55 protein-coding genes, 2 pseudogenes and 1 riboswitch (1 of these 58 only partly in view) are annotated in these 57,048 nt (G+C 67.4%); of the genes and pseudogenes, 31 read left to right on the forward strand and 26 right to left on the reverse strand.

What is annotated here, in order from left to right; translation table 11 throughout:
• Positions 1–107 precede the first annotated feature (107 nt).
• Positions 108–515: a DUF7144 family membrane protein gene (locus IEW22_RS13185; protein ID WP_188587079.1), complete on the reverse strand. Its 408-nt coding sequence runs from the start codon at positions 513–515 to the stop codon at positions 108–110.
• A gap of 201 nt (positions 516–716) precedes the next feature.
• Between IEW22_RS13185 and IEW22_RS13190 the strand changes: the two genes are divergently transcribed.
• Positions 717–1,481, forward strand: a complete 765-nt coding sequence (locus IEW22_RS13190; RefSeq protein ID WP_188587080.1) for an SDR family NAD(P)-dependent oxidoreductase — start codon at positions 717–719, stop codon at positions 1,479–1,481.
• Between the two features lie 21 nt (positions 1,482–1,502).
• Here the strand turns inward: IEW22_RS13190 and IEW22_RS13195 are convergent, their stop codons facing one another.
• Positions 1,503–2,690, reverse strand: coding sequence for a pyridoxal phosphate-dependent aminotransferase (locus tag IEW22_RS13195; protein WP_188587081.1), 1,188 nt, complete (start codon positions 2,688–2,690; stop codon positions 1,503–1,505).
• Positions 2,691–2,868: 178 nt separating this feature from the next.
• Between IEW22_RS13195 and IEW22_RS13200 the strand changes: the two genes are divergently transcribed.
• A complete protein-coding gene (locus tag IEW22_RS13200; RefSeq protein WP_188587082.1) occupies positions 2,869–3,504 on the forward strand; it encodes an LppU/SCO3897 family protein in 636 nt (211 codons plus the stop codon).
• An 87-nt stretch (positions 3,505–3,591) separates the two neighbouring features.
• Here the strand turns inward: IEW22_RS13200 and IEW22_RS13205 are convergent, their stop codons facing one another.
• Both IEW22_RS13205 and IEW22_RS13210 read right to left on the reverse strand, forming a co-directional pair.
• Positions 3,592–5,271 carry a DNA repair helicase XPB gene (locus IEW22_RS13205; protein WP_188587083.1) on the reverse strand — a complete coding sequence of 560 codons (1,680 nt, stop codon included), beginning with the start codon at positions 5,269–5,271 and terminating at the stop codon, positions 3,592–3,594.
• A 72-nt stretch (positions 5,272–5,343) separates the two neighbouring features.
• The gene (locus IEW22_RS13210; protein WP_188587084.1) at positions 5,344–7,746 is read right to left on the reverse strand and encodes a helicase-associated domain-containing protein; all 2,403 of its coding nucleotides are present in this window, start codon (positions 7,744–7,746) and stop codon (positions 5,344–5,346) included.
• Between the two features lie 134 nt (positions 7,747–7,880).
• Here IEW22_RS13210 and IEW22_RS13215 point away from each other — a divergent pair, with 134 nt between their 5' ends.
• From IEW22_RS13215 to IEW22_RS13230, 4 genes and pseudogenes are all read left to right on the forward strand, one after another.
• On the forward strand, positions 7,881–8,087 hold the full coding sequence (locus IEW22_RS13215; protein WP_188587085.1) for a hypothetical protein: 207 nt from the start codon (positions 7,881–7,883) through the stop codon (positions 8,085–8,087).
• 101 nt (positions 8,088–8,188) lie between these two features.
• Positions 8,189–8,653 (forward strand): annotated as a pseudogene (moaC, locus tag IEW22_RS13220) (cyclic pyranopterin monophosphate synthase MoaC); the annotation flags it as partial.
• 85 nt (positions 8,654–8,738) lie between these two features.
• Positions 8,739–9,254, forward strand: coding sequence for a MogA/MoaB family molybdenum cofactor biosynthesis protein (locus IEW22_RS13225; protein WP_188587086.1), 516 nt, complete (start codon positions 8,739–8,741; stop codon positions 9,252–9,254).
• Positions 9,251–9,700, forward strand: coding sequence for a molybdenum cofactor biosynthesis protein MoaE (locus IEW22_RS13230; protein ID WP_188587087.1), 450 nt, complete (start codon positions 9,251–9,253; stop codon positions 9,698–9,700). Before IEW22_RS13225 ends, IEW22_RS13230 begins: the two co-directional genes overlap by 4 nt.
• 141 nt (positions 9,701–9,841) lie before the next feature.
• Here IEW22_RS13230 and IEW22_RS13235 read toward each other — a convergent pair whose 3' ends face one another.
• The 5 genes from IEW22_RS13235 to IEW22_RS13255 form a co-directional block, all read right to left on the reverse strand.
• On the reverse strand, positions 9,842–10,492 hold the full coding sequence (locus IEW22_RS13235; protein ID WP_188587088.1) for a transglycosylase family protein: 651 nt from the start codon (positions 10,490–10,492) through the stop codon (positions 9,842–9,844).
• 7 nt (positions 10,493–10,499) lie between these two features.
• A riboswitch (cyclic di-AMP (ydaO/yuaA leader) is annotated at positions 10,500–10,687 on the reverse strand.
• Positions 10,688–10,943: 256 nt separating this feature from the next.
• On the reverse strand, positions 10,944–11,192 hold the full coding sequence (locus IEW22_RS13240) for a MoaD/ThiS family protein (RefSeq protein ID WP_188587089.1): 249 nt from the start codon (positions 11,190–11,192) through the stop codon (positions 10,944–10,946).
• Between the two features lie 2 nt (positions 11,193–11,194).
• Positions 11,195–12,298 carry a GTP 3',8-cyclase MoaA gene (gene moaA / locus IEW22_RS13245; protein ID WP_373284185.1) on the reverse strand — a complete coding sequence of 368 codons (1,104 nt, stop codon included), beginning with the start codon at positions 12,296–12,298 and terminating at the stop codon, positions 11,195–11,197.
• Positions 12,299–12,353: 55 nt separating this feature from the next.
• Entirely contained in the window at positions 12,354–12,875 is a 522-nt protein-coding gene (locus IEW22_RS13250; protein WP_188587090.1) for a flavin reductase family protein, read from the reverse strand.
• Positions 12,872–13,156 carry a hypothetical protein gene (locus IEW22_RS13255; RefSeq protein ID WP_308421396.1) on the reverse strand — a complete coding sequence of 95 codons (285 nt, stop codon included), beginning with the start codon at positions 13,154–13,156 and terminating at the stop codon, positions 12,872–12,874. Before IEW22_RS13255 ends, IEW22_RS13250 begins: the two co-directional genes overlap by 4 nt.
• A 246-nt stretch (positions 13,157–13,402) precedes the next feature.
• Here IEW22_RS13255 and IEW22_RS13260 point away from each other — a divergent pair, with 246 nt between their 5' ends.
• Complete coding sequence (locus IEW22_RS13260) at positions 13,403–13,822, forward strand: cold-shock protein (RefSeq protein WP_188587091.1); 420 nt, start codon at positions 13,403–13,405, stop codon at positions 13,820–13,822.
• A gap of 76 nt (positions 13,823–13,898) precedes the next feature.
• Here IEW22_RS13260 and IEW22_RS13265 read toward each other — a convergent pair whose 3' ends face one another.
• Together IEW22_RS13265 and IEW22_RS13270 are read right to left on the reverse strand one after the other, a co-directional pair.
• Entirely contained in the window at positions 13,899–14,435 is a 537-nt protein-coding gene (locus IEW22_RS13265) for a DUF2771 family protein (protein ID WP_188587092.1), read from the reverse strand.
• A gap of 3 nt (positions 14,436–14,438) precedes the next feature.
• Positions 14,439–16,451, reverse strand: a complete 2,013-nt coding sequence (locus tag IEW22_RS13270; protein ID WP_229742619.1) for an MFS transporter — start codon at positions 16,449–16,451, stop codon at positions 14,439–14,441.
• A 136-nt stretch (positions 16,452–16,587) separates the two neighbouring features.
• Here IEW22_RS13270 and IEW22_RS13275 point away from each other — a divergent pair, with 136 nt between their 5' ends.
• The gene (locus IEW22_RS13275; RefSeq protein ID WP_308421397.1) at positions 16,588–17,475 is read left to right on the forward strand and encodes a DUF3027 domain-containing protein; all 888 of its coding nucleotides are present in this window, start codon (positions 16,588–16,590) and stop codon (positions 17,473–17,475) included.
• A 62-nt stretch (positions 17,476–17,537) separates the two neighbouring features.
• On the forward strand, positions 17,538–20,411 hold the full coding sequence (locus tag IEW22_RS13280; RefSeq protein ID WP_229742621.1) for a sacsin N-terminal ATP-binding-like domain-containing protein: 2,874 nt from the start codon (positions 17,538–17,540) through the stop codon (positions 20,409–20,411).
• A 151-nt stretch (positions 20,412–20,562) separates the two neighbouring features.
• Here IEW22_RS13280 and IEW22_RS13285 read toward each other — a convergent pair whose 3' ends face one another.
• The gene (locus IEW22_RS13285) at positions 20,563–20,832 is read right to left on the reverse strand and encodes a DUF2530 domain-containing protein (protein WP_188587094.1); all 270 of its coding nucleotides are present in this window, start codon (positions 20,830–20,832) and stop codon (positions 20,563–20,565) included.
• A gap of 77 nt (positions 20,833–20,909) precedes the next feature.
• Here IEW22_RS13285 and IEW22_RS13290 point away from each other — a divergent pair, with 77 nt between their 5' ends.
• Both IEW22_RS13290 and IEW22_RS13295 read left to right on the forward strand, forming a co-directional pair.
• Positions 20,910–21,410, forward strand: coding sequence for a MarR family winged helix-turn-helix transcriptional regulator (locus tag IEW22_RS13290; RefSeq protein ID WP_188587095.1), 501 nt, complete (start codon positions 20,910–20,912; stop codon positions 21,408–21,410).
• A gap of 70 nt (positions 21,411–21,480) precedes the next feature.
• A pseudogene (locus IEW22_RS13295) lies at positions 21,481–22,668 on the forward strand (MFS transporter); the annotation flags it as partial.
• A gap of 176 nt (positions 22,669–22,844) precedes the next feature.
• Here IEW22_RS13295 and IEW22_RS20135 read toward each other — a convergent pair.
• Positions 22,845–24,068, reverse strand: a complete 1,224-nt coding sequence (locus IEW22_RS20135) for a GNAT family N-acetyltransferase (RefSeq protein WP_229742623.1) — start codon at positions 24,066–24,068, stop codon at positions 22,845–22,847.
• A 5-nt stretch (positions 24,069–24,073) separates the two neighbouring features.
• Positions 24,074–24,736: a TetR/AcrR family transcriptional regulator gene (locus IEW22_RS13300; RefSeq protein WP_188587096.1), complete on the reverse strand. Its 663-nt coding sequence runs from the start codon at positions 24,734–24,736 to the stop codon at positions 24,074–24,076.
• 83 nt (positions 24,737–24,819) lie between these two features.
• On the opposite strand from IEW22_RS13300, the gene IEW22_RS13305 reads away from it, so the two are divergent.
• From IEW22_RS13305 to IEW22_RS13315, 3 genes are all read left to right on the forward strand, one after another.
• On the forward strand, positions 24,820–26,097 hold the full coding sequence (locus tag IEW22_RS13305; RefSeq protein WP_188587097.1) for an MFS transporter: 1,278 nt from the start codon (positions 24,820–24,822) through the stop codon (positions 26,095–26,097).
• Positions 26,098–26,259: 162 nt separating this feature from the next.
• Entirely contained in the window at positions 26,260–27,102 is an 843-nt protein-coding gene (locus tag IEW22_RS13310) for a TrmH family RNA methyltransferase (RefSeq protein WP_229742624.1), read from the forward strand.
• Positions 27,099–27,377, forward strand: a complete 279-nt coding sequence (locus IEW22_RS13315; RefSeq protein ID WP_188587098.1) for a DUF2537 domain-containing protein — start codon at positions 27,099–27,101, stop codon at positions 27,375–27,377. Before IEW22_RS13310 ends, IEW22_RS13315 begins: the two co-directional genes overlap by 4 nt.
• A gap of 96 nt (positions 27,378–27,473) precedes the next feature.
• On the opposite strand, the gene IEW22_RS13320 is transcribed toward IEW22_RS13315, so the two are convergent.
• Together IEW22_RS13320 and sepH are read right to left on the reverse strand one after the other, a co-directional pair.
• Positions 27,474–28,694 (reverse strand): DUF6928 family protein, encoded by a 1,221-nt coding sequence (locus IEW22_RS13320; protein WP_188587099.1) that lies wholly within the window; start codon positions 28,692–28,694, stop codon positions 27,474–27,476.
• 51 nt (positions 28,695–28,745) lie between these two features.
• Complete coding sequence (gene sepH / locus IEW22_RS13325; protein WP_188587100.1) at positions 28,746–29,750, reverse strand: septation protein SepH; 1,005 nt, start codon at positions 29,748–29,750, stop codon at positions 28,746–28,748.
• Positions 29,751–30,042: 292 nt separating this feature from the next.
• On the opposite strand from sepH, the gene IEW22_RS13330 reads away from it, so the two are divergent.
• Entirely contained in the window at positions 30,043–31,428 is a 1,386-nt protein-coding gene (locus IEW22_RS13330; protein ID WP_229742636.1) for an NCS2 family permease, read from the forward strand.
• Positions 31,429–31,892: 464 nt separating this feature from the next.
• Here the strand turns inward: IEW22_RS13330 and serC are convergent, their stop codons facing one another.
• Together serC and IEW22_RS13340 are read right to left on the reverse strand one after the other, a co-directional pair.
• A complete protein-coding gene (gene serC / locus IEW22_RS13335; RefSeq protein ID WP_188587102.1) occupies positions 31,893–33,035 on the reverse strand; it encodes a phosphoserine transaminase in 1,143 nt (380 codons plus the stop codon).
• Positions 33,036–33,101: 66 nt separating this feature from the next.
• Positions 33,102–33,740 (reverse strand): TetR/AcrR family transcriptional regulator, encoded by a 639-nt coding sequence (locus IEW22_RS13340; RefSeq protein ID WP_188587103.1) that lies wholly within the window; start codon positions 33,738–33,740, stop codon positions 33,102–33,104.
• A gap of 64 nt (positions 33,741–33,804) precedes the next feature.
• Here IEW22_RS13340 and IEW22_RS13345 point away from each other — a divergent pair, with 64 nt between their 5' ends.
• A complete protein-coding gene (locus IEW22_RS13345; protein ID WP_188587104.1) occupies positions 33,805–34,335 on the forward strand; it encodes an ester cyclase in 531 nt (176 codons plus the stop codon).
• On the opposite strand, the gene IEW22_RS13350 is transcribed toward IEW22_RS13345, so the two are convergent.
• Positions 34,332–35,462 (reverse strand): citrate synthase 2, encoded by a 1,131-nt coding sequence (locus tag IEW22_RS13350; protein WP_188587105.1) that lies wholly within the window; start codon positions 35,460–35,462, stop codon positions 34,332–34,334. The two genes, IEW22_RS13345 and IEW22_RS13350, sit on opposite strands and share 4 nt — an antisense overlap.
• 199 nt (positions 35,463–35,661) lie before the next feature.
• Between IEW22_RS13350 and pdxH the strand changes: the two genes are divergently transcribed.
• A complete protein-coding gene (pdxH, locus tag IEW22_RS13355; RefSeq protein ID WP_188587140.1) occupies positions 35,662–36,333 on the forward strand; it encodes a pyridoxamine 5'-phosphate oxidase in 672 nt (223 codons plus the stop codon).
• A gap of 39 nt (positions 36,334–36,372) precedes the next feature.
• Here pdxH and IEW22_RS20140 read toward each other — a convergent pair whose 3' ends face one another.
• Together IEW22_RS20140 and IEW22_RS13365 are read right to left on the reverse strand one after the other, a co-directional pair.
• Positions 36,373–37,716 (reverse strand): nitroreductase family protein, encoded by a 1,344-nt coding sequence (locus IEW22_RS20140; RefSeq protein ID WP_229742626.1) that lies wholly within the window; start codon positions 37,714–37,716, stop codon positions 36,373–36,375.
• Positions 37,713–38,360, reverse strand: coding sequence for a TetR/AcrR family transcriptional regulator (locus IEW22_RS13365; protein WP_188587106.1), 648 nt, complete (start codon positions 38,358–38,360; stop codon positions 37,713–37,715). The genes IEW22_RS20140 and IEW22_RS13365 overlap by 4 nt, the downstream gene beginning before the upstream one ends.
• A 154-nt stretch (positions 38,361–38,514) precedes the next feature.
• On the opposite strand from IEW22_RS13365, the gene IEW22_RS13370 reads away from it, so the two are divergent.
• The 5 genes from IEW22_RS13370 to IEW22_RS13385 all read left to right on the forward strand — a co-directional run bounded on the left by IEW22_RS13370 (position 38,515) and on the right by IEW22_RS13385 (position 43,649).
• Positions 38,515–39,828, forward strand: coding sequence for an MFS transporter (locus IEW22_RS13370; RefSeq protein ID WP_188587107.1), 1,314 nt, complete (start codon positions 38,515–38,517; stop codon positions 39,826–39,828).
• Positions 39,829–39,879: 51 nt separating this feature from the next.
• Entirely contained in the window at positions 39,880–40,659 is a 780-nt protein-coding gene (locus tag IEW22_RS20145) for an alpha/beta hydrolase family protein (RefSeq protein WP_229742628.1), read from the forward strand.
• Positions 40,656–41,930: an SAM-dependent methyltransferase gene (locus IEW22_RS13375; protein ID WP_373284186.1), complete on the forward strand. Its 1,275-nt coding sequence runs from the start codon at positions 40,656–40,658 to the stop codon at positions 41,928–41,930. Before IEW22_RS20145 ends, IEW22_RS13375 begins: the two co-directional genes overlap by 4 nt.
• Positions 41,927–42,730: a DUF1295 domain-containing protein gene (locus tag IEW22_RS13380; RefSeq protein ID WP_188587109.1), complete on the forward strand. Its 804-nt coding sequence runs from the start codon at positions 41,927–41,929 to the stop codon at positions 42,728–42,730. Before IEW22_RS13375 ends, IEW22_RS13380 begins: the two co-directional genes overlap by 4 nt.
• An 88-nt stretch (positions 42,731–42,818) precedes the next feature.
• Positions 42,819–43,649, forward strand: a complete 831-nt coding sequence (locus IEW22_RS13385) for a phosphatase PAP2 family protein (RefSeq protein ID WP_188587110.1) — start codon at positions 42,819–42,821, stop codon at positions 43,647–43,649.
• Position 43,650: 1 nt separating this feature from the next.
• Here IEW22_RS13385 and IEW22_RS13390 read toward each other — a convergent pair whose 3' ends face one another.
• Both IEW22_RS13390 and IEW22_RS13395 read right to left on the reverse strand, forming a co-directional pair.
• The gene (locus IEW22_RS13390) at positions 43,651–44,544 is read right to left on the reverse strand and encodes a 5-oxoprolinase subunit C family protein (protein WP_229742632.1); all 894 of its coding nucleotides are present in this window, start codon (positions 44,542–44,544) and stop codon (positions 43,651–43,653) included.
• Between the two features lie 55 nt (positions 44,545–44,599).
• Positions 44,600–45,358, reverse strand: a complete 759-nt coding sequence (locus IEW22_RS13395) for a 5-oxoprolinase subunit B family protein (protein WP_188587112.1) — start codon at positions 45,356–45,358, stop codon at positions 44,600–44,602.
• A gap of 29 nt (positions 45,359–45,387) precedes the next feature.
• Here IEW22_RS13395 and IEW22_RS13400 point away from each other — a divergent pair, with 29 nt between their 5' ends.
• The 4 genes from IEW22_RS13400 (at position 45,388) to IEW22_RS13415 (ending at position 49,095) form a co-directional block, all read left to right on the forward strand.
• Entirely contained in the window at positions 45,388–46,323 is a 936-nt protein-coding gene (locus IEW22_RS13400; RefSeq protein WP_188587113.1) for an aldose 1-epimerase family protein, read from the forward strand.
• Positions 46,320–47,261, forward strand: a complete 942-nt coding sequence (locus IEW22_RS13405; protein ID WP_188587114.1) for a carbohydrate kinase family protein — start codon at positions 46,320–46,322, stop codon at positions 47,259–47,261. The genes IEW22_RS13400 and IEW22_RS13405 overlap by 4 nt, the downstream gene beginning before the upstream one ends.
• 109 nt (positions 47,262–47,370) lie before the next feature.
• Positions 47,371–48,693: a citrate synthase gene (locus IEW22_RS13410; RefSeq protein WP_188587115.1), complete on the forward strand. Its 1,323-nt coding sequence runs from the start codon at positions 47,371–47,373 to the stop codon at positions 48,691–48,693.
• A gap of 33 nt (positions 48,694–48,726) precedes the next feature.
• A complete protein-coding gene (locus IEW22_RS13415) occupies positions 48,727–49,095 on the forward strand; it encodes an FKBP-type peptidyl-prolyl cis-trans isomerase (RefSeq protein ID WP_188587116.1) in 369 nt (122 codons plus the stop codon).
• 77 nt (positions 49,096–49,172) lie between these two features.
• Here the strand turns inward: IEW22_RS13415 and IEW22_RS13420 are convergent, their stop codons facing one another.
• Positions 49,173–49,991: a pirin family protein gene (locus tag IEW22_RS13420; RefSeq protein ID WP_188587117.1), complete on the reverse strand. Its 819-nt coding sequence runs from the start codon at positions 49,989–49,991 to the stop codon at positions 49,173–49,175.
• 271 nt (positions 49,992–50,262) lie between these two features.
• On the opposite strand from IEW22_RS13420, the gene IEW22_RS13425 reads away from it, so the two are divergent.
• The 5 genes from IEW22_RS13425 to IEW22_RS13445 all read left to right on the forward strand — a co-directional run bounded on the left by IEW22_RS13425 (position 50,263) and on the right by IEW22_RS13445 (position 55,149).
• Positions 50,263–51,270: an amino acid ABC transporter permease gene (locus tag IEW22_RS13425; protein WP_188587118.1), complete on the forward strand. Its 1,008-nt coding sequence runs from the start codon at positions 50,263–50,265 to the stop codon at positions 51,268–51,270.
• The gene (locus IEW22_RS13430) at positions 51,270–52,073 is read left to right on the forward strand and encodes an amino acid ABC transporter ATP-binding protein (RefSeq protein WP_188587119.1); all 804 of its coding nucleotides are present in this window, start codon (positions 51,270–51,272) and stop codon (positions 52,071–52,073) included. The genes IEW22_RS13425 and IEW22_RS13430 overlap by 1 nt, the downstream gene beginning before the upstream one ends.
• A 166-nt stretch (positions 52,074–52,239) precedes the next feature.
• Positions 52,240–53,232, forward strand: coding sequence for a transporter substrate-binding domain-containing protein (locus tag IEW22_RS13435; protein ID WP_229742633.1), 993 nt, complete (start codon positions 52,240–52,242; stop codon positions 53,230–53,232).
• A gap of 58 nt (positions 53,233–53,290) precedes the next feature.
• The gene (locus IEW22_RS13440; protein WP_188587120.1) at positions 53,291–54,358 is read left to right on the forward strand and encodes an LLM class flavin-dependent oxidoreductase; all 1,068 of its coding nucleotides are present in this window, start codon (positions 53,291–53,293) and stop codon (positions 54,356–54,358) included.
• A 77-nt stretch (positions 54,359–54,435) separates the two neighbouring features.
• Positions 54,436–55,149 (forward strand): GNAT family N-acetyltransferase, encoded by a 714-nt coding sequence (locus IEW22_RS13445; RefSeq protein ID WP_188587121.1) that lies wholly within the window; start codon positions 54,436–54,438, stop codon positions 55,147–55,149.
• Here the strand turns inward: IEW22_RS13445 and IEW22_RS13450 are convergent.
• Together IEW22_RS13450 and IEW22_RS13455 are read right to left on the reverse strand one after the other, a co-directional pair.
• Positions 55,138–56,490, reverse strand: coding sequence for a sensor histidine kinase (locus IEW22_RS13450; RefSeq protein WP_188587122.1), 1,353 nt, complete (start codon positions 56,488–56,490; stop codon positions 55,138–55,140). The two genes, IEW22_RS13445 and IEW22_RS13450, sit on opposite strands and share 12 nt — an antisense overlap.
• On the reverse strand, positions 56,487–57,048 hold the 3' portion of the coding sequence (locus tag IEW22_RS13455; protein WP_188587123.1) for a response regulator transcription factor. It continues 236 nt past the right edge of the window; 562 of the gene's 798 nt are visible here — the last part of the coding sequence; the start codon falls outside the window, past its right edge; it ends in the stop codon at positions 56,487–56,489. Before IEW22_RS13455 ends, IEW22_RS13450 begins: the two co-directional genes overlap by 4 nt.

Below are 57,048 nucleotides of genomic sequence, written 5' to 3' on the forward strand. Positions count from 1 at the left end.
GCAAGTACGTGAAATGGCACGTCAAACGGGCTCACCACGCCGCCTGGCCGCAACCAACGAAACCAGCCGTCTACGCATCCAGACCCCTTAACTGAACGGTATTGGCGCTAGATCACGTCATCGTAGGGATCCCACGTCGACAGTGCCCAGATGGCGAACAGGTCGATCAGGATCAGCAGCAGTGCCCACCAGGTGTAGTAGGGCAGCCACAGGAAGTTCGCGATGATCGACAGGCACGCGAGGATGATGCCGCAGGTGCGGGCCCAGACGCGCCCGGCGAAAATGCCGAAGGAGATCGCGATGCCGATGATGCCCAGGATGATGTGGATCCAGCCCCACGACGTGGTGCTGAACTTGTAGACGTAGTCGTTGTCGACGATGATCAACTTGTCATTGGCAGCCGCGGAGATGCCCTCCAGCAGTGCGAGTATCGATGCGGTCAACAACAGGATTGCTGCAAGGAATACTGTCCCTCCCGCCAATCCTTGTTTGGCGGGATCGTGCCTCGAGGCCATTGGGATGCCTTTCGTTGTCACGGACGTGCGTAGTTCCTCAATAGTGGTACAGATGTGAAATCTGTTGGTGAAGATTGTCCTGTTCCAAGGAAATTCGTCTTCAGGATTGACTATTTGAGCGAGTTTTTCGATAAGTGTTTCTCGACAAACCGGAGAAATCTCCGCGCGAATGGCCGGAAAAATCGACAGGAAGGCATGCCGATGTGGACAGTGATAACCGGGGCGTCGTCGGGAATCGGCGAGGAACTCAGCAGACGGTTCGCCGCGCGTGGTGAGTCGCTGGTCCTGATCGCCCGGCGCGTCGAGCGACTCGATGCCCTTGCCGAGGAGCTTCGCGGACAACACGGTGTCGACGTTCTCGTCGTACCTGCTGATCTCGCCGATCCCGATGCCCCGGCTCGAATCGAGAGTGAACTCGCGACCGCCGGCGTCGAGGTCTCGTCATTGATCAACAACGCCGGCTTCGGTACCTACGGCGACCTGCTCGGGGCCGACCCGCAGCGGCTGGCCGACGAGGTCCAGGTGAATTGTGCAGCGGTGGTGGGCCTGACCGTGCGTCTGCTGCCGCAGATCGTCGACCGCGGCGACGGGTGCATCGTGATGCTCTCGTCGGTCGCGGCCTTCCAGCCGTTGCCGCATATGGCTGTCTACGGCGCGACCAAGGCCTTCGTCCGCTCGTTCGGCGAGGCGCTCTGGGGTGAGTTGCACGGCACCGGGGTGCGGGTGCTGACAGTGTGTCCGGGACCCACCTCGACCGAATTCTTCGAGGTGACAGGTGATTCGGCGGCATTCGGACGCATTCGCACTGTCGAGCAACTGGTCGACAACATCATGAACACACTCGACAACAGCTCGACACCGACGTTCATCGACGGTCTGCTCAACCGCATCACATCCGAACTCGGGTCGAGGTTTGTTCCCCGCCGCCTCCTGATCACGATCGCGGGCCGGGTGATGAAGGGCTGACGCGGGCGACGGCCGACGAACTCAGCCCAGCCTGCGCAACCGGGTCGCGGCCTCCTCGATCACTTCGTCACGCTTGCTGAAAGCGAAGCGCACCATGTGTTTCCAGGGATCGTCGTCGCCGCGTGGTACGTCGGGATCGACGAATGCGCTGACCGGGACCGCGGCGACGCCCACCTTGGCCGGCAGTTCCCAGCACAACTGCGCGCCGTCGTGATATCCGAGCGGCCGCGGATCGGCGCAGACGAAATAGGTCCCCTGGCTGGTGTGGACATCGAATCCGACATCGCGCAGCGCATCGGAGAGCAGATCGCGCTTGTGCTCGAGATCCTTGGCCGAGGTGGACACCCACGATTCCTCGGTGTCGAGAGCCAGTGCGATCGCCGGCTGGAAGGGGCCGCTGCCGACGTAGGTGAGGAACTGTTTGGCCGCGCGTGCAGCGGCCACCAGCGCAGGCGGCCCGCTGATCCATCCGACCTTCCATCCGGTGACGTTGAAGGTCTTGCCCGCCGACGAGATACGCAGGGTGCGTTCACGCATGCCCGGCCACGTCGCCAACGACCTGTGCCGGACGCTGTCGAATGTGAGGTATTCGTACACCTCGTCACACACTGCGATGACATCGTGGTCGACACATTCGCGGGCGATCGCCGACAGGTCATCGTCGGTCAGCACGGTGCCGGTGGGATTGTGCGGACTGTTCACCACGATCATCGCGGTGCGGTCGGTCACCGCGGCGGCGAGCGCCTCGTGGTCGAGACGGAAACCGTCGCCGTGGGGGATCAGCGGAACCGAGCGGCGCACGCCGCCGGCCATCGCGACCGTCGCGGCGTAGGAGTCGTAGTACGGCTCGATCAGCACCACCTCCTCGCCGGGTTCGACGAGGCCGAGCACACCGGAGGCGATCGCCTCGGTGGCCCCGACGGTGATGAGGACCTCGGTGTCGGGGTCGTAATCCAGGCCGTAGCGACGACGCTGCTGTGCGGCGACGGCCACTCGCAGTTCGGGGATGCCCAGACCGGGCGGGTACTGGTTGTCGCCGTCGGCGATCGCCTCGCGTGCGGCCCGCAGCATCGACTCGGGTCCGTCGGTGTCGGGGAAGCCCTGTCCGAGATTGACGGCCGAGTGTTCGACGGCGAGACGGCTCATCTCGGCGAAGATCGTCGCCGAAAAGGGGCGCAGGCGGGAAACCGTGGTTCGGGTGACGCTCATGAACTCAGGGTGTCACGACGTGACCACCCGTCGCAGGCCGCCCGGTATGGGGAATGCCATCTCGGCGGATCCCATCTCCCCGGTGGATCGCCGCGAGGGGTGCGGGGCGGGAGATGTCTGCAGGTCGGGATACGGTGTGCACCTGCACACCAGACGACCGGCGAGGAGTTGACCTGCGATGACCACCCCGATGGGCCCGCCCGGCCCGGGCGTCGGTCTGGGCTATGCCGATGGCGGCGGGTGGATGCCGATCCCCCCGAGTCCGGGCCCGCGGCGTCGGCGACATCCGGCCATCTGGATCGCGCTGGGACTGATCGTGCTGCTGATCGCCGGTGCCGTGGGCACCGGGATCTACCGGTTGTGGCACCCCGGTGGTCGCATCACCGCGCTGTCGCAGACCACGATCGGCGACTGCATTACCGTTCGGGGTGACTCCGATGCGCTGCGCGTCCGCAAGGCTGATTGCGACGCGCAGACATTCAGCTTTTACGTGGCCGAGAAGTACGCCCGCGGCGGGCGATGCTCCGATGACGGATACAACGTGTTGACCCAGCACGGCACCGACACCCTGCTGTGTCTGACACCGAATATGAAGGCCGATAAGTGCTATCAGTTCCCCTCGCGTACGGGCGGTGGGGGACTGGTCGACATCGGAGACATCGCCTGCGCCTCACCTCCGCATCGGGCGACGAATGTGGTTGTGCGCGTGACCCAGCGCGGCCACGATCTCGACCCGTCCAGCTGTACCGACGCCCTGGAATACCTCAAACCCCGGCGCGTCGTCTACTGTGTAGAACCCGTTCAGCGGAGGTGAGGTAGAACCCGTTGCGCGGAGCTGAGGTTGAACCCGTTCAGCGGAGCTGAGGTCGAACCCCGCTGCGCGGAAGGCGGATTCGATCCGTCAGCCGATCGCCGGACCGAGCAGGTCGTCGGCGTCGGTGATCCGGTAGGCGTAGCCCTGTTCGGCGAGAAAGCGCTGGCGGTGTGCGGCGTAATCGGCGTCGAGGGTGTCGCGTGAGACCACCGAGTAGAAGTGTGCCTGTCCGCCATCCTTTTTCGGCCGCAGCAGCCGTCCGAGGCGCTGTGCCTCCTCCTGGCGTGAGCCGAAGGTTCCCGACACCTGCACCGCCACCGACGCCTCGGGGAGGTCGATGGAGAAGTTGGCGACCTTGCTCACCACCAGGGTCGAGATCTCCCCGGACCGGAACTTGTCGAACAACACCTCACGTTCCCGGTTGCGCGTCGACCCCTGGATCACCGGCGCGTCGAGTTCGCGGCCGAGCTCCTCGAGCTGATCGATGTAGGCGCCGATGATCAGCGTCTGCGAACCCTGATGGCGGGCCAGGATCGACTTCACCACGTTGACCTTGGTGTGCGCGGTCGAGCACAGTTTGTACTTCTCCTCCGGCTCGGCGACCGCATACTGCAGTCGTTCCTCGTCGGTGAGGGTCACGCGAACCTCCACGCAGTCGGCGGGGGCGATCCAGCCCTGCGCCTCGATGTCCTTCCACGGCGCGTCATAGCGTTTGGGGCCGATGAGGCTGAACACGTCCCCCTCCCGGCCGTCCTCGCGCACCAGGGTGGCGGTGAGGCCGAGTCGGCGGCGTGACTGCAGGTCGGCGGTCATGCGGAAGACCGGCGCGGGCAGCAGATGCACCTCGTCGTAGATGATCAGACCCCAGTCGCGGGAATCGAAGAGATCGAGATTCTTGTACTCGCCCTTGGACTTTCGCGTCATCACCTGATAGGTGGCGATGGTGACGGGCCGAATCTCCTTGCGCTCTCCGGAGTACTCGCCGATCTCGTCTTCGGTGAGCGAGGTGCGCGCGATCAACTCCCGCTTCCACTGTCGCCCGGCAACCGTGTTCGTGACCAGGATCAGCGTGGTCGCACGAGCTTTGGCCATCGCCGCGGCGCCGACCATCGTCTTGCCGGCCCCGCAGGGCAGTACCACCACACCCGAGCCACCCGCCCAGAAGGTGTCGGCGGCCATCTCCTGATAGTCGCGCAGATGCCAGCCGCCCTCGGCCGATCCCGGCGCCACGCCGTCGTAGTCGAGGTCGATCGGGTGTGCCTCGCCGTCGACGTATCCGGCGAGATCGTCGGCAGGCCAGCCGACCTTGAGCAGCATCTGCTTGAGGCGACCGCGTTCGGAGGGATGTACGACGACCGTGTCGTCGTCGATGCGCGCACCGAGCATCGGCGCGATCTTCTTGTGCCGCATCACCTCTTCGAGTACCGCGCGATCGAGGCTCACGAGGGTGAGCCCGTGCACCGGACTCTTCACGAGTTGAAGCCGACCGTAGCGACCCATCGTGTCCACGATGTCCATCAGCAACGGCTGCGGGACCGCATACCTGCTGAAGCTCACCAGCGCGTCGACCACCTGCTCGGCGTCGTGACCCGCGGCGCGCGCATTCCACAGCGCCAGCGGCGTCACCCGATAGGTGTGCACATGCTCGGGGGCACGCTCGAGTTCGGCGAACGGCGCGATCGCCGCGCGGGCCTCGCCGGCCTTCTCATGGTCGACTTCGAGGAGAAGGGTCTTGTCGGATTGCACGATCAGGGGTCCATCGGTCACCCGGTCCATTGTCCAGATCGCCACGACATCTGTCCCGCTCGGGCGGTGATCTCGGTGTTCGCCCGTGGCGAATCACTCCAGCAGCTCGACCTCGCGGATGCGATGGATGGGGAAGCGCTCGGTCTCGCCGCTGTGGACGTCCTGCGCGGTCAGCGATCCCGCGGACAGGCCGCGCGGAGCGACCACATGGCGCGACGCGCCCCCGTGGGCGTCGACATAGTCGACCCGCACGCGTCGCCCGGCGCGCAGCGCCAGCTGCAGCAGCGCGACCACCGAAGGCCCCGATCCCGTGGCCCGCACGCCGCCTTTGCCCGACGTCGCAGTGGCCTCGGCGGCGTCGTGGGCGCGGATACGTCCTACCACCGCGGCGAGCTGGTCGGATGCCGGTGCCGGTGGCCGGCGCGGGCGCGCGGTGCGCGTGCGGCGCGACGGTGTCACACGCGATCCCCGCACCGACAGATCCACCACCGCACCCGAGGCGTCCTCGCCGGCCGGTGCGAAGCCGGCGGCGCGCAGCCGATCGAGGACCTCGCGTACCGAGGCGGGCGAGATGGCGACCGTCGGTGCCAGCGCGCGCAGCGCCAGATCCTCGGCCGCCGGTGAACTGAGCACCGCCGCGAGCATCGTCGGATCCTCGCAACGGATGAACGACCCCGCCACACCCACCCGCAGCTGTCCGTGGCGGCGGCCCACGTCGGCGACCAGATATTCCAGCGACTGCGGCACCGGGGTACGCGAATGTGTGGTGAACAACGACAGGATCTCGCTGGTGCTGCGGCCGGCGTCGAGTGCGCGACGTACAGAGTTCTCGGTGACCCGGTACACCGATGCCGCACCCCCGGATTCCAGCTCGGCGACCAGTGCCAGCTCCTCTGCCAATTCCGGGATGAGCGGCCCCGGAGCGGTCACCGTGAGGTCGGCCTGGGTGAGGAAGTGGTCGATCGGTGCGGGCAGCGCCGCGGCCATCGCGGCGGTGACCGCCTCGGCATCCGAACCGATCAGCGCACGCCCGGATTCGGTCAGTGCGCCGTGGGCCACCAGCCCCACCGACTGCGCTTCGGCCAGCGTCGCGGCGACGGTTGTGCGTCCCAACCGTCGTGCCCACCGTGGATGCCGCCACGCCAGCGCCGCCACCAGGGTGTCGGTGTCGACATGGGTGCCCACGGCCGCGGTCGCCAGCTCCGCGAGAACCATCCGGCGTTCCACCGGCGCCGACGAGTCGAACAGGTCGCCGGACAGTGCCGCGATCGTGGTGCCCTCGCGGGTCTTGCCGCCGATCTGCCACGGACGCCGGGGGAGATCGAGCCACGCCGCGGCCAGACCGTGCCAGCGCACCGCGGGGTTCTGGTGGGCCCAGGCGTCGAAGGCGGTGGTGGGTGTCCAGGCGATCTCGCCGTCGTCCGATGCGGGCGGCGGGTCGGGATAACCGGTGTCGATGAGGTGATCGCCACCGAGGATCTCCAGCAGCAGGGCCACCCGGTTCACGTCCACGCCGATGTCCTTGGCGATGCGGCGCTGTTCGCGCACACCGAGTCCGCCGGCCCGCAGGACGGCGGCTGGTCGGGCGGCGAGGGCGTCGAGGATCATGCCTGCGTGGCGGATCAGTTCGAGTGCCTCACCGCCCGAGGCCGCTTCCACGGCGGCGGGACCGAATCGGGTGTGCGCGCCGCGCGCCGACGAGATGTCGGTGAGTACCGGTGCGCGCAGGTCAGCGGGTTCGCTGACCGGTTCGTCGCGCAGCAGCCTGCCGACCACCGGCGGCAGCTCGACGGTCTGGTCGTCGACACGGGCGAGGAGTCCCGCGGCGATGAGCGAGGGGATGGGGCGTGCCGGGTCGGCATCGGGTGCGGCGTCGCGCGAGCGGCCGAGCGGCGAACCGCCGGCCAGCGTGTCGAGGAGTTCGCGTGGCCGATCGTCGAGTGCGGCGATCTCGTCGCGCAGCTCGGCGAGGGAACGCGCGGCTGTCGGGCCGATGGTGTGGCGCGCCGTCCACGGAAGCGCGGCGGCGGCATGCGGACCGGTGAACAACGCCTCGTCGGTACCCCAGATCAGGGCGCGATCGCGGAGCAGATCGACACGGGCGACGATGTCGTCCTTCTCCGCGCGGCCGTCGAGGAGGTCGACGATCGACTGCACACCCACCGTCGTCACGGCGGGCTGCTTCTTCGCCTTGTTCGTGCTGGTCTTGTTCGTTGTGCTGGCCGAACCCGTGCTGGCCGAATCCGTGCTGGTCGCCTGCGGCGGGTTCGCCGACAGATGCAGCAGTGACTCCAGCACGGCGACCGCGAGCAGGTCCAGGTCCTCGCCGACGAGATTGACCGACCCCGAGGACTGCGCGCGCTGCGCGAGCACGGCGGTGCCCGCAGGCGGCGGGCTGGCGAGGTCGGGCCGCAGCGTCAGCAGTTCGACCAGTTGGTCGTCGCTGCGGGAGGTGAGGTCAGCGGCCAGATCTGTGGTTCCGGCGTCGTCGGTCATCGCCGACCAGTCTAGTTGGTCGGACTCGTCGGGCGCGGCGCGCTCAGATGCGCCGTCGCCGACGTCACGTCCGCGACGACGACTCGGTGCCCGACGGGGTATGGCACCAGGCGGGGCATGGCACAATACGCACCGTGGCTGAGAACGAGAGCGCTGGCAAGAAGGAACTCGAGAAGTACGTCGACAACGGCTGGCCCCGCACCGAGAACGGACAGGCCGTCGAACACGCGGTCTCCGAGTTCGCTACCGAGGTCGCGGGTGCGCTGTCGCCCTACGGCGACACCGAGTTCCCGATGAAGCACATCCCCTTCATCCAGCCGAAGACCGTCATCAACCGCTGACGGTGACCCGGCGTACCGACGACGATGCCGCGGACGAGTCGCCCGCGGCGGCGTCCGGGGTTGCCGACGCCGCTGCTGCTGACGAGTCCTCCCGTGGTCGCCTGACCCACCTCGACGCCGACGGCGCGGCGCACATGGTCGACGTGTCACACAAGACCGACACGCGTCGTCGTGCGCTGGCCGCAGGTACGTTTCACACCACCGCGCAGGTGATCGATCTCCTGGTGGAGAACCGCCTGCCCAAAGGGGATGTGCTCGCCACCGCCCGGATCGCCGGGATCATGGGGGCCAAGCAGACCTCATCGCTCATCCCGCTGTGCCATCAGCTCGCGCTGGCGTCGGTGGCTGTGGACTTCGACGTCCACGACGACCGGATCGACGTCCTCGCCACCGTGACCACCACTGATCGCACCGGAGTGGAGATGGAAGCGCTGACAGCAGTGTCGGTCGCCGGTCTCACCCTGCACGACATGTGCAAGGCCCTCGACCCCCGCGCGCGCATGGACAATGTGCGTCTTCTCGAGAAAGACGGTGGGAAGAGGGGACACTGGAGGCGTGACGGATCCGACTGGACAGACGACGGCGACGGGACACACGAGCGTCTCGGCGCCCGGCACGACGGAGCAGATCGCGGCGGGGCAGATCGCGGGGATGGCCGAGATCGGCCAACCAGCCGCTGACATCGCGCCGCCACGTCGCCGTGCGCGGGTGGTGGTGGCCTCGACCCGCGCCGCACGCGGTATCTACGCCGACCGGACGGGACCGGTCATCACCGAGTGGCTGGTGGACCGGGGATTCGAGGTCGACCGCATCGACGTGGTGCCCGATGGTGAGCCCGTGGGTGCGGCGCTCTACGGCGCGATCCGCGATCAGGTGGCCGTGGTGCTCTCCACCGGCGGCACCGGGCTCTCGCCCACCGACCAGACGCCCGAGCAGACCCGACCGCTCCTCGATCGGGAGATCCCCGGCCTGGCCGACGCCATCCGCGACGCCGGCCGCGACGTGGTTCCCACTGCGATCCTCTCGCGCGGGGTGGCCGGGATCGCCGGTGCCACCCTGGTGGTCAACCTCCCCGGGTCGACCGGTGGTGTCCGCGACGGTCTCGGGGTGCTCGACGCGGTGCTGTCGCACGCCCTCGACCAGATCGCCGGCGGTGACCATCGGTGACTGCCGACACCCAAGCCGCGGTGATCCGCGCCGAGATCGTCTCCGAGCCCATCGCGCTGACAACCTATGAGCAGCTGGTCGCCGAGGCCGCCGGCGGTGCGGCCGGCGCGATCGTCGGCTTCGTCGGGGCGGTTCGCGATCACGACCACGACCGCGATGTCGTGGCGCTGGGATATTCCGCACACCCGAGCGCACCGGCGGTCATCGCCGAGGTGCTCGCCGAGGTCGCCGGAGAAGCCCGTGGGGTGCGTGCGATCGCCGCTGCCCATCGAATCGGCGATCTCGTGGTGGGGGATGTCGCCTTCGTGGTCGCGGTGGCCGCCGATCATCGCGCCGAGGCCTTCGGCACCTGCGCACTGGCGGTGGATGAGGTCAAGCGCCGGCTGCCGGTGTGGAAACACCAGATCTTTGCCGACGGCGATGACGAATGGGTGGGGAGCGCCTGAGGTTCATCCGGACCCCCTCCATTGGAAAAGGACCCCGCACGGGAGTGAATCCGCGTGCGGGGTCCTTCGTCTGAGGGCAGCCGTGGCGGCTGCTGCTACGACCCCGTGGTCGAGAGCCCTGTCGATCAGGGCTGGTGTCGATCAGGGGAGGTTCAGCTGGTCCTTGTACTGGGTGTACAGCTGGTCGGCCTGGACGGGCACCTTGTAGCCGCTGGCCTTGGCCTGATCCCACAGCTTCACGATCTGGGGATCGACGGGGTGACCGGCCTTGGCCGCATCGGCGATGTAGGCGTCGACACCGTCGACCACTGCCGACTGATCGTCAGCGGCGGGAGCCTCGGTCTTGGGGGCCTCGACCTTCGGCGCGGCCGGGGCCGGCTTGGGGGTCGGAGCGGGAGCGTCGCTCGGGTTGGCGCGCGGTGTCGGCGCACCCAGTCCGGTGCCGCACACAGGCCATGCGCCGGGACCCTGCGAGGCGAGCACGTTCTCGGCGACGTAGATCTGCTGCTGCTTGGTGGCCTGGTCGGCAGAAGGCGCGAACTGGGTTCCGCCGTTGGCGGCCCAGGTGCTCGGGCTGAACTGGAGTCCGCCCTGGTAGCCGTTGCCGGTGTTGATGGCCCAGTTGCCGCCCGACTCGCACTGCGCGACCTGATCCCACTGGGAATCGGTGGCAGCACTGGCATTGCCTGCGCCGAAGACGGCAGCAGCGCCGCCGCCGAGGACGGCCGAGGTCATGGCGACCTTGGCAACGTTGCGACCGGTGGTGGACTGCTTGCGATGACGTCCGGACATGTGTGTCTTTCCCTCTCTCCACGCGCCTACGAAGTGAGCTGTCGGGTTCGAGCGAGAGGTTGCTCGGCCCTGCTGTCGCAAGGGCTACACCCCGAGGACCTTTACAGAAATGAGATCACTTCCGTGAAGATCCGATCTTCGTTGCCGAAGGGATTGGGTTCCCCGTCCTCACTCCTGAATCTGTTGTCGTTCTTGATCGTTCGCGGAGTGAGGCTCGGCGCGGCGAACGATCCGTTGTTGCGTTGTCTTGGATGACCAGCTGTCGGTCGAGACAGACGCTACGTGCTGACGGCCCGAATGTCACAACTTTGAAACGATGGGAATTTCGGGCATGTCCGACAGGTCGGCACGCCTGTGGCAATCCGCGCTGCTCATCGGCCTGAGCTCGGAACGTGTCCTGGCTGTTACTCTACCGTTATGTGACGAACGTCACGTGGCTGGGAGCGGGCTGTCAGCCTCCTGCGAAGGGCGGGAGCACGTCGATCGCGGTGCAGGGCGCCAGCCGGGTCTGCTTGTCGCGCACCGCAACGGAGTCGCGCAGATATGAGCACCGCGCCAGAACCTTCGCAAGATCGGGGTGTCCGCGGCCGAGCAGATCTTCGAGATCTGACATCGTGGCGGTATCGGGAACGTCCACGACCACCGAGTCGGTGTTCGCCGCAGCCGCGGCCGCAGCGAAGTAGCGGACAGTGATGCGCACTCTCAGCCGCCGATCGCCGACATCGGGCGCGACGGCTGCAGAAAGCCGGGGTCGTCGATCGCATGGCCCGGCAGTTTGCCCCAGGTGTTGACTCGCCAGAGCCGGGCGATGTCCTCGTCGTCGGCACCCGAACGCAATGCCGATCGCAGATCCGTCTCCTGTGACGCGAACAGACAGTTGCGCAGCGCACCGTCGGCGGTGAGTCGGGTGCGATCGCAGGCGCCGCAGAACGACGAGCTGACCGAACCGATGACGCCGATGCGCGCCGGCGCGCCGGTGTGGTCGCGGTACCCGTCGACGATCCAGGTCTGTGCCGGTGCCGAGCCGCGTTCGTTGTCATCGGGGAGGAGTGCCAACGACTCCTGTAACCGAGCGAGCACCTCGGCGGCGGTGAACATCTGCTCTCGCGACCAGCTGTGCTGCGCGTCGAGGGGCATCTGTTCGATCACCCGCAGCTGATACCCCTCGTCCAGGCAGAACTGCGCCAGATCGGGGAGATCGTCGAGTCCGTGCGGCGCGGTGGCCACCGCGTTCACCTTGATCGGGGCCAGTCCGGCATCGCGTGCGGCGGCCAGCCCGTCGAGTACATCGTCGAGCCTGTCCCGTCGGGTGAGGGCGGCGAAATGATCGCGGTCGACAGTGTCGAGTGAGACGTTGACCCGATCGAGTCCGGCGTCGGCCAGCGCGTCGACGCGCCTGCGCAGCGCGAGCCCGTTGGTCGTGATGGCGATCTCCGGTCGCGGCTCGAGTGCGGCGGTCGCGGCGATGATGTCGGCGAGATCGGCGCGCAGGAGAGGTTCGCCGCCGGTGAACCGCACCGATTCGACATCCAGGCGGGTGACCGCGATCGAGATGACCCGCGCGAGCTCGTCGGCGGTCAGCACCTCGTCGCGGTCGAGCCAGTCGAGACCTTCGGCGGGCATGCAATAGGTGCAGCGCAGATTGCACCGGTCGGTGACCGACACCCGCAGATCTCGGACCGTGCGACCGAACGTGTCGACCATCGGGCCTGCGACCGGCATCTCCACCGGCGACGATGCACCCGACCCGGTCGGCACCGGACGTGGCGGGAGCAGGCGCGGCAGTCCCAGGTGTGTGGCGGTCACCTGGTCGAGGTTAGTAGCCCGGCGAATGAGGCGCAGACGCCTCGCTGCGGGCGGGTCAGCGGATCGCCCTGGTCTCCAGAGCGCGGAAGGTGCTGGCGTGGAACACCAGCGGGTCCACGCCGACGTCGGCGTGCAACGACTCGATGCGCAGGAGCACGAGGATGTGGTCGCCTGCAGGTATCTCGTTGTAGATCGAGCACGAGAGCTGGACGGCGGAATCAGGGATGAACACCGCGCCGTCGGCGGTGGTCAGCGGCTCGATGTCGTCGAATCGGTGCTCGGCCGGACCGGCGAGCTGGCGGACCAGGCCGCCCTGATCCTTGGCGAACACGCTGACGCCCAGTCGCGGTGCGTTGCGCAGGCGCGGCCACGTGGTCGAGGTGTTCTGTACACACAGCGAGACCAGCGGCGGGGTCAGCGACACCGTGGTGAACGACGACGCCGCCATACCCAGCCGACCCTCTCCGGGGTCGGCGCATACGGCGACCACACCCGACGGGAAACAGGAGTAGGCCGCGCGCAGTGCGGCGGCGTCGGTGGTGGGAACCAGGTCGGGGGAGTTGATCGGGGTACTCATCGGTCGGCGCTGGTCTCCCGGTCGGTGACCGATGACGCCGCGCGGTCGGTGGAGACCTGCGCGTCGACGGTCGCGGGATGTCGCCGACCGGCGGTGAGGGCAAAAATCAGCCCGAGCAGAAACCCGATCGGAGTCAGCATCGAGAGCCCGTAGACGAGCGTGGGCGCCGAGTGGCCGCCGTCGACGGCGGGTATCAGGAACATCAACGCGGTCGCGACCAGGCCGATCACGAAGACCACCCCGGCCAGGATCAGAAGCCAGTTCCGGTGTCGGATGCGCATGACTACAACGGTAGCCCCTCCGGTGCTGATCACAGCCTCGGCAGCGTTCGTACCGACGTCCCGGGTGCCTCGGTGACGACGGCCGGTAAACTGTGTGACAACGAGGCGTCCTGCCGTGGGCCATTCGGTCCCGATGCAGGGCGCTTTCCTCATGAGCCGACTCCTTCGGGGGACGCTCACGAGTGATGACAGTGACGATGACAGTCGGCGATGATGTCGATCTGCGATGACGAGGACGGGTGCGCGGTGCCTACCGGCAAAGTGAAGTGGTACGACACGGAGAAGGGCTTCGGTTTCCTCTCCCAGGACGACGGTGAAGACGTCTATGTGCACTCGTCGGCACTTCCGTCAGGCGTCGAGGCGCTCAAGCCGGGTCAGCGTGTGGAATTCGGCATGGCCGCTGGTCGCCGCGGACCGCAGGCCCTGTCGGTCGCGGTCCTCGACCCGACCCCCAGCGTGTCGAAGAACATGCGTGAGCAGGCCCGGCGTGATCGTGACGCCAAGCGCCACTCACCCGACGAGCTGCATGGGATGGTCGCCGACCTCATCACGTTGCTCGAGGCCAAGGTCCAGCCTGATCTGCGCAAGGGGCGCTACCCGGATCGCAAGACCGCTCAGCGGATCTCCGAGGTCGTGCGCGCGGTCGCTCGCGAACTCGACCACTGATTTCGCCGGTCGCTGAGTTCGTCGACCACTGAGTTCGCCGGTCACTGGGTCCGTCGGCCGTGTCAGGTGAGGCGGGTCAGGCCGGGAGTTCCAGTCCCTCGGGCCGGGTGTCCACGCCCAGGTAGCCGCGGATGACGAATTCGTTCTCGGCGGTCTGCACCTGCGACGGTGCCTGCACCTCGAGGGTGACCAGCGTGCGGTCACGCGAGGTGGGGATCGTCAAGGTGTAGGTGCTGTTCGGCCGGAAGTACTGCGACCTCGTGATCCCTCCGGCCGGCGTCAGGAACTGGCTCACCAGCCGCCACGGCCCGGTGGCCAGCTCGTCGGACACCGTCAGCACGACGGTGTCGCCCGGGTCGACGGCGAAGCGTGTGGGCGGGTGGGGTTTGTTGACGTTGGCCGGGTGGCATGCGGTCAGTTGCACTGAACACCACACCATCGGCTCGACGCGGGTGAACTTCTTGCCGGCGGCGATCTGCAGATAAGGCAGATCGTCGTTCTCGTCGTGGTGGCCGACGGTGAGCGCGGCCACGGTGGAGCCGACGATGACAACGAACACCATCGCGACGATGAGGATGATTGCGATGGCCTTCTTCTCGGCAGACGACAGCACGTGTCAACGATACTGATCGGTCGCACGGTCCCCGTCGGGGACCGGGATGGCGCCGCTCGGCGCAGCCTGCTCGGGTCGTTTGCCGCCGAGTCCGGGGACCAGCGTGCCGCCGCGATGGGTGAGCACCGTCTGGGTGAATCCGAGGACCATCACCACCGCGACCACCCCGAAGCCGATGCGCAGATTAGGCGGTAGGAGCACACCGAGCGCCGCACCCAGCACCCACGCGAGCTGCAGGACGGTTTCCGAGCGGCCGAAGGCCGAGGCCCGGGACTCCTCGGGCAGATCGTCCTGGATCGACGAATCGAGGCTGACCTTGGCGATGGCACTGGTCCCCGATGCGATGAGCGTCGCGATCACCGCGACCAGCAGGTTCCCGAAGACCGCTGTGGCGATCGCACCGAGCACCGCGGCCGTGGTGGTCGCCAGCACGATCCGTGACGGTTGCGGCAGGTCGAGCCGGGTGCCGGCGGCGTTGCCGATGAAGTTGCCGATCCCGGCGGCCGCACCCACCGCGCCGACCATCGCCAGCTGCACCCAACCGCTCTGGTGTTCGTTCGACTTGGCGTAGAAGGCGATGTAGATGGTCAGGAAGCCGGTGAGGATGCGGATGGTGCCGTTACCCCACAGGCCGGTGACCACGCCCCGGCCGAGCGGCTGGCGCAGGTGCTTGGTCAGCGCCGCGCGGGAGAACTTGCGCTTGCGTGTGCGGGATTGCTGACCGTCGAAATCCTGATGGATGGCAGGTTCGCCGTGATAGGTGAGGGTGGTGGGCACCTCGCCCTCGGTGGACTCGACCCATGCCGGTATCCGCAGACAGCAGATCCCGGCGATGATGGCGGCCACCGCCAGCCACAGCATCGCGCCCGGGAAATGCCAGGGCAGCAGTTTGCCGAGGAAGAACTCGAAGAGCGTGGCGATGGCGCCGCCGACGATCGTCCCGCCGACCAGACCGAATGTGGTCAGCCGGGAGTTGACCCGCACGAGGTCGATGCCCTCGGGTAACACGCGCGGGGTGACCGCCGACTTCAGCACACCGAACGATTTCGACATCACCAGCAGACCCAGCGCGGCGGGGTAGAGCACCCACGGGTCATACGTGAGTTGTCGGGAGACCGGATCCCACCCCGAGTTGGCGATGACCACTGCGGCCAGCAACGCGCGGACGGCGAAGGTGGTGGCCATCGCGATGCGGCGGCCGCGCTGGATGCGGTCGAGCAGCGGGCCGATGACTGGGGCGATGATCGCGAACGGGGCGATCGTCAGGAGCAGATACAGCCCCACTTTGCCCTTGGATTCACCGCTCGCGGCGGCGAAGAACAAGGTGTTGGCCAGTGCGACGGCCATCGCGGCGTCGATCGCGTAGTTGAGCACCACCGGCCGCAGCAATGCCGTCAGGCCGGATTCGACGGCGCCGTCGGCGGTCGCGGCGCTGTGGATCAGCCCGAACACGCGGCGGGTGAACTGCCGGGTGCGGTGTGCCGCGACGCGGGTGACCGTCAGTTTGGCCGGACCGCTGCGACGCTCCTCGTCGGCGTAGGCGGTGGTGCGATCGGTGGTGTCGGCATTCAGTGGTGGCAGATGCGGATTGTGGGTGGGCGGGGTGCGGTAGGCGTCAGCGCCCCCGGTGCCCCCGGCCCCCGTGGCCGCCCCGGAGTCGCCGGGCGCCGGGCGTGGGGTGCTCGCGCCGTCGGGCGGATAGTGCGAATAGCCCGGATGCGGTCGCGGGTTCGGTCGTCCGGGACCAGAAGCGGCCCGCGGATCGCGGTCGGCGGACGCGGTCTCGTGCGGGCTGCCGCCGTGATGAGTGGACTGGGGCCGCGCGTTCTGGGAGGGGTGACCGGGACCGGGTTGGCGGACACCGGTGCGGTGTACGCGGGTCTCATCGGCGCTGCCGCCGCCACCCGAGGCCCGAGTGTCGACACCGGACGGCGAGCCGTCGTCGCGGTGCCCACGTCCGCTGGAGGTCCGCAGCGCGCGCGTGGAGAGATCGCGCAGTCTGTGTCCTCGGCTCACCCGCTCCATTGTTCCGCACGGTGGGGCACGCGACCACCACCGCATCGGTGTTTTCGGTGTGCGGTGTGATGCGGTCGCCTGGGGCGGTAAACCCCTCCCGAGATGTTCGTGCGCCCGATGCGGCACACTGGAGACCGTGAATGCGGTGATCGATTCCCCCTCTTCGACCGAACCGGCGATCGATGCTGCGTCCGCGCGAACAGAGGAGCGGACGCCTGACGATCTGGTCGCCGAGCACGCGCGCGTACTGCGTGAACGGGTGCAGCGTCAGGACACCGTGGCGATGCTCGCCGCGGCGGTCGGTGTGGCACGCGGGGCCATCGAGGCCTGCGGCGAAGGCGGTGTGGGCGTTCACCTCGACGCCGTAGTCGAGGGTGACTGCGCGGTCACCCACTATTTCGATGCCGAGATCCCCGGCTACCGCGGCTGGCACTGGTGCGCGGTGCTCGCCGGCTACCCGGGCGGCGACGAGGTGACCGTCAGTGAGATCGCGTTGCTGCCAGGCAGCGGTGCGCTGACCGCACCGGCGTGGGTGCCCTGGACCGAGCGCGTGCGTGCCGGCGATCTCGGGCCCGGCGACGTGCTGGTGTCGCCGCCCGATGATCCGCGGTTGGTGCCCGGTTATCTCGACAATGCCGACCGCACGCCCGTCGACGACCCGCAGGTCAGCGAGGTCATGCTCGAGGTCGGCCTCGGTCGCAAGCGGCTGCTCAGCGGTGACGGCCGCAGCCAGGCGGCCGCCCGGTGGAGCGGTGGTGAGTACGGGCCGGATTCGGAGATGGCCCACTCCACCCGACTGCACTGCCAGTCGTGTGGCTTCTTCGTGCCGGTCACCGGGGCGCTGCGCGCCGAGTTCGGCGTGTGCACCAACGAGTTCGCCGCCGACGGCCGGGTTGTGCACTCCGAATACGGTTGCGGCGCACATTCCGACGCGGTGGTCCATGTCGACCAGGCGACGGTCTATCCGCCCTATGACGACGGTGCGGTGGAGGTCGTCGAGGTGACTGCGGGCAGCCCGGCCTGAACACGGCGCTGATCGACCCCGACGCCTCCGACCCCTTCGCTACCGCATCGCTGCGTCAGTCGGTGTTGTCGTCGTGGTCGAGTTCACCGACTCGGCTCGCCGAGGATGCCGCGGTCGAATCCGACGTGGTGCGTATCGACTACCGGGATCGACTGATCACCGAACTCGCCGCGAATGCCGCCGATGCGGCCGGCGAGGCCGGAATCGCCGGAGAGCTCGCCGTGTGGCTCGAGGGCGACCGGCTGCACGTGGCCAATCGCGGTGCGCCGCTCACCGCCGCCGGTGTGCGTGCACTGACAGCGATGCGGGTGTCGCGCAAACAGTCCGCAGATGCTCGGGATCGGCGAACGTCTTTCACCCCGGTTGGACGGTTCGGCCTCGGCTTCCATGCGGTGGCCACGGTCGCCGACGACGTGGAGATCCGTTCGCGCGCAGGCGGTGTCGAGTTCAGTCGGGATGGCACCATGCGTGCTGTCGAGGGAATCGGCATCGGTGAGATTCCGCCGGAGGGGGTGCCGATGCTGCGCTTGGCGTGGCCGGTGTCCACGCCTCCTGCCGACGGTTTCGACACCGAGGTGATACTGACCCTGCGTGCCGACCTGAATGCTGACGCGCTGCTCGGTGAGATCTCCGCACAGGCGGCCGATCTACTGCTGGAACTGCCTGTGCTGCAGAGTATCTCGATCGCAGAGAGGTACCTCATGCGTCGCGGCGTCCCGCTGACGGTGGTCGGCACGCGCAGCGGCTCCACTGCCGGATCCGATGTCGCCGAACAGCTCTCGCACGCCGGCCTGGTGATCCTCGACGGTGCGCCGGCCCGTGATCGGGAGTGGGTGGCGCTGCGCGGTCCGGTCGCACGATGGTTCGTGCGCGGTACCCCCGACCACATCCGGCCGGTCGGCCCCGACGTCTTGCGCGCACCCACCCGCACCGACATCGAGCTGACGCTGCCCGCGCGACTGGTCGCCGAACTGCCGCTCACACCCGATCGGCGGATGCTCGACCCCGAGGCACTGCGTGGCAGCGGGGCGCTCGCGGCTGTTGCCGAGGGCTACGCGGCGGCGCTGGCGGAGTTACCCGCCGATCAGCGACTGTCACTCGTCCCGCAGCCAGGGCTGGCAGCCGGGGCGGTCGATGAGGGCCTGCGCGGCGCACTGCTGACCGAACTCGCCGGTGGTCGGTGGTTGCCCGGCGCGGCGGGAACCGATCTCATCGCCTCACGGGCGATCGTGATCGCCGATCTGACCGACAAACTCGCCGCGGTGCTCGGCGAATTGTTCACCGATCTCGCGCATCCGGTGGTCAGCGAGTCCGCGGACCTGCCCCGCCTGCGGTCGCTGGGTGTGACCGAATGGGGGCTGGCCGATCTGGTCGAACGGTTGGCCGACGTGCACCGGCCGCCGCGATGGTGGGGCCGTCTGTATGACGCGCTGGCCCCGCTGATCTCCGACGATCGCACCGCCGGTGAACTCGGCGCTCTCCCGGTGCCGCGAACAGACGGCCGGATGCATGTGGGAGTGCGCGGACTGTTCTCGGGAGACGGTGTGCCCGCGTCGGTCTCGTGGGTTCCGATGGTGCATCCGGATGCCTCGTCGACGCTGCTCGACCGGCTCGGAATCGAACACCTCGATGCGCAGACCCTGCTCGGCGACGCATCGCTGCGCGCCGCGATCGACGACGAACGAGACGGCGTCGACGACCACCTCGACGGTGACGCCGACCTTGATTCCGATGTCAAGGCCGACGACGTGAGTGACCTCGCGATCGCGGTCCTCGAGGTACTCGCCGCCGACGACTCGGCCCGCGTGCCGTCGTGGCTCGGCGGATTGCTGCTGCCCGCGCAGGAGGGGGGTGTCGAGGCGGCCGACGAGATGTTGCTGCCCGGCGGGCCGCTGGCAGCGGTGCTCGTCGACGATGCGCCGTTCGCGACCGTGCGCCGCGACATCGTGGACCGCTTCGGCGTCGGGGTGCTGCGCCGCCTCGGTGCGGGGTGGGGCTTTTCGCTCGTACACGAGGAGTATCCGACAGCACCCGATCACGACCTGCCCGACGAGTCGTCGTGGTGGGATTCCCGCCCGGAGCCGCCGACGGAGATGGTCGCGGTGCGTGACCTCGATCTGGTCGCCGACGACTCGTGGCCGGCGGCGCTGACGATGCTCGCCGAGGACCCGGTGATCGCCGACACGCTCGCCGACCGCAACGGCTACACCGCCTGGTGGCTGCGGCATTTCGCGACCGTGACCGACGCCGAGGGCACCGCTCGTCGCCTTGGGGAGTTCCGTGCGCCATCCGACGAGGCACTCGCGGGTGTCTACGAGGTACTCGACCACCCGGCCGCCGACGCGTTGTCCGGCGCCCTCGCCCGCGCATCCGCCACCGACGCCGCACAGGCCGCCGACCTGCTCGACCGGCTCGGCGACCCGTCGCGTGACATCGACGCCGGCACGGCCGCACTGGTCCACGGTGAACTGGTCGACGCCTTCGTCGAGGGGGCGTTCGGCCTCGACCAGCTGGCCCCGCCGGCCACGGTGCGCACGCTCGCCGGCACCACCACGGCCGACGGCATCGTCGCCGACCGACCCTGGTATCTCCATGTGGTCGACCCGGCTCGACTGGTCGTCGTCACCGGCGGCTCCGGCGAGCCGCACCAGCGGGCGCGGCGCCTGGCCGAACTCCTCGACCTCCCGACGGCGTCGGAGGCGATCGACGCGCGGGTCCTCGGCGTCGGGCGCCCGTATCGGCGTACCGGTTCGCTCGCCGTGCGCGCGATGCTGAGCTACCCGGTGGGCGAGGTGGGGCCGGTGGTCCACGTGCACGACGTCCTCGAGGTGCAGGTGAACGAGCGCGAGGGATCAGGAGAACGCGACGCCGTAATCGTGGCGGTGCCGTGGTGGGTCGACGGCAACGCCGAGCTGCACATCACCGCGGACAGCTGAAGACCGACGGGTCAGCGCGCGAGTATCGAATGCGGTGATGAGTCATGAGACCTACCGGGACCGGGACCAAGGTCCCGAACCGTGGTCGAACCCAGTAGATGTCATCGCCGTGATCTGATCCCTGTCGGCCTGGGCGTGCGGTGGCGGTGGGTCAACGCAGGCCGCGCTGCGCGGTGCGGTCGCCGCGACGGACCGCGGCCCGTTGTGCGCCGACCAGAGCAGCACCGATAGCACCCACCACCAGGCCGGCGATGCAGATGGACAGGGCATTCGTGCCTCCCAGTCCGGTCACGCCGACGACGATCGTCGCGATCAGCCAGATGGTCATCCCGACGGCGATCACCGGTTCGGGGATCACCAGCGCACGGGGCAGTTCGGGGATCTGTGCCGTGGTGTGCTCGCGCGGCTCGGTGTCGGCCATGGCCATCAGCGTAGTTGTCGGCAAATTTCGTTCGCGTAGCTGTACTTCTTCGGCGTCGAGTGACCTATTCTTGCCGCGTGGACCCAAATGATCCCAGGCTGCCCGGCGACCTGGCACTGGCCGTCGTGCGGCTCTCGCGTCACCTGCGGGGGCGTCGCGCCACCGCGCTCGTGTCGCTGACCCAGCTCTCGGCGTTGAGCACCCTCATGCGGGAGGGCCCGATGACACCGGGTGCGATGGCTGCGGCCGAGCGCGTGCAGCCGCCGTCGATGACGCGGGTGATCGCCTCACTCGCCGACCTCGGCATGATCCAGCGGGCTCCGCATCCCACCGATGGCCGACAGGTGATCGTCACTCTGTCCGACTACGGCCGCCAGGTCGTCGAGGACGAACAGATCGCGCGCGAGGAGTGGCTGCGCGGCCGCCTCGACACGCTGCCAGAAGAGGAGCGTGACGTCCTCGCCCGGGCGGTCGCGATCCTCGGCTCGCTGGTCAGCGAGGACGGCAAACCCGCGAACAAGGCACCGCACCCCGAGAGCGCAGCGGTCCGTGCCGCGGATGCGGCCAGCACGGCGTGACCACATCCCGCGTCTGACGCCGGAGTATTAGTTAGGCCGAGTAAACTAATTCTCCGTGCGCTTGCCGATGATGTTCTCCTCACTCGGCGTGCGCAATTATCGCTATTGGGCCGGTGGCCAGATCGTGTCGCTGGTCGGCACCTGGATGCAACGCATCGCCCAGGACTGGCTGGTTCTGCATCTCTCGGGTGCCGACGGTCTGGCCGTGGGCATCGTGATGGCCCTGCAGTTCGGGCCCACCGCGGTGCTGTCGATCCCGGCCGGTGGTCTGGCCGATCGGTTCGACAAGCGCACACTCCTCATCGGCACCCAGTCGGCGCTGGCGGTGTGCGCACTGATCCTCGGTGTGCTCGACACCAGCGGTGTGGTCACGCTGTGGCACGCCTACGCCCTCGCGCTGGCGGTGGGCTGCGTGTCGGCCGTCGACGCGCCGATCCGGCAGTCGTTCACCATCGAGATGGTCGGCAGCGACCAGTTGCCCAATGCGGTGGCCCTCAACTCGATGATCTTCAACCTGGCCAGGATCGTCGGCCCGGCGATCGCCGGCGTGCTGATCACACTGGTCGGGACCGGACCGGTGTTCCTCATCAACACCGTCACGTCGTTCGCGGTGATCGCCGGACTCCTGGCGATGAGTGAGGGGGATCTGCACCGGTCGCCGCGTGCGAGCGTAGCCGGGTCGGTCGCCGACGGTCTGCGCTACGTGTTCGGGCATCCGCAGTTGGCCACGGTCATGGTGGTGGCTTTCGCGGTGTCGACGTTCGGGATCAACTTCCCGCTGTCGCTGGCGCTGCTCACGGCCAGCACGTTCCACGGCAGTGCCGGCGGCTACGGGCTGCTCTCGACAATGCTGGCCGTCGGGACGCTGGCCGGAGCGACCATGGCCGCCCGCCGGAGGGGTCCGGCCACCGTGCGCACCCTCCTGCTCGCCGCGGTCGGCTTCGGCGTGTTCGAGGTCATCGCCGGACTGATGCCCACGTACTGGTTGGTTGCGGTGATGCTGATCCCCACCGGCGCGTTCACGCTCACGTTCACCGCGGCAGCCATGAACATCGTGCAGCTGTCGGCCGCACCCACGATGCGCGGCCGGGTGATGGGCATCTACATGCTGTTCTTCCTCGGCGGCACCCCGATCGGCAGTCCGCTGCTCGGTTGGATCGCCGGATTCGCCGGTCCGCGGTCGCCGCTGATCGTCGGCGGCGTTATCGCAGTCGCGTCGGGTGCGGTGGCCATCGCGGTGTTGCTACGTGCTCGTCGCAGCGTTTTCAGCGGCCCCGACGTCCAGACTGGCCCCGACGTCCAGACTGGCCCCGACGTCCAGACGGGCCCCGACGTCCAGACGGGCCAGGCGGGCGCCGTGCCGACCGGCAAGGAGTCGGGGTTCGAGCGGCATTCGGGGTTCGAGAGGCATTCGGGGCCCGAGGTGGGACCGGATCAGAAGAACGTTCCCGAGAACGGCGCGCGGTCGGTGGCGAATGCGGTGTCGAAGGCCACCAGCGTCTCCGGGTCGGCCGCCCAGACGCGGCCGGCGAACTCCAGTTCGGTTGCTCGGTAGCCGCCCAGGAAGATGCTGCCGAACACCGAGATGTCCATCGACAGCGTCGGCGGCGCATCGGTGGTGGTGACCGTGGCCTCGCCGCCGGCGATGTGCACCGCGAAACGTCCGCCGTGGCCACGGAACCCGTCGGTGATCTCGAGCACCGCATCGAGATCACCGGCATACTCGCGGGCGCCCAGCGCCGCGGGCACGTCGAAGATACGCAGCCACATCGCATCCGCGATGCCGGTCACCGACACCGCGCGCAGATTGGTGAGTTTGGCGGCCAGCGGGTCGTCGGTGGGGACGGTGGCCGTCAGACGTCCGATGAGGTCCAGACCCAGCAGCACACGCCAGAGGTCGGTGTGGGCCTCCTCGGAGACGGTGAACATCTCGGAGACCTCGGCCACCGCATCGTCGCCGATGTGGGCGATCCGGTAACTCGCGTAGCCGCCCGAGTGCAGCAGATAGTGCAGCCTGCTGCGCCCGTCACGCAGCATCGGGCGATCGGCGAAGATCTGGTTCCACCATGGTTGTGTGCGCGCGATTGCACCCGAACGTGTTGCCGCCCAACGATCATGGAGTTCAGGAACCTGTTGGTGGATCTGCTCGTCGGTGCCGAATCGCACGCGCGAGTCGGCGGGGTGTTCGCCGCGCATCACCGATCGCGCGAGCTCCACCGAGATCTGCTTCTCGAACGTCGCCGGCCCGAAACCGAAGCGTTCGTAGATCGTTCCCTCGCTCGCGGTCAGGATCGCGAAGGAGGCACCCTCGCGTTCCCACTGCTCGGTGAGTTCGGTCAGCATCATGCGCAGGATCCCGCGACGTCGATGTGTGGCCGCGACCGAGACCCAGGAAAGGCCGGGAACCATCACGCGGCGGCCGCCCGGCAGGGTCATCGTCATCCGATAGAACATCGCCACGCCGACCAGTGGGGTGTTGTGCGGATCCGAATGATCGCGCACCACAACGACATCGGAATCGAGAACCTTGTGCTGTACGTCGGCTCTCGCGTCGTCGTCGAGGGGGCGGATGAACGCGAATGCGCGTGCGTCCGCGGCGATGATGTCATCCCAGTCGGATTCGGTCGCCCGGCGCAGGACGAGATCAGAGGTGCTCATGCCACCTAGGTTTCCACATCGGTATCGCTGCGGGTTCCGGGGGCGGGCGCTGCGGCCCCGCGTAGGAATGCGTCCACCTGCTCGGTTGCGCTGTGATCGTCCACTGCCGCATAGCGATACGTCGCCCGGTAGTAGGACGGGGCGAACAACTCGTCGAGTGCCAGATCGATGTCGAGATCGGAGCGCAGGTCACCGCGGGCGATGCCGTCGCGCATGATCTGCGCGCCTGTCTCACGCCGCGGCCCGATCCACTTCTCCGCCAGGGCCGCCGCCGCGCTCGGGCTGCGCAGCGCCTCGGCGGTCAGCGCCACCACGTGCCCGCCGGTCGCCGGATCGGACAGGAGGTCGATCAGTCGTTGCAGGTGCTCGACCAGTGCATCGTGGGTCGAGAGTCCGGGGGTGATTTGCCGGGTCTGGTGGGTGGTGGTGGCCAGGCTGTCGAGGATCAGTTCCACTCGGGTGGGCCACCACTTGTAGATCGTCGTCTTCGAGACCCCGGCACGCGTGGCGATCGCTTCGATCGTGACAGCACCGGGCTCCGAGTCGGCCAGCACCTCGGCCGTCGCGGCCAGGATCGCCGTCCGCGCCTGCTCGCTGCGTGGTCGTCCTCGACCCCGCGCCGACTTCTGTCCACTCGTCGATGGCTCACTCGCCGATCCCTTGTGCACTGAACTCCTCGATGTGATGGGGAACACACTACGTTCTCTGTCTGAGCGGAATAATGGACGCTGCGTTCACTATTGTATGTGCCATGACCAACACCACTGACCGCGCGTCGGACGCCCCCTATTCTGGCGACGTGGCGACCAGCGCGGATTCACACCTCGCCGACGGGGCCCGGGACCACCGCTCCGCGGCCACCGCGGGGCTGGCCTTCGTGCTCGCCGGTGTGATGCTCGGTGCCACGATGCCGACGGCCCTGTACTCGACGTATCAGCACAACTTCGGATTCTCCCTGCTCACCGTGACCGTCATCTTCGCGATGTACGCGTTCGGCGTGCTCGCGGCCCTGCTCGCCTTCGGCACCTGGTCGGATGTGCTCGGACGCCGACCGGTCCTGCTGATGGGTCTGGCCTTCGCCGCACTCAGTGATGTGGTGTTCCTGCTGGCCGACTCGACAGGGTGGCTGCTGGTGGGCCGGGTCATCTCGGGTCTGTCGGCAGGTGTGTTCGTCGGCACCGCATCGGTGGCGGTCACCGAGATGGCCGGCGGACGACTCTCCTCACGGGCTCCGTTGATCGCCAGCGTCGCCAACATCGGTGGTCTGGGCATCGGCCCGGTCATCGCCGCCATGCTCGTCGCGTGGGTCCCCGGTCCGATGCGCACCTCGTTCTGGGTTCACCTCGGCCTGGTGGCCGCGTCGACCGTGGTGGTGTTGCTCGTCCCGGAGACCCGTGGGCGCCGACCGGGCAAGCTGCGGCCGATGCCGCTGGGCGTGCCCGCCGACATGCGCGTCTACTTCATGCGCGCATCGCTGCTGGGCTTCGCCGGCTTCGCGGTGATGGGGCTGTTCACCGGTGTGGCGCCGAGTATCGCCACCAAGATCACCGGCGTCCACAGCGCGATCGCCGTGTCGTTCCTGGTGTTCTCGATGTTCATCGGTTCGGTGGTCGGACAGCTCGCCGCGCGGCGGGTCCGTCAGGAGGTCGCCGAGCGAACCTCGATCCTGCTGTTCGTGGTCGCGATGGTTCTGCTGATCCTCACCTTCGTGGTCGGGAACCCGATCCTGCTGGCGATCACCGGTCTCGTCGGCGGGGTGGGGCAGGGGATGTCGTTCGCCAAGGGCCTCGCGGTCATCACCACCACCGCCCCCGCCGAGCAGAAAGCTGCGGTGACCTCGGCATTCTTCGTCGTCTGCTACATCGCGATCTCCGTGCCGGTCATCGCCGAGGGGTTGCTGGCGCAGTACTGGCAGTTCAAGGGAGCCGGGATCGTGTTCGCCGTGGTGATCGCGGTGCTCGCGCTGCTGGCCGGTGCGCTCGAGGTGGTCGAATCCCGCAAGCAGCGCGGTACGCCCATCGAGCGATGAACCCCCCGTCTGCGGGTGGCCCACGTCCGTACCTCGCCCCACGAGGTACGGACGTCGGCGCATGTAGGGGAGCGCTGACAGACCGGCGGTGTGTTCGGCGTGTGCGGCGGTGAGCGTGTGCGGATTCCGTTCGGTACCCGCGCGGCCGGTAGCGTGACCACCGTGAACGACACCGTGACCGTCGAGGTGGTCGACATCGACGACGCCGACGACCCGCGCGTCGACGACTTCCGCGACCTCAACTCCGTGGATCGTCGCCCGGATCTGCCGATACTGCGCGGCGGGCGTCGTGGCAAGGGGTTGGTGATCGCCGAGGGCGTGCTGGTCGTCGAACGGATGATCTCCTCGCGTTTCGCTCCGCATGCTCTGCTCGGGGTGGACAAACGATTCGACGAACTCGTCCCGGTGCTGAGTGCGGACTCGTTGGCCGGGGTCCCGTTCTACCGGACGTCGGCGCAGGTGATGGCCGACATCGTCGGGTTTCATCTCAATCGTGGAGTTCTGGCCGTCGCGCGCCGGCCGCAACCGCTCGACCCCGCCGACGTGATCACCCGCGCGCGTACCGTCGCCGTTCTCGAAGGGGTCAACGACCACGAGAACATCGGGTCGATCTTCCGCAACGCCGCCGGACTCGGCGTCGATGCGGTGTTGTTCGGAGGCGCGACGGCCGATCCGCTCTACCGTCGCAGTGTGCGAGTGTCGATGGGACATGTGCTGAAAGTGCCGTTCGCTCATGTCCAGACGTGGCCCGACGATCTGTCGATGCTGCGCGACAACGACTTCCGCATCGTCTCGCTCACTCCCGATCCCGCGGCGGTGCCGTTGGCGCAGGCGGTCGACGCCGAGCGGGTGGCGTTCATGGTCGGCGCCGAGGGGCCGGGGCTCACCGAGCGGGCCATGCGTGCCGGAGACGTGCGGGCGCGCATTCCGATGAGCCGGGGAACCGACTCGCTCAACGTCGCCACCGCGGCCGCGGTCGCCTTCTACGAGCGCACCCGGTTGTGACGACCGAACACGCCGACGCGCCGTGGTGCCTGGGGGGCATCGTGTGCGCCGCCGTGTTCGTGTTCTGGGGGTTGCTGTCGGTGTGCATGTATTCGGTTGTCGCCGAGATCAATCCGATTCTGGGGTTGACGGCGGTGATCATCGTGGAGGCAGGTCTGGTACCGCCGGTTTTTGCGCGCCGCCGACAACCGGTGTGGCGATTCGTGGCGCCGGGGATGCTTGCCGCGGCGATCGTCGCGATCTGCGCGTCGGTGGTCGTGATGATCGTCGGGTGACAGGTGCGCCCGTGAGCCCGTTGCGGTGGGCTCGTTGCGGTGGGCTCGGTTGAGGTGAGACCGGTGCGGGCTGGTGGCTGGATTCGGGGGGACTGGTCAGCGCCGGGGGGTGTGGGTGCCGAAGCCGAACCAGCGAGCGATCTTGCTGCCGGTGGTCTCGTGCTCGGAGTGCGGCTGGTCAGTGTGCGGCGGGTTGACTGGTGACTGGTCGGCATGTGGCTGGTCGCCGCCCACCGGCTCGTACTGTGGCTGGTCGCCGGGTGTCTCGTCGTAGCGTCGCTCGCTGGTGTTCGGGTCGCCGCCGCTCGGTGAGCCGGAATGCGGCTGGTCGTCGGGTGCCGCATTGGTGGTGTCCGGGACGCTGGACGACCCGTGATCCGACAGGTCGTCGGCGGGTTGTCTGTCCATGCGGTGCGGGTCGGTGATGCCGGTGCCGGCATTCCAACTCCACTCCGGGGTTGGGGCCGGGGTCGGCGCCGGAGGGTTGAATTCCTGTGCCGCAGAGGGTGTGTCGCCGGCGTGAGAAGTGTCGCCGGCCGGCGCGACGTCGCTACCGGGGTGCGGGGACCGCGGTGCGGATGTCGGCTGGTCGCCCATCACGCGCGCCGGTCCGGTGATGTCGATCGGTGTGGGTTCGATCGGCGCGGGGTGGTGCCGAACGTCGTCGGGCGTCGGCGTGTATCCCTCGGGGCGCACCAGGAAACCGGTGACCGGTATCGATGCCGGGTCGGTGTCGGTGTCGGCGAGCGGTCGGGTGAAGCGGAAGCCCAGCCAGTCACGGGTGGCCTGCTCGGCGAACTCCTGCGGGTGGAAGGGCAGCGCCTGCGGGTCACGTGGCACCCCGTCGGCATAGTGCAGCGGGTGTTCGCCGGCCCAGAATCCGCGTTCGAAGACGAAGGGGAGTCCGTTGTCCTCGTGGATCGACACCGGTGTCGCCGAGAACGATCGGCGCAGTTCGCCGTTCTCCCATCGCGCGAAGACGCCGAGCGCGGTCGTCGGGTCGGCGTGGAGATAGGTGACCACCTCCGACGGCCGGACGCGCACGGTGGTGTCGGGGATCGAGCTGGGGAGGTCGGTGCCAAGGGCCGGCCCGGACAGTACCGCGAGGCGTCCGTAGACGCCGGCGAACAGTTCGTCGTCGTCGCTCTCGGTGGTGGCGGCCAGTGACGTCTCTCCGGTGCTGACCAGCGTCGAATCGGGAAACATCAGTGTCGCAAGCGTTTTCGCCTGGATAGGATCGTTGACGAGCCCTTTGCGAATGTCAGCGATGGGATCGGCGGAATCGATGAACCACATCATCGTTGCCTTCGCTGCCAAGATCGGGCCCTTTCTCCGCGGACTGATGGTGACGCGCAACGGGTCGGTCGGTTACGAGCTGCCGTTGCTGCGCACTCCGAGAAGTACATCCTCCCACGCCGGGACCGAGGGTGTTCGCGATCGGTTGCGTTTGCGCGTCTTCGATTCCGCGGGGACCTCGGTCTCGGCCGCTGAGGTGGATGACTCACCCTCGACGTCGGCAGAGATCTGGTCGGCAGACGCGGTGGTGGCCGGGCGTCCGGGAGTGGTGTGGTCACCGGATGCGTGATCGTCGCGATCGGCGGTCTCCTCGCGAGCTGCCTCGGACGTCTCGCGAACTGGGGCCGGCGTGCGCGGGCGGGCGACACCGACAACCTCACTGGCGGCCACGGTCATCGATTCCGATGCCGCGGAGTCGAAGTCGAGTTCGGGATGGTCGGGGGTCGGCGCCGGGTCGACAACCGGTGTGAGCGTCGCCAGACCGCGCAGCGGTCGCGAGGTGTTCGGGTCGACGAGTTCCCTCGCCGGTTCATCGAGCGACTCGGCCACCCCGCCGTTGGAGCCGGGCAGGTAGCGCCAGTGTGCGAAGGTCTGTGACCGCCCGACGCGCCAGCTGATCTGGACCACCCACTTGTTGTCCTCGGCCTTCCACGCATCCCATTCGGCATTCTCGGGATTGTGCCCCCGAGACGACAATGCGATGCGGACGATCTCTCCGAGGTTCTCCAGCGCGGGGCCGTCGGCCCGGATCGGGTGGGCCAGGGCGGCGAGTTCGGTGGCCCGCTGACGCTCGAGCATCACCGGATGGGCGAAGCGTTCGATACGTTCGGCCGGGACACCGGCGACGGCGGCGACCTGTGCGATCGTGGCGCCCGCACGGATACGGGCCTGGATGTCTCTGGGTCGGAGTGCGCTTTCCATCTCGATCTCGATCTGCCCCAATCGGGTGGCGTCGCCGCGAGCCGCGGCCTTCAGTCGATCGTTGACAGCGATGCGGAACTTGTCGCCGGAATCGCCCTCCTGACACACCATGTGTGTGCCGTCGGGGGAGAGACCGACGACGCGGAGTTCACGCATCTGCTCCTCCTTCTCGTGGTGAGAGCGAGCCACGCATTGGCGAAAGCCTAGTCCACGATCTGCCATCCCCCGGGCGGTGACACGCCCAATCGCGACGCGACCTACATTCACCCGGTTGTTTTTCTGATGGCGGGGCGCGGGGTAGCTTTCGGTGGTGCCCAGCGATTCCTCGAATGAGTCCGGCGACACGTCGGCAACGTCTGACACACCACCGAATTCGGCGACCGGTGAGCCGCGCGGGTCCGCGAGCGTCGTCGATCGTTTCTTCAAGGTGAGCGAACGCGGTTCCACGATGGGCCGCGAGGTCCGTGGCGGACTGGTCACGTTCTTCACGATGGCCTACATCGTGGTCCTCAACCCGATCATCATCGGCGGCATCCCGGGGGAGCCGAAGAATGCCGACGTGCTGGGGCATGTGCTTCCGTTGTCGCAGGTCGCGGCGGTCACCGCACTCGTGGCCGGCGTCATGTCGATCGTCTTCGGCATGGTCGCGAACTACCCCTTCGCGATTGCGGCGGGGCTCGGGATCAACAGCCTGCTGGCCGTCACCATCGCGCCGCAGGTCACCTGGCCTGAGGCCATGGGCCTGGTGGTGATCGACGGCATCATCGTGGTTCTGCTGGCGGTCACCGGCTTTCGTACTGCTGTGTTCAATGCCGTTCCCGCAGAACTCAAAGCAGCCATTGCCGCCGGTATCGGGTGTTTCGTGGCTTTCGTTGGATTCATCGATGCAGGTTTTGTCCGTCGCATACCCGATGCCGCGGGCACCACGGTTCCCGTCCAACTCGGAGACGGCAATTCGATCACCACGGTGCCCGTGCTGATCTTCGTGATCGGTGTTCTGCTCATGGGTGTGCTGGTGGTGAAGAAGGTGCCGGGCGGATTGTTGATCGGCATCGTGATCATGACGGTCGTGTCGATCATTCTCGAGTCGGTTCTGCATCTCGGGTCCGGCTCCGAGCACTCGGGCGGCTGGGCGCTGTCGGTCCCGAAGGTGCCGGATTCGGCGGGCGGACTACCGAATCTGAGTCTCGTCGGCAACGTCGACCTGTTCGGCGCTTTCACGAGAATCGGTGTGCTCGCCGCATGCGTGCTGGTGTTCGCGCTGGTGCTGTCGAACTTCTTCGACGCGATGGGCACCATGACCGGGCTGGGTAAGGAAGCCGGACTGGCCGACGAGAAGGGCAACCTCCCGAACATCGGCAAGGCGCTGGTCGTCGAGGGGACCGGCGCGATCGTCGGCGGCGCGGCATCGTCCTCGTCGAACACCGTGTTCGTCGAATCCGCCTCCGGCATCGCCGAAGGTGCACGCACCGGATTGGCGAATGTCGTCACCGGTGTGCTCTTCCTCGTCGCGATGTTCCTCACCCCGCTTTACGAGGTGATCCCTTCGGAGGCGGTGGCCCCGGCGATGGTGATCGTCGGCGCCATGATGATCGGGCAGGTCCGATCGATCGATTTCAGCAAGCTCTGGATCGCGATCCCGACGTTCCTGACGATCGTGTCGATGCCTTTCACCTACTCGATCGCCAACGGCATCGGCATCGGCTTCATCAGCTGGGTGGTGATGGCCGTCGCGGCAGGTCGGATCCGCACGATCCGGCCGCTGCTGTGGATCGTGGCCGTGGTGTTCGTCCTGTACTTCATGCGTGAGCCGATCTCGAACCTCGTGAGCTGACGCGCGTTCGGGGAGTGGTTGCGCTTGTGTAGCCGCTGGCGCGTGGGAAGTGGTTGCGTTTGTGTAGCCGCATCCAGTTCTGCTCGACGCAGCCTTTGCAATGGTTGCGTGTGGGGGAAGTGGTTGCGTTTGTGTAGACGCAGCCAGATTTTCGGTGCGCCTCGTAGCCGCATCCAGTTCTGCTTGGCGCAGCCTTTGCAATGGTTGCGTNCCAGTTCTGCTTGGCGCAGCCTTTGCAATGGTTGCGTCTGGAGGAAGTGGCTGCGTTTGCGTAAACGCAACCAGTTCTGAGGGGCTCGACACCAAACGCAACCAGTTCACACGCACGACACACACGCACGAACACGACCACCCGAACACGACAACGCGGGCCGATCGACACGACATCGCACATGGCATGGACGTCGGTGATCGGCCCGCGTCGGGTGATCCCAGTCTCGTGATCCCGGTCAGGACCGGTCAGGTCAGAGGCGCTCGACCACGTAGTCGACGCATTCGGTCAGCTTGGAGACATCGTCGGGCTCGATGGCCGGGAACATGCCGATGCGCAGCTGGTTGCGGCCGAGCTTGCGATAAGGCTCGGTGTCGACAACGCCGTTGGCGCGCAGGGTCTTGGCGACAGCGGCGGCATCCACCGAATCGTCGAAGTCGATCGTGCCCACCACCTGGCTGCGCAGCGCCGGATCGGTGACGAACGGAGTGGCGAATTCGCTCTTCTCGGCCCAGTTGTACAGGCGCGACGAGGAATCGGCAGTACGCGAGACACACCAGTCCAGACCGCCCTGCGCGTTCATCCACTCGATCTGATCGGCGAGCATGATCAGCGTCGCGACCGCGGGGGTGTTGTAGGTCTGGTCCTTGGGCGAGTTGTCGACAGCGGTCGGCAGCGACAAGAAGTCGGGGCACCAGCGACCGCCGTCGGAGATCTCGGCGATGCGGCTCAGTGCGGCCGGGCTCATCAATGCGATCCACAGACCGCCGTCGGAGGCGAAGCACTTCTGCGGTGCGAAGTAGTACACATCCGCGTCGGCGACGTTCACCGGCAGACCGCCGGCGCCGGAGGTGGCGTCGATTGCGACCAGTGCGTCGGTGCCCGCGGGACGGCTCACCGGCACGGCGACACCGGTCGACGTCTCGTTGTGTGCCCATCCGATGAGATCGACGCCCTCGAGCTGTGCGGCCGTGATGTCGGCCGGGTTCGGCGCGGTGCCGGGATCGGTCGAGATGACGGTCGGATCGGCGAGGAACGGCGCCTTCTTGGTCACCGAAGCGAACTTTGACGAGAACTCGCCATAGGTCAGGTGCAGCGACTTCTCGCGGATCAGACCGAATGCGGCGGCGTCCCAGAATGCGGTGGTGCCGCCGTTGGACAACACCACCTCATAGCCCTCGGGCAGCGAGAAGAGTTCGGCGAGTCCGGCACGGACGCGGCCGACCACGTTCTTGACCGGCGCCTGACGATGGGAGGTACCCATCACGGTGGTGCCGGCGTCGACGATGGCCTGCAGTTGTTCGGGGCGAACCTTCGACGGTCCACACCCGAAGCGGCCGTCGACGGGCAGCAGCTCGGCGGGGATCGTGATCGGTGCGGTCGCGGTGTCACTCATGCGCGCCAGTGTAGAGAGATCGGCGTGCCGGTTCGAAATCACCTCCCTTCGCCCAGAGGCATCTGGTCAGGTCAGCTGGGCGATCAAGGCACGTGCGAGCCAGTCGCGGTACTCCTCGAGCGACCAGCCGCGGTCGGCCACCAACAGTCCGAAGAGCTCCGGCGCGATGAGCGCCCACAGGGTGTCGCGTACGTAGGGCACGGATGCCCCCGGTCGCAGCCCGCCTGTCTCGACCAGGTGTTCGGCGAGCATGGTCATTCCTTGAAGCCGCTGCGCCACAATTGTTTTCCACAGTTCGGCGATGGCTCGATCGTGACTCGCGCCCTCGCGGATCACCAGTTGCAACGGTGCCGCACGATTGTTGCGCTCGGCCGCGGTCGCCGCGAAGAGCGCAAGCTTTCCCCTCACGTCCGGTTCGTCGTCGATGGCCCGGCTCTCCGGCCGCTCGGCCACCGGGAGGTCGCTGTCGTCACCGGCGAGTGCACGGTCGAGGGCTTCCTTGATCAGTCCTGCCTTGCCCGCGAACGACTTGTAGATGCTCTCCGGAGACACTCCCGCCGCGTCGGCGACCTGCGCGATGGTCGTGCGGTAGCCATTCGCGGTGAACAGTTCGATGGCCGCCGCGATCACGTCCTCGCGGCGCTCGCGTGCGCGCCGCCGGCGATTGGACGAGTCGTAGTCGCGCGAAGTATTGACACCAGCCACTCAGTAATGAATACACTTGTATTGAATACAGACGAACTGGATCGAAAATCGCCGAGGAGTCACGATGAGAACGAGCGATGCGACGCAGGTGGCTCTCAGATCGATGTCGGACATGGGTTCTGGTGATCGTCTGGACTTCGATCGCACCATCCACCCCGACGCGATCAACCGGGAGGCGGCCACCGAGCCGTCGGCCTGCCGGGGCCGCGGACCGGCGGCGTTCTGGGCCAGCGCGCAGTGGCTCCGGTCGGCTTTCCCGCAGGTGCGGCACGAGGTGAACCACGTGGTCACCGAGAGTGACCTCGTGGTGATCCACGCGACGATGTCGGGTACACACGAAGGCCCCTTCGTGCTCTACGGCCCCGACGGGGAGGTACGGCAGGCGTTCGCCCCCACGCACAAGCGATTCGCCGTCGACCAGACGCACTGGTTCCGGATGGCGCAGGGGTTGGTGGTCGAGCACTGGGCCAGCCGCGACGACATGGGGATGGCCGAGCAGCTGGGTTGGGTGCCGCCGTCACCGATGTATCTGGTCAGATGCGCACGGGCGCGTCGACGTGCCGCGGCGGAAAGCCGGGCGCAACGGGATCGCTAGAGCCCGGGGGCGACGATCTCGTCCCAGCCGTCGACGTCCTCGGGGCGCCGCGGACCCGGCCCGACGTAGAGGGCAGCCGGTCGCACGAGCTTGCCGAGCTTTTTCTGCTCGAGGATGTGGGCACACCATCCGGCGGACCGGCCACAGGTGAACATCGCCGGCATCATATGCGGCGGCACCTCGGCGAAGTCGAGGATCACCGCGGCCCAGAACTCCACATTCGTCTCGATGGCCCGATCGGGCCGACGTTCGCGTAGCTCGGTGAGCGCGGCCTGTTCGAGTGCGGCGGCCGCCTCGTACCGGGGAGCCCCGAGCTCCTGCGCGGTGCGCCGCAGCACACGGGCGCGCGGATCCTCGGCGCGATACACGCGATGACCGAAGCCCATCAGCTTCTCTTTGCGGTCGAGCACACCTTTGACCAGCGAGCGCGGGTCGCCGGTGCGTTCGGCCTCGGAGATCATCGGCAACACCCGCGCCGGTGCGCCGCCGTGCAGCGGTCCGCTCATCGCACCGATCGCCCCGGACAGCGCTGCGGCCACATCGGCGCCGGTGGAGGCGATCACGCGAGCGGTGAACGTCGAGGCGTTGAGGCCGTGTTCGGCCGCGCTGACCCAGTAGGCGTCGATCGCGGCGATGTGTTTGGGATCGGGATCGCCCTTCCAGCGGGTCATGAAACGCGAGGTGACCGTGTCACATTCGTCGATCACCTGCTGTGGGACGGCCGGCTGGTGGATACCGCGCGCCGACTGCGCGATATACGACAGGGCCATCACCGATGCCCGCGCGAGGTTGGCCCGGGCGGTCGCATCGTCGATGTCGAGCAGCGGCTGATATCCCCAGATCGGTGCGAGCATCGCCAGACCGGCCTGCACGTCGACCCGCACGTCGCCGGTGTGCACCGGCAGCGGGAACGGCTCGGCCGGCGGCAGTCCGTCGCCGAAGCGTCCGTCGACCAGCAACGCCCAGACATCGGAGAAGGTGACCTTGTTCTCCACGAGGTCCTCGATGTCGACGCCGCGGTAGCGCAGGTTCCCGCCGAACTTGTCGGGTTCGGCGATCTCGGTGGTGAAGGCGACGACTCCTTCGAGGCCTTCGACGAAGCCTTCGGGAAGCTCGGTGTTGGCCATCGTGGATGGGCTCCTTCGTCTCGGCGACAGACGGTGCCGGACAAGCGGCGCCGGGTCGGCACACATGCGAGGGCTGCGCACGCGTGTCTGTCCGACTAGGACTCTAGCGATCTGATCGGACATCCGAGCAGCGCAGGCGGTACCGTCATCGCTCGTGGAATCGCAGTCGACACCCGAGGATCCCTTGCCTCTGGCGGCAATGCGTGTCGGATACGGGTCGGGTGAGGGTGCAGCAGGTGCCGACGGTGTCTCGGCGAACCTCGACGAGTCGTGGCTGACGGGTGATCCGCCGTGGCTCGGGTTGTTCGGTCGCTGGCTGCGCGAGGGTGTCGCCGCGGCGATCCCCGAGCCCAATGCGATGGTGATCGCGACAGTGGACGCCCAGGGGTGTCCGTCCACGCGCACGGTCCTGTGCAAGTCCGTCGACGCGAACGGGCTGGTGTTCTTCACCGGGCACGATTCGGACAAGGGTCGCGATCTGTCGGCGAATCCTTGTGCCTCGGTGACCTTTCCGTGGATCGCACTCGAACGGCAGGTGCACTTCCGCGGTCTCGTCGAGCGGGTGAGCCGCGAGGTGACACAGGAGTACTGGGCCTCGCGTCCGCGCGGGTCGCAGCTCGGTTCCGCCGGATCCTTCCAGTCGCAGCCGATCGGTTCGCGGGATGAACTCGAGGACCAGGCCAGACGGATCGCCGCGCAATTCGGCGGCGTCGACGGAACCGAAGCCGTGCCGGTACCCGATCGGTGGGGCGGCTATCTGCTGCGACCGCGGCGGGTGGAGTTCTGGCAGGGGCGTGCCGACCGTCTGCACAACAGGGTGCGGCTGACCCTCGACGACGGCGGTTGGCACACCGTCAGACTGCAGCCGTAGCTCGTGCGGCCGCAGCCCGCCCCGTAGCCCGCTCGCAGCTCACCTCGTATCGACAACGTCGGACAGTGCGCGCCGTGGTGAGCTGCTCGCCGTCCGTTCGGGGTAACCCACGCGGAAGGAGACCAGACCCTGGTTCGCTGGGATCCCGATGATGTCCGACCAGGCTGGTCCGAAGCGATTGGGACGGCTCAGTGACCCGTCGCGCGCAATGCGTTCGGTGATCTGGTTCATGTGCTGCAGCCCGAGATGGTGAGCTGTCGCGACCAGGTGCACATGCTGCAGCAGCCGTCCGCCGGCCAGACGGTCCAGTGGCGACCCGACATCGCCGACACGCACGATGCCGTAGGCGCCAGCGGTCGCGGTGTGCACCTCGCGGGTGGTCTTCAGCCAGAAGGTGTCGCCCGACTCACGAGATTGCGCGGGCAGGAGTTTGGCGGCTGTCAGCATCATCGGGGTCAGTCCCTGTCCGTCGAGAGTGAGGCCGTCGCGGTGGCTGTCGATCGCATGCCGATCGTTGCGGAACCAGGCGAAGGACTCTTTCGACATCTGCTCGTCGTCGATGATCGCTTGCGTGGCATGCACATAGAGCTCCCCGAGCGCCCGCCGACGCGGTTCGTCGGCGATCCACACGATCTGCGGCGTGGTGGTCGTCGCGGTGGGGGAGCCTGGGGCGAATCCCGACTGCTCACTCGAGACGGGGCCGTCAAGCTGGTGGAGATCGTCCATGTCGAGGGCGCGCGACTCGTAGGGCCCGCGGTTGGAGTGACGCAGACCGATCGCCGCGGCGAGCGCGCGTTCGGTCCCCGTCGGAGGCCTGCCGTGGCGCACGTCGAGGTGGGCGATATGTCCGGGATCGCCGTCGGGGAAGGGTGTGATCACCGGATCGAGACCACTGTTGCGCGCCGCGCACACCATGTTCTCGATGGCGCAGCCGAACCCGACCATCCGTTCGCGGCCGTCGGAGTCATTGATCGGCATCACTCGTCTGGGATCGCCATAGAGGTCGATCGTGGTGTCGGACACCGTGAAGACCCACGGCTGGATGTTGTGCGGATTGGCGGCCAACACTCCGGCGGCCACGATTGCGCGGACACCTGGCTGCGAACCCCAGGTGGCCCACAGGTCATAGGGGGCGCCGTCACCGGAATCGAACACGCCGTTGGTGAGGGCGCGGATGCTCACACCTCCCGCGCCGACGAGCACGACTGCCGCCGCCCCGACGCCGATGCCCTTGAGCACAGCGCGGCGACTCACGCGCGGTCCGCCGCCACACGGATACTTCTCGGCGGTGTGCTGTTCCTCCGGGGGCGGGGTCTCGGGTGCATGCGTCACGTCGGGGTCGTCGTGGTGGGTGCGCACATCGGTGCTTCGGTCATCGGTCATTTGTCAGTCCTCCTCGGTGTGGGCGTGAGTCCGAGGGTGTCGCGCCCCCGGTCGGTGAGCAGGGGTTCGATCATGCTCATGTGCACCGCGGCGGCGTCGAAGCCGAACTCACCGACGGTTTCGGTGAACGGCAGCGCGAATTCGGCGAGAAGCCACAGACCGGCAAGGTTGTCGTGGGTGGTTGCCGGTGGCCGCGGACGGCGGATCAGGCCCGCATCGATGACGAGAGCCACCGCATCATGAAGTGACGCCATTCGACGCTCGAAGTTCCCGCGGTACATCAGTTGCAGCACGGGGTCGCTGTGCAGCAGTGCGAACAGTTCACGCGGGAAGAAGGCGTAGTCGGCGCTCACCTGGGCCTGGTGCCCGCCCAACGCCGCGAGCCGCCGCAGGATCGTCTCCGGCTCGCCGCACGCGTCTGCTCGTGGATCGGAATCGGCACTCCAGCCCTCGAACAACGCTCGGATGATCTCGGCTTTGCCCGGGAACCAGTAGTAGAGGTTGCCCGGGCTGACTGCGGATTCACGTGCGATGCGCGCAACGCTCACCGCTGCTGTTCCGTGTTCGTTGAACAGCCGACGCGCGGCGTCGAGGATCTGCTCGCGCCGACGAGCCACCCGCTGCGGAGACCGTCTGCTGGTCATGACTCCATCGTCGCTCTCTTAGAGAGATCTCTCTAGAGCGGGGGAGGTGATCTCGGGAACATGACCGTGTCACTGCCACGCGCGGCAGCGCCGACCGGATCCCGAAGCGGCGCCGGCTGGGGACTTGCCGCATTCACGCAATACCCTGATCGACGTGCCACGCCTGCTCGCCGACACCACCCCGCTGCGCAATGCCTACTTCCGGCGGCTGTGGACGGCCAACATCGTCACGGTCATCGGTGCCCAGCTGACGGTGGTCGCCGTGCCGGCGCAGATCTTCGCCATCACCGGCAGCTCGGCCTACGTGGGACTGACCGGGATCTTCGGCCTCGTCCCGCTCGTCGCGTTCGGATTGTGGGGCGGTGCGCTGGCCGACGTCCTCGACCGCCGGCTCATCTTGATGGTGACCACCACCGGACTCATCGCGGCCAGCATCCTGTTCTGGGTGCAGGCCGCACTCGACCTGAACAACGTGTGGGCGATCCTGGTGCTGTTCGCGCTGCAACAGGCGTTCTTCGCGGTCAACCAGCCCACACGGTCGGCGGTGCTGCCACGACTGCTCACCGTCGAGGAACTACCGGCGGCGAATTCACTCAACATGACCGTCATGCAGGCCGGGGCCATCGCCGGGCCGCTGATCGGCGGCGCACTGATCCCGGTTCTGGGGTACTCGCTGCTGTATTTCGTGGACGCGGTGTGCATGTTGCCCACCCTGTGGGCGGTGATCCGGCTGCCGTCACTCAAGCCGCAGTTCCAGGGCGACTCGCAGACCCGACGGGTGGCCGGATTGCGGTCGGTGATCGATGGATTCGTCTATCTCGCCGGTCACAAGGTGCTGCTGATGTCGTTCGTGGTCGACCTGATCGCGATGATCTTCGGCATGCCGCGCGCACTGTTCCCACAGATCGCGCACGAGAGCTTCGGTGGACCCATCGACGGCGGCTTCGCCTTCTCGATGCTGTTCGCGGCGATGTCGGTCGGCGCTGTGCTCGGTGGGGTGTTCTCCGGCTGGGTCAGCCGTATCGACCGCCAGGGCCTCGCGGTGGTGGTGTGCATCGTGATCTGGGGTGTGTGCATCGCCGGGACGGGCGTGGCGGTGGGCTTCGCCGGCGGCACCGAACTCCCGATGCTGCCGATCGCGGTGCTGCTGCTGATGGTCGGCGGTGCGGCCGACATGGCCTCCTCGGCGTTCCGGCAGTCGATGCTGCAGTCCGCAGCCACCGACGAGGTCCGTGGACGTCTGCAGGGTGTGTTCACCGTTGTCGTCGCCGGTGGCCCGCGGATCGCCGATGTGCTGCACGGTCTGTCGGCGGCGGCGGTCGGAACCGCGATCACCACCGCGGGCGGCGGAGTCCTCACCGTCATCGGAGTGCTCGTGGCCGCGGCACTGGTCCCCGCCTTCGTGCGCTACCGGATCAGTGCGACAGTGGCTGCTTCCGATGCCAAGCCGGTCGTCAGCACGGACTGACGTGCGAGCAGTCCGGGCGGGTGGAGTCGGCGGGCCGGTACGTTGGCTGGTGTGAACAGACGCCGTGACACGCCCGTGCGCTCGGCGGTGCTGGTGCTCCATGGGGGCAAACCCGACAGCCACGATCCGTCGCGCCCCTGGCATCTGTCGCGGGTACGCATGCTCCCGTTCACCTGGGCGCTACGGCGTGCGTTACCCGAATCGCAGGTCATCGCCGTGCACTATCGGGTACGCGGCTGGAACGGCGACGAGGCCTCGCCGGTCGTCGACACCCGCGCGGTGATCGCGCGCGTGCGACAACGCCACGGCGACATACCGATCGCACTGGTCGGACACTCGATGGGCGGGCGAGTCGCCGCGGCCGTCGCCGACGATCCGTCGGTGACCACCATCGTCGCCTTGGCACCGTGGTGGCAGCGCACCCGCCACACCAGCATCGACGAACCCGCCGACACCGACAACATCCGCCCCGACCAGCACGTGCTGGTGGTCCACGGCAGTGCGGACACGTGGACCTCACCCATCTTCTCCCGCGAGGTCACCGAACGACTGGTGACCAGAGGAACCGACGCCGAGTACATCTCGATACCCGGCGGCGGGCACTTCATGCTCGACCATCCGCGGCGATGGGTCGAGCTGACCGTTGCCTACGTGCGCGCGCATGTGGGGCCGACCGGGAAGAGGGACGTGTGGCGAAACAGTGTGCAGGGCAACGAGACAGCAATAGCAGCAACCGAACCGGTGAGAACCGAGACAGCGACAACCGGGACAGCGGCGATGACCGCGCGGCTCGGCGACCAGATGCGCAGAGTGCGCGGCCGGTTGTCGTGAACGGTGACGCGGTGGCGTCGCGGCTGGCCGAGCTGATCGGTGACCTCACCGGTGAGCCGATCCCGGTGCGGGTGCGCGCCTGGGACGGATCGCAGGCCGGCCCCTCCGATGCCCCGCAGGTGTGCGTCAACACTCCCGACGCGCTGCGGCGACTGCTCTGGCATCCGGGCGAACTCGGTGCGGCACAAGCGTATGTGACCGGTGAACTCGAGGTGACCGGCGATCTGGGCGCAGCGCTCGAACATGTGCGCGCGGTGTCCGACGCCCGCGGCCTGAGCGGTGTGTCGATCACGCCGCGACGTCTCACGCGCTGGGTACGCACACTGTCGGACCTCGGCGTGCTCGGCGCACCACCCGCGCCGCCGGCCTCGCAGGCCCGGGTTCGAGGGCGTTTGCACTCGCTGCGCCGCGACCGCGCGGCGATCAGCCACCACTACGACCTGTCCAACGACTTCTACGCGCTGATCCTCGACGAAACCATGGCGTACTCGTCGGCGTACTGGACCAGTGCGGATCCCGCCTACACACTCGCCGACGCCCAACGCGACAAGTTGACGATGGTGTGCCGCAAGCTTGGACTCCAACCGGGGATGACACTGCTCGACGTCGGATGCGGCTGGGGATCGCTGAGTCTGCACGCGGCAACCGAATTCGGGGTGAACGTACTCGGCGTGACCATCTCCGCGCAGCAGAAAGCCTTCATCGACAAGCAGATCGCCGACCGCGGTCTGGCCGACCGCGTGGAGATCCGGCTGCAGGACTACCGGGCGATCCCTGAGTCGGATTTCGACGCGGTGGCGTCGATCGAGATGGGCGAACATGTCGGCGAACACAACTATCCCACCTACGCACGGGTACTCGCCGATCGCGTCAAACCCGGTGGGCGCGTGCTGGTTCAGCAGATGTCGCGTCATGCCGGCAACCATCCCGGCGGCGGTCCCTTCATCGAATCGTTCATCGCTCCCGACATGACGATGCGACCGATCGGACAGACCGTCGACCTGATCGAGGCGGCCGGACTCGAGGTCCGTGACGTACACGCGATGCGGGAGCACTACGTCCGCACCGTCGAGGCCTGGTATCAGACCTTCGACGAGCACATCGACGAGGCGGTGGCCCTGGTCGGCGAGGAGATCGCCCGCGTGTGGCGGCTGTATCTGGTCGGCGGCGGCATGGCCTTTCGCGACGGCCGGATGGGTGTCGACCAGATCCTGGCCGTGCGTCCCGACGCTCGCGGACATTCCCACATGCCGGAGGTGCGCACGATATGAGTTATGACGCAAGCAATTTCGGTGTCGTCACCGGCAGTTCGGCGCTGGCGACGGTGGTGCTGCTGACCATCACCGCGATCATCGGCTTCCGCATCGGGCGCCACAACGTCGTCGACGTCACGTGGGGACTGGGGTTCGTCCTGATCGCCCTCGTCTGCGCACTGGTCGGGGAGGGATCGGCGTGGCGGCGGTGGCTGCTGTTCGTGCTGGTGGCGATCTGGGGGCTACGGCTGGCCCTGTCGATGGCCCGTCGCTCGGCGGGCAAGGGGGAGGACCCGCGCTACGAGAAGATGCTCTATGACGCGGGCGGCAACCGCACGCTGGTCGCGATCCGCAAGATCTACCTGACCCAGGGACTCGCGTTGTGGTTCGTGTCGCTGCCGATCCAGGTGTCGGCGGCCGCCGGCGGCACACTCAACTGGCTGGCCTGTGTGGGCATCGCCGTGTGGGTGCTGGGCGTGGTCTTCGAGAGCGTCGGCGACAAACAGATGGACGAGTTCAAATCCGACCCGGCGAACAAGGGCGCGGTGATGGATCGCGGTCTGTGGGGATGGACCCGTCATCCCAACTATTTCGGTGACTCCTGTGTGTGGTGGGGGATCTACCTGATCGTCGCCGGCTACTGGCCGGGTGCGCTCACCATCGCCTCACCGATCGTCATGACCTACTTCCTCGTCTTCGCCACCGGCGCCCGACTGCTCGAACAGCATATGGAGCAACGCCCGGGGTATGCCGAGTATCGGCAGCGTGTGAGCTACTTCCTGCCGCGTCCGCCCAAGAAGCAGAACTCGACGTCGTGACCGCGCGGCACCGGAGACGTCGCGTCCGGTGGTGGTGACCGGGGCGGGTACCCTCGCGAGCGGTCAAAAATGCAGGAGGGTCAATTCCGTGTCCGCGGTGCTCGGCAGGATCGCCGGAGCTGTAGTGCTGTTGGCGGCGATGGTCGCGGTGTACGTCGTCGCCGTGCGTACCGCCGCCGGGCAGCGACTCGACGAACGGTGGCTGCTCACCCTGCGCGGCACCGAGGCCCACAACGACCTGCCGAATGCGGTGGGATTGGGTTCGGTCACCGACCCCCGGCTGTGGGTGGTGGCGATCCTCGCGATCGTGGCCCTGGGGCTGGCGGCGCGCCGGCGCCTGAGCATCATCGTCCTGCTGATCCTGCCCGTCGCGGTGATCGTGTGCGCACGGCTGCTGCGCGACGGACTGCTCACCCGGCCCGATCTCATCGCCAGCCAGTTCCCGCACATCAACACCTTTCCCAGCGGTCACGCCGCCGCCGCGGCCGGATGCGTCGCGGCCATCATCCGCGCTGCCCCGCGCGTGGTGCAGCCGCTCATCGTGCTCGCCGGCACGATGTGGCTCACGCTGGTCTCCCAGGACCTCATGGTGTGGGGGTGGCACCGTCCCAGCGACCTGATCGGGTCGATCCTGCTGGCCGGTGCGCTGGCGATCCTGGTGCCCAATTCACCATCGCGGACGTTGGGCACATGGTGGCAGGCGGCCATCCTGGTGGTGGCCTCGGTCATCGCGCCCGTCGGGTGGGCGGCCTACATCGCGAAACCTGTCGTCGCGCTGGTCGGCGTGGTGGCTGCGGTCGTGCTCACTATGCTGTTCGTCGGTCGGGAGACCGCACGCGGTCCTGGCGAATCCGGCACCGGCGGTCGCTGGCGCATCCCGGGATTCGACCGGTCGGATATGCCGGCACCCACCGCCTGAGTCATCGGCGCTCGACGAAACGGATCACCTCACCGGGCACGAGTTGTGCCGCCGTGTCGACAGAACTCGCGGTGATCACTGCGACAACCGGGTATCCGCCCGTCACCGGGTGATCGGCGAGAAAGATGACGGGTTGCCCGCCCGGTGGGATCTGCACCGAACCCAGTGCGACACCCTCGGACGGGAGATCGCCGAGCCCGCTCCGATGACGCAGGACCGGTGTGTCGTCGCCGCGGTCGAGGCGTATCCCGATCCGATCGCTGGCGGGTGAGACCACCCACGACCCCGTGAACAGCGCATGAGGATCCTCGATCCGGTCGTCGCGGGGCCCCAGCTCGGCGACCAGTTGCGCAGGTGTGCCCGTCCCATCACCGGGCGCGAAGGTCAGCGACGGCCAGTCACCCGCAGTCGGTCCGACGGGCAGCAGGTCGGACTCGGCCACCCGCGCGGGGCCGATCCCGGAGAGCAGATCGGTGGAGCGCGAACCGAGCACCGGCGCTACGTCGATACCACCGCGGACCGCCACATACGACCGCAGACCGGTCGTCGGCGGCTCGACGGTGAGTGTCTGGCCGGCACGCAGAATCGCCGAGCTCTGACTCATCGAGCGGGTGTCATCGATCAGATAAGACGTGGGCGCGCCGGTCACCGCGACCAGATGGGTTCCGGTGGCGCGCACCACCAGACCGCCCATCGTCACCTCGAGTGCCGCGGCCGACTCCGGGTTGCCCACGAGTCTGTTGGCCAGCCGAAGGGCTCCGCGATCGGCTGCCCCCGACGCGCCGACCCCCAGATGTGCGTAGCCGGGCCGGCCCAGGTCCTGCACGGTGGTTAGCGGTCCGCTTCGCACCACGGTCAGTGCACCGTGAGGGATCGCCGGGTCGCCGGCGCTCACAGTGACCCACCGATGTTCGCGGGCGCTCACCGCGGCCCACCGATGTCGCCGGCGCTCATCGCGACCCACCGATGTCGCGGAAGACCACCGTGTCGCCCGGCGAGAGCGTCGACGGCGGGTCGGCATGGACGTCGAACATCGTCGCCTCGGTGCGGCCGAGCAGATTCCACCCACCCGGACCGGGCCGCGGATACACCGCGCTGTAGCCGGCGGCCAGAGCCACCGCGCCACCGGGAACCCGGGTCCGCGACGTGGTGCGACGCCCGATTGTGGCGAGCCGTCGTGCCGGGTGATCGGGCGCGGTGGTGGACTCATCAGGCACCAGATACCCGAAACCCGGTGCGAATCCGATGAATTGGACGCGCCACGTGATGGCGGTGTGCGCCCTGACGACGTCGTCGACGCTCCAGTCGTCCCCGCCGGATGCGGTGAGCGTATCGGCCACCTCGGCCAGATCCGCACCGTCGTAACGGACATCGATGTGGTGGTCGGGGGCGCTGTTCGGCGCACCGGGCGCGTCGGTCGCCGACGGGGAGGCTGACGGAGTATCGGAGGGGCTCCTCGATCCGCCGTCGCCCACCCGCGTCGCATTCCGTAAGGCGCGGTGCAGCGCAAGCGCATTCACCCCTGCTGCCGGTGGCCACTGCACCAGGACGGTGGTCGCCGCACCGATCACGTCGACATCCTCACCCAACGCCCCGCGTGCGGCCTCCCCGCGCAACCGTGCTGCCACCGAGACCGCGGAGTCGAGCGGATTCGGGTCGTCGGAAAAGTCCAGCAGCACCGCATCGCGTCCCGCCGAGATCTGCCGCATGAGCCAAATCTAGTGGCAGACTCGAGAGCGTGACGGTATTCGCAGTGCAGGCAGGGAAGTACCGCGCGGAGGTGGCCTCCACCGGAGCCGGGCTCGAACTCGTATCCCACGACGGGCAGTTGCTCACCGAGACCTGGCAGGAGAAGCCGGGGCAGAAGTCGCCGATATCGGCCGGGCTCGTCCTCGCGCCGTGGCGCAACCGCACCGCCGACGGCCGATACACCTTCGACGGGGTCGACTATCAGCTCGACATCACCGAAAAGGACAGGAACAACGCCAATCACGGCTTCGTGCGGACCGTCGAGTGGCAGCGCACCGAACACGACGAGGACGTGGTCTCGCTGCGCACCCCCATCGGGACGCACCCCGGGTGGCCGCATCAGATTGTGCTCACGGCCACCTATCGGGTGGATCCCGTCGATGGGTTGTCGGTGACCCACACCGCCGAGAACGTCGGCGACGCGCGAGCGCCGTTCGCACTCGGGCAGCACACCTTCATCCGGCTCGGAGACCTCCCGATCGACGACTGCGCGCTGCAGCTCGCGGCGACGCGAGTCCAGCCGCTCGATCCCGAAAGGCAGCTGCCGGTGGGAGATCCGCAGCCGGTCGCCGGTACCGACATGGACTTCACCCGGCCCCGCACGCTCGCCGGCCGGCTACTCGACACGCCGTTCACCGGACTGGTCGCCGACGGGGCGGTCCACCGGAACCGACTGTTCGGGCCGCACGGTGACTGCACAGAACTGTGGACCGATCTCAATTTCGGGTGGGTGCAGGCGTTCACCGCCGATCCCGCACGAGGTCAGGCCTATCCCGGTCGCGGGCGGGCACTGGCCGTCGAGCCGATGACGTCACCGCCCAACGCACTGGCCAGCGGGATCGACCTGATCACACTGGAACCGGGGCAGACGTGGAGCGGGTCGTGGGGTCTGCGTTACCGGCCGTCACCGGATGTGGCGCGGTGAAGGAAATCGTGGTCTGCGGTGAGGCGCTGGTCGACATCGTCACCACCTCGCCCGCCCCGAGTCCTGGACGTCTGGCGCCGATGCAGCCCGCGCTCGGCGGCGGTCCGTTCAACGTGGCGGTCACTCTCGGGCGGCTCGGATCGTCGGTGTCGTTCCTCTCGCGGGTGTCCACCGACCATCTCGGCGACGAGATCCTGCGCGCGTTGAGCGCCTCGGGGGTGGGATTGTCGATGTGTCAGCGTGGTGACGAGCCGACCACCCTGGCCGTGGCGACCATCGGAGACGACGGTGCGGCGTCGTACTCCTTCTACACCGACGGCACCGCCGACCGGCTGGTCGCCGACCCCGGACCGCTGCCGGGGACTGTCGGCGCGGTCTGCTTCGGGACTCTGTCGATGGTGCTGGAGCCGGGGGTCAGCGTCTACGAATCGGTGATGCGGCGTGCCCACGCCGAGGGAACCCTGGTGATGATCGACCCGAACATCCGACCGGCGGTGATCGCAGATCCGGACGCCTACCGTCGCCGCTTCGCGGGCTGGATGCAGCACACCGACATCGTGAAGGTCTCCGACGAGGACGCCGCGTGGCTCGCCCAGGGATCGGCGGGCACCGGTGTGCGCGACTGGCTCGACGCCGGGGTGTCCGCGGTCGTCATGAGCGCCGGCGCCGACGGGTTGCGGGTCACCACCGAGCGTCTGGAGGTCAGCGTGCCGGCACCGCATGTGCAGGTTGTCGACACGATCGGCGCAGGTGACACCGTCGGAGGCGCGCTGCTGCACTGGTTGTCGGCGCATTCGGCGCTGAATCCGAGCAGTGTGGCCGACCTCGACGCGCCCGGGTGGCAAACGGCTCTGGGCTTCGCGGCCGCGGCCGCCGCGGTCACCGTCTCGCGCCCCGGTGCCGACCCTCCATGGGCAGGCGAACAGGTTACCGACTAGTTTGTAACTGCGACAGGTACGCGGGCACCCCGCGCACCTGCTGGCCAACAAATGCCACGGCCATAGGATGGCGTCAACAGGGCTGTCCATCAGTTGAGGAGGGGCCATAGTGTCCGCAGAAGCTGTGTCGTCAAACGGCACGTCGCCTGCCACAAGCGCGAAGTTCATCTATCCGGGCGGCGAGCTGGATATGCCCATCGTCGAGGCAACCGAGGGCGCAAACGGCGTGGCCCTGGGTAAGTTCCTCGCCGATACCGGTATGACGACATTCGACCCCGGATTCGTCAACACGTCGTCGACGAAGTCGGCGATCACCTACATCGACGGCGACGCGGGCATCCTGCGTTACCGCGGATACCCCATCGAGCAGCTCGCGCGGTCCTCGACGTTCATCGAGGTCAGCTACCTGCTCATCTACGGTGAGCTGCCCACTCCGGCTCAGCTCGAGGACTTCACCGACAAGATCCGCCGTCACACTCTGCTCCACGAGGATCTCAAGCGGTTCTTCGACGGCTTCCCCCGCAACGCACACCCGATGCCCGTGGTGTCCTCGGCGGTCAACGCGCTGTCGGCCTACTACCAGGATTCACTCGATCCCAAGGATCCTGAGCAGGTCGAGCTGTCGACCATTCGACTGCTCGCCAAGCTGCCGACGATCGCGGCCTACGCCTACAAGAAGTCGGTCGGTCAGCCGTTCCTGTACCCGGACAACTCGCTGAACCTGGTCGAGAACTTCCTGCGGATGACCTTCGGGCTGCCCGCGGAGCCCTATGAGATCGACCCGGCCGTGGTCGATGCCCTCGACATGCTGTTCATCCTGCACGCCGACCACGAGCAGAACTGCTCGACCTCGACAGTGCGTCTGGTCGGTTCCTCGCAGGCGAATCTGTTCACCTCGATCTCCGGTGGCATCAACGCTCTGTGGGGCCCGCTGCACGGCGGCGCCAATCAGGCCGTCCTCGAGATGCTCGAGGACATCCGCGCCGGCGGTGGCGACACCACCGACTTCATGAACCGGGTCAAGAACAAGGAACCGGGCGTGAAGCTGATGGGCTTCGGGCACCGCGTGTACAAGAACTACGATCCGCGCGCGAAGCTGGTCAAGGCCGCCGCAGACAAGGTTCTCGAAAGCCTCGGCGTCAGCGATGAGCTGCTCGACATCGCCAAGGGCCTCGAAGAGGTCGCACTCAACGACGATTACTTCATCTCGCGTCGCCTCTACCCGAACGTCGACTTCTACACCGGTCTGATCTACCGCGCGATGGGATTCCCCACCCGCATGTTCACCGTGCTGTTCGCGCTGGGTCGGTTGCCGGGATGGATCGCGCACTGGCGCGAGATGAACGCCGACCCGAGCACCAAGATCGGTCGCCCGCGTCAGGTGTACACCGGCTACACCGAGCGCGACTACGTGGATCTGTCCGGCCGCTGAGTTCCCATCCCACCGACTCGAAGGAGAGCCGAGATGGCACCGTCAGAAAAGCCCGAGGTCGATTTCCAGGAAGGCCCGGCACCCACCGAACTGACCATCAAAGATGTGGTGGTCGGTGACGGCGAGGAAGCCGTCGCAGGTGGCGTGGTCGACGTTCACTACGTGGGCGTCGAGTACGACACCGGAGAAGAATTCGATTCGTCGTGGAACCGCGGCCAGTCCGCCCGATTCCCGCTCGACCGGTTGATCCCCGGCTGGCAGGAGGGAATTCCCGGCATGAAGGTCGGTGGCCGTCGCCAGCTGACCGTTCCGCCGGAACTCGCCTACGGACCGGCCGGCGCCGGCCATCAGCTCTCCGGCAAGACGCTGGTCTTCGTGATCGACCTGCTCGGGGTCGGCTAGCGCCCAGAGGTCAACTCACGCAACCGATCAGGGCCGGGACGCACACGCGTCCCGGCCCTGATTCGCGTTCGGGGACATCAGAAATCGAAGGACGCGTGCATTTCCCAGACGAGTACCTCGGTATCGGTCACGGCGGTGATGCGTCGGTCGCCGGCGTCGGTCAGACGGAGCGCGTCGCCGTGATGCAGTCGCTGATCGAGTCCCTCGAATGTCGAGTCGCCCCGGGCGAGGAACACATGGGCAAAGGGAGCGGCAGGGATCTCGACACTGCTCCCGGCCGGTAGGCGTGCGATGTGCAGCGTCGCATAGCGATTGGCGAGAGTGATGGCCGCGCGGTCGGCATATTTGCGCATGCCTGAGACCACCGGAACCAGCGAACCATCTGAAAGTGCCTGGCTCACATCAGCGTCGGCGTATGACGGAGTGAGCTCGTCGGTGTCGGGCGGCAGCCACATCTGCACCACGCGGGTCTGCGTACGTTCGGATCGGGTGGCGGGATTGCGTTCGGAGTGCACGATGCCGGTACCGGCGGTCATCCGCTGGACCACCCCGGGCCGGATGACGCCGTGGTTGCCGCGTGAGTCGCGGTGCTCGACGGCACCCTCGAGCACCCAGGTGACCACCTCGGTGTTGCGGTGCTGATGGGAGTCGAAACCGTTGCCCGCCTCCACCACATCCTCGTTGTTCACCATGAGCAGGCCGTGGGCGTTGCGCTCGAGATCGTAGTTGCCGTCGGCCGGGAACGACTGCCAGGACGTGAGCCACTCATTGCTCCACTCGTGTCGATCAGCCGCGGGGATGTACCGCACGTCGCCATGATCTGTGAGATCGCCGTCTGACCCACCGGCCGCTGTCGCATGCTCGTGGGCGGGACTCGTCTGGGCCGCATTGCTCATGCCACGCTCAACGCCTCGCGCCGGTCGCAGATTCCGTGGCCGAATGTCCGTGGCTACATGCGCGTGGTGTGCGTGGTGTTCACTGCCGGGCTTGTGCGCCAGGTGAATGTAACCGTGGTGCAACAACGGACTGCGCCGTTAGCGTGTGCGAGGCATTCATCGATGGTTCGTGAATCTCACCACCTCGAGTCGTGCGCGACTCGAATCCCGGTCACACCCCGTTTTTCAGTCACACTCCGAAGTCCACTCACCAGCCACAAAGGACACCCACGTGTCACACGCCTCTCGGCTCACCGCGCCGACACCCCTCACGATCGGCGAGCATCACACACCGGCCGATCGGGACGCCCCTGCAGATGCCCCCTCGTCGCACGGTGAACGTGCTGTGCCGCGCAGACATCCGGGTCGGTGGATCGCCACGGCGGTGGTGCTCGTGATTGTCGCGCAGATCATCCACGGACTGGTGACCAACGACTTCTTCGCCTGGCCGCGGTTCTCCTACTGGTTCGCCAGGCCGGTGATCCTGCACGGACTGGTGGTCACCATCGAGGTCGCAGCGCTCAGCGCCGTCGTCGGACTCGTCGGGGGTGTCATCCTGGCCTTGATGCGGCTGTCGAAAAACCCAGTGCTGCAGGTGGTCAGCTGGATCTACATCTGGTTGTTCCGATCCATTCCGCTGTTGGTCCTGCTGTTGTTTCTCTACAACTTCGGTGCGCTCTACAAATCCCTGAGCCTGGGGATTCCCTTCGGTCCGGGCTTTCTGCACTTCGACGAGTCGACGCTGGCCACGTCGTTGGTGATCGCGGTGATCGGGATAGGTCTCAACGAGGCCGCGTTCGCCGCAGAGATCGTGCGTGCGGGCATCTTGTCGGTCGACCAGGGGCAGCGTGAGGCCGCCTCGGCCCTCGGGCTTCCTCGGTCGCATGAGTTCCGACGAGTGGTGGCACCCCAGGCGCTGCGCGCGATCATCCCGCCCTACGTCAACCAACTGATCGGCATCGTCAAGGCCACCTCGCTGGTGTACTACGTCTCGCTGATCGACCTGTTCGGCGCGGTGGAGACGATGGGGAGCACCTACTCCGGCGACATCATCCCGCTGCTTATGGTGGCCACCGTCTGGTACGTGATACTCACCAGCATCATCTCGGTGATCCAGTACTACGTGGAACGCCACTTCGCCCGTGGCGCCGTCCGATCGCTACCACCCACACCTGTGCAACGAGTCCGCCGCGGCTTTGCGCAGTGGCGTGCCGCGCGCACGACGACGGCGGTGGCGTGATGGTCGCCGAGCGCGTCACACACGCCCCCGACGTTCCCGCCACCGCGGCCGTCGGAGTGTCGGTGGTCAACGTACACAAGAATTTCGGGCATCAGCAGGTGCTGCGTGGGATCGATCTGACGGTTCCACCGGGCCAGGTGACGGTGATCATCGGCCGATCCGGGTCGGGAAAGTCGACCCTGTTGCGGTGCATCAACCATCTCGAGAAGCCCGACATCGGACATGTGGAGATCAACGACGAACCGATCGGTGTCCGTCGACATCGCGGACGCCTGAAGGAGCTGTCGGAGAGCAGAATTCGTCGACAGCGCGGTCAGATCGGTTTCGTGTTCCAGAATTTCAACCTCTTCTCGAATCTGACCGTCATCGACAACGTTGCCGCCGCGCAGGTCGCACTCGGTATGGAGAAGGGATCCGCGCACGAGCAGGCGCGAGTACTGCTCGACCGAGTGGGACTCGCGCACAAGGCCGACGCCTATCCGCGCACCTTGTCCGGCGGCCAGCAGCAGCGCGTCGCCATCGCCAGAGCCCTGGCGTCGAAACCGGGTGTGGTGCTGTTCGACGAGCCCACCTCGGCGCTGGACCCCGAACTGGTGGGGGAAGTGCTCGAGGTGATCGACGACCTCGGCTCGTCGGGAACCACGCTGATCGTGGTGACCCACGAGATCGGCTTCGCCCGCGAGATCGCCGACGAGGTGGTCTTCATCGACAACGGCAGGATCCTCGAACAGGGCCCGCCGGCAGAGGTTCTCGACAATCCACGCCACGACCGCACCAGAGACTTCCTCAGCAAGGTCCTCTGAGCGCCCTCATCTGTCTCGCACTGCGCCCCGAACAACACCACCATCCCCGAACAACACCACCACCGTCATCCTCGAACAACACCACAAGGAGAACAACACAGTGCGTTCGCACCTGTTTGCTGCGTCTGCCGGCCCCACGAGATCTCGCCTACGCCGGTGGGGTGCGGTGTCGATTGCCATGGTCACGGCCGCGACCGTGATGGGCACCGCCGCAGGGTGCTCGGAAGGGGATTCGGCTGCGGCGCCCGCGTCGAATGCCGACGGCACCACTGCGGTCACCGTCGGTGCGGTATCCAACGGTGCCGCCACCGAGACCACGATCTCGGTTCCGCAGGTCGCCGCGATTCGCGCAGAACTACCCAAGGAGGTCCTCGACGGCGGCGCCCTGACCATCGGCATCGGTGCACTGCCCGCGGGTTCGGCTCCACTGGCCTTCGTGGGCACCGATCAGAAGACCCTCACCGGATCAGAGCCCGATCTCGGACGTCTGGTGGCCGGTGTGCTCGGCCTGCGCGCGGAGATCACCAATGCCACCTGGGACAATCTGTTCGTCGGGATCGACAGCGGCCGTAGCGATGTCGGATTCTCCAACGTCACCGTCACCGAAGCGCGTAAGGACAAATACGACTTCGCGAGCTACCGCAAGGACAATCTCGCCTTCGAGGTACTCGAGTCCAGCAGCTGGAACTTCGACGGAAACCCCGACAGCCTTGCGGGTAAAACCGTATCGGTGAGTTCAGGTACCAATCAGGAGAAGATCCTCCTCGAATGGCGCCAGCAGCTGCAGGCCAAGGGAAAGACCTTCACCGTCAAGTACTTCCCCGACAGCAGTGCGGTAGCGCTGGCATTGCAGTCAGGGAAGATCGACACCTACTTCGGCCCGAATCCCTCCATCGCCTACCACATCAGGCAAACCGCATCGACGCCCAAGCCGACTCGTGACGCGGGGACGTATTCCGGTGCCGGGCAGACACTTCAGGGTCTGATCGCTGCGACCACCAAGAAGGGATCGGGTCTGGTCAAGCCGCTGGCCGATGCGCTCAACTACCTGATCAGCAACGGTCAGTACAGCAAGTGGCTGGCCGCGTGGAATCTCTCGAACGAGTCGGTGACCAGCTCGCAGATCAATCCGCCCGGCCTGCCCCGGACCAACTCCTGATGCGGGCGGACGCCAGGACAGCCGAACAGCGTATCGATACAGCAAGGGAGACGAGGCCATGAGATTTCTCGCCATCACGCTGATCGTGCACGCTCCCGACCCCGTGACCGGTGAACAGGTCGGCACCGCCGAGCGATTCCGGCAGGTCGTCGAATCCGCGACGCTGGCCGAGAGTCTGGGTTTCGACGGGTTCGGCGTCGGTGAGCGCCACGAAATCCCGTTCATCTCGTCGTCGCCGACGGTGGTGCTCAGCCACATCGCCGCGCGCACCGAGACGATCCGGTTGTTCACCGCGGTCACCACTCTGTCGCTACTCGATCCGGTGCGTGCCTTCGAGGACTACGCGACGCTCGACCATCTCTCGGGAGGTCGGCTGGAGCTGATCATCGGCAAGGGCAACGGTTCGGCGCAGCGGGACCTGTTCAACGTCACACCCGAAGACCAGTGGGACCGCAATGCCGAATCCTACGAGGTGTTCCGTCGCCTGTGGGCCGAGAATCGGATCACCTACGACACCAGGTTCCGGCCACCGCTGCACGACGCGCAGGTGTGGCCGCAGCCGCTCCAGCAGCCGATCCGCATCTGGCATGGCAGCGCGACCAGTCGCGAGTCGGTGGATCTTGCAGCGCGCCACGGTGATCCACTGTTCTCGGCGAACGTGACCCATCCCGCCGAGCCGTATGGGGAGTTGATCGACCACTATCGGAAACGGTGGATCGAGCACGGTCACGATCCTCAGCGAATCGCGGTGGGTGCGGGAACAGCGGGCTTTTACGCCGCACGTCGATCGCAGGACGCGATCGAGGACTATCGGCCGGTCTTCGCAGGCTATCTCCAGGCGCAGAAGCGACTCGGCGTGGATCCGGTGTTTCCCACGCTGGAGGATTATGTGGAGCGCTCCTCGGCGCTGATCGGCAGCCCCGAACAGATCATCGACAAGGTTCACCGCTATCACCAGCGGTTCGGGCACACCGTGATGCACCTGCACGCCGAAGCCGGTGGACTCCCGGAGAAGAAGCACCGCAGGGGACTGGAACTGTTCGCCCAGGAGATTGCGCCAGTGCTGCGTACGCAGATCCCCGATCCACCCTGGGGGTGGGGCTCACCCGACCCCCTCCTAGCCTGATGACAAGCGGCCTGATGACAAGCGGCCCGAGGACAAGCGGCCCGAGGACGAGCGGCCCGACGCGGAGAAAGACAACGATGACCCCGGATACGGCAGTGCTGGACAACCCCGCCTACCACGCGCTGAACAACGCCCACGCCCATCTGGCGGAACGGTCGGGGAGAGTGGTGCGCTATCGGACCGACGTCTCGCCGTTTTTCGCGCTGCCCGATGATCCCACCGACGGCGACTGGTCGGACGTGGCCGTCCTCGCCGGACCGGGCGAGCTGGTGGCGCCGTCGGCACTGCGGACACCTCCGCCGCCCGGATGGCGGGTGGTGCGCCACATCCCCGGCGTGCAGCTGGTCGCGCAGACGCTCCTCGACGGTCCTGATGACGAGGCCGTGATCCTCACGCCCCGTGATGTGCCCGAGATGATCGCGCTGGTCGAGGACACCCGGCCCGGACCCTTTCTGCCCCAGACCATCGACCTGGGCACCTACCTGGGTATCCGCCGCAACGGCCGCCTGGTGGCGATGGCCGGCGAACGACTGCGCCCGCCGGGTTTCACCGAGATCAGCGCGGTCTGCACCGCGGCCGAGGTACGGGGGCAGGGGCTGGCAACGAGGTTGATACGAGCAGTGGCGCACCGCATCGTCGAGCGTGGTGAGCGGCCGTTCCTGCACGCCGCAGCGGAGAACACCACCGCGATCCGGCTGTATGAATCGCTGGGCTTCGCCCGGCGCAGTGATGTGGTGTTCCAGGCGATCCGAGTGCCTGATCTCGCAGGGCGGGGCAGTTCAGTGCGCTGAGCCGCCCGGTCGCGCGGACTCGCCGATGGTGATCGACACCTCCAGTCCGGTCGGACCGGGGGAGTCGGCCAGTCGCACACGTCCGCCGTGCAGTCGGGCCTGCTGGGCGACCAGCGCCAGACCGATGCCCGAGCCCGGACCGGTGGCCGTGGAGCCGCGACGGAATCGGCCGAGTACTTCGTCGCGCTCGGCGGGTGGGAGTCCACTGCCGTTGTCGCCGACGACCACCTCGACCACACCGTCAGGATGAATCACCGTGCGCACTCCCACGGCCGTGGCGTGACCGTGGCGCACGGCGTTGGTGAACAGATTCTCCAGCGCCAGTCGCAGTCCCGGGGCGAATCCGTGCACCACCAGCTGCCGGGGATGCGCGGCGTCGAAGCTGACATCGGGAAAGGCCTCGCGTGCGTTCGCGACACTGCTGTCGATGACCTCGACGAGGTCGACGGGTTCGAGGTCGTCGGGCCCGATCAGGTCGCCACGCGCCAGAGTCTCCAGTGCGGTCAGCGTGCTGACGACGCGGCGGTGGGATCGCTCCAGGCGTGCGGTGAGCACATCGCGGTCGTGATCGGACAACGCATACCCGCCACGCAACATGTCCAGGTCTGTGCCCATCGCGGTCAGTGGGCTGCGCAGTTCGTGGGCCGACGTCGAGGCGAAATCACGTGCAGCCGCGAGTGCTTGAGCGGTGCGCCGATGCTCTGTCTGTAGACGGTCGAGGAGATCGGTTGTGGCGATGGCGATCTCGCGTCCCTCGCGGGCGCCGCCCACACCCGTACGCAGGCCCGGACTCGGGTCACCTCGCACGATTCCCTGCGCGAGAAGGCGAAGCGGCCGGGTGGCGCAACCACCGAGGATCCATCCGAGGGTGGCTGCGGCGATCACGCCGAGTGCCGCCACGATCACCATCTGTCGGTGGCGAGCGTCGACCCGGTCGCGCGTGGGTGCCAGAGGTAGCGCGATCGACACGCGCGTCGGAGCCGCCGCAGCGGGGTGTCGGGTGACGGTGTCTATCCGGTAGTCGGCGCCACCGAGGTTTTCGGTGACCAGACCGTCGGGCAACTCGGGCACCGTCGTCGAGGTCGACAACACCACCTCGTCGCCGCGCCGGAAGGTCGCCAAAAAGCCCTGGGCGTCGGGCTGTGCCTGCAGCGCCTGCTCGCCGCGCGCACGGCCCACGCTGGCCGCGACTGACGTCAGCCGCGTCACCTGAGCGTCGAGCTGCTGATACTCGTCGTCGGCCACCACCACCCAGGCGACCGCCGCGATGATGCCGGCGACTATCGCCGCGCCGACGGCGGTGGCGATCGCGACGCGCACACGCAGGGACGGGGTCCTCACCGCGGTGTACGCCCTGTCGGATCGGCTGCAGCCGCGGTTCCCGACGGGTCCTGCACGCGCAGGTCGGCGGTGTCGCTGCGCAGCACGAAGCCGTAGCCGCGGACGGTGTGGACCACCCGTGGACTGCCGTCGCGTTCGAGTTTGCGACGCAGGTATCCCACGAACACATCGACAACCTTCGTCTGGACGGGAAAGTCGTATCCCCATACGTCGGCGAGTAGTTCGGTGCGTGAGCGAGCGGTTCCGGCCTCGGCTGCCAGTGCGGCCAGCAGGTCGAATTCACGCGGTGTCAGATCCACTGCGCGCCTGCCACATTCGACCCGTCTGCCGGGCAGGTCGATCGTCACGTCGCCCACCTGTACCAGCCTCGTGGGGGCGTCGGACGCGGCGTCGGTGGGCACGGGCGCGGCACGAGGGCGTCGCAGCAGCGCCCGCAGCCTCGCGACGAGTTCACCGAGGTGGAACGGCTTCACCAGGTAGTCGTCGGCGCCGGCTTCGAGTCCGATGATGCGGTCGTCGACCGACGTGCGTGCCGAGAGCACGCAGATCGGGATCTGT

It is taken from the genome of Gordonia jinhuaensis (genome assembly GCF_014639795.1).
GTDB lineage: Bacteria > Actinomycetota > Actinomycetes > Mycobacteriales > Mycobacteriaceae > Gordonia_B > Gordonia_B jinhuaensis.

What these genes read in the sequence shown, in the direction of transcription:
- IEW22_RS13185 (WP_188587079.1), bottom strand. Translation starts at nt 515, where the DNA reads ATGGCCTCGAGGCACGATCCCGCCAAACAAGGATTGGCGGGAGGGACA.
- IEW22_RS13190 (WP_188587080.1), top strand. Translation starts at nt 717, where the DNA reads ATGTGGACAGTGATAACCGGGGCGTCGTCGGGAATCGGCGAGGAACTC.
- IEW22_RS13195 (WP_188587081.1), bottom strand. Translation starts at nt 2,690, where the DNA reads ATGAGCGTCACCCGAACCACGGTTTCCCGCCTGCGCCCCTTTTCGGCG.
- IEW22_RS13200 (WP_188587082.1), top strand. Translation starts at nt 2,869, where the DNA reads ATGACCACCCCGATGGGCCCGCCCGGCCCGGGCGTCGGTCTGGGCTAT.
- IEW22_RS13210 (WP_188587084.1), bottom strand. Translation starts at nt 7,746, where the DNA reads ATGACCGACGACGCCGGAACCACAGATCTGGCCGCTGACCTCACCTCC.
- IEW22_RS13225 (WP_188587086.1), top strand. Translation starts at nt 8,739, where the DNA reads ATGGCCGAGATCGGCCAACCAGCCGCTGACATCGCGCCGCCACGTCGC.
- IEW22_RS13235 (WP_188587088.1), bottom strand. Translation starts at nt 10,492, where the DNA reads ATGTCCGGACGTCATCGCAAGCAGTCCACCACCGGTCGCAACGTTGCC.
- IEW22_RS13250 (WP_188587090.1), bottom strand. Translation starts at nt 12,875, where the DNA reads ATGAGTACCCCGATCAACTCCCCCGACCTGGTTCCCACCACCGACGCC.
- IEW22_RS13255 (WP_308421396.1), bottom strand. Translation starts at nt 13,156, where the DNA reads ATGCGCATCCGACACCGGAACTGGCTTCTGATCCTGGCCGGGGTGGTC.
- IEW22_RS13285 (WP_188587094.1), bottom strand. Translation starts at nt 20,832, where the DNA reads ATGGCCGACACCGAGCCGCGCGAGCACACCACGGCACAGATCCCCGAA.
- IEW22_RS20135 (WP_229742623.1), bottom strand. Translation starts at nt 24,068, where the DNA reads ATGAGCACCTCTGATCTCGTCCTGCGCCGGGCGACCGAATCCGACTGG.
- IEW22_RS13305 (WP_188587097.1), top strand. Translation starts at nt 24,820, where the DNA reads ATGACCAACACCACTGACCGCGCGTCGGACGCCCCCTATTCTGGCGAC.
- sepH (WP_188587100.1), bottom strand. Translation starts at nt 29,750, where the DNA reads ATGCGTGAACTCCGCGTCGTCGGTCTCTCCCCCGACGGCACACACATG.
- IEW22_RS13330 (WP_229742636.1), top strand. Translation starts at nt 30,043, where the DNA reads ATGGGCCGCGAGGTCCGTGGCGGACTGGTCACGTTCTTCACGATGGCC.
- serC (WP_188587102.1), bottom strand. Translation starts at nt 33,035, where the DNA reads ATGAGTGACACCGCGACCGCACCGATCACGATCCCCGCCGAGCTGCTG.
- IEW22_RS13345 (WP_188587104.1), top strand. Translation starts at nt 33,805, where the DNA reads ATGAGAACGAGCGATGCGACGCAGGTGGCTCTCAGATCGATGTCGGAC.
- IEW22_RS13350 (WP_188587105.1), bottom strand. Translation starts at nt 35,462, where the DNA reads ATGGCCAACACCGAGCTTCCCGAAGGCTTCGTCGAAGGCCTCGAAGGA.
- pdxH (WP_188587140.1), top strand. Translation starts at nt 35,662, where the DNA reads ATGCGTGTCGGATACGGGTCGGGTGAGGGTGCAGCAGGTGCCGACGGT.
- IEW22_RS20140 (WP_229742626.1), bottom strand. Translation starts at nt 37,716, where the DNA reads ATGACCGATGACCGAAGCACCGATGTGCGCACCCACCACGACGACCCC.
- IEW22_RS13365 (WP_188587106.1), bottom strand. Translation starts at nt 38,360, where the DNA reads ATGACCAGCAGACGGTCTCCGCAGCGGGTGGCTCGTCGGCGCGAGCAG.
- IEW22_RS13380 (WP_188587109.1), top strand. Translation starts at nt 41,927, where the DNA reads ATGAGTTATGACGCAAGCAATTTCGGTGTCGTCACCGGCAGTTCGGCG.
- IEW22_RS13395 (WP_188587112.1), bottom strand. Translation starts at nt 45,358, where the DNA reads ATGCGGCAGATCTCGGCGGGACGCGATGCGGTGCTGCTGGACTTTTCC.
- IEW22_RS13415 (WP_188587116.1), top strand. Translation starts at nt 48,727, where the DNA reads ATGGCACCGTCAGAAAAGCCCGAGGTCGATTTCCAGGAAGGCCCGGCA.
- IEW22_RS13420 (WP_188587117.1), bottom strand. Translation starts at nt 49,991, where the DNA reads ATGAGCAATGCGGCCCAGACGAGTCCCGCCCACGAGCATGCGACAGCG.
- IEW22_RS13430 (WP_188587119.1), top strand. Translation starts at nt 51,270, where the DNA reads ATGGTCGCCGAGCGCGTCACACACGCCCCCGACGTTCCCGCCACCGCG.
- IEW22_RS13440 (WP_188587120.1), top strand. Translation starts at nt 53,291, where the DNA reads ATGAGATTTCTCGCCATCACGCTGATCGTGCACGCTCCCGACCCCGTG.
- IEW22_RS13445 (WP_188587121.1), top strand. Translation starts at nt 54,436, where the DNA reads ATGACCCCGGATACGGCAGTGCTGGACAACCCCGCCTACCACGCGCTG.